The 44,604-nt window shown below is 64.2% G+C and carries 49 protein-coding genes; 41 read left to right on the top strand and 8 right to left on the bottom strand.

The annotated features are described in order from the left end of the window. From V7D81_RS09800 to truD, 7 genes are all read left to right on the top strand, one after another. Window positions 1–1,276: CTP synthase (locus tag V7D81_RS09800; RefSeq protein ID WP_324316143.1), on the top strand; the 1,276-nt coding region annotated here is incomplete at its 5' end. Window positions 1,277–1,321: 45 nt separating this feature from the next. Continuing rightward, window positions 1,322–1,465, top strand: coding sequence for a hypothetical protein (locus tag V7D81_RS09795; RefSeq protein WP_324316141.1), 144 nt, complete (start codon window positions 1,322–1,324; stop codon window positions 1,463–1,465). Further along, on the top strand, window positions 1,462–2,760 hold the full coding sequence (gene eno, locus V7D81_RS09790) for a phosphopyruvate hydratase (RefSeq protein ID WP_324316139.1): 1,299 nt from the start codon (window positions 1,462–1,464) through the stop codon (window positions 2,758–2,760). Before V7D81_RS09795 ends, eno begins: the two co-directional genes overlap by 4 nt. Before the next feature lie 12 nt (window positions 2,761–2,772). Beyond that, complete coding sequence (ftsB, locus tag V7D81_RS09785) at window positions 2,773–3,078, top strand: cell division protein FtsB (RefSeq protein WP_324316137.1); 306 nt, start codon at window positions 2,773–2,775, stop codon at window positions 3,076–3,078. A gap of 139 nt (window positions 3,079–3,217) precedes the next feature. Then, complete coding sequence (gene ispD / locus V7D81_RS09780) at window positions 3,218–3,928, top strand: 2-C-methyl-D-erythritol 4-phosphate cytidylyltransferase (RefSeq protein ID WP_324316136.1); 711 nt, start codon at window positions 3,218–3,220, stop codon at window positions 3,926–3,928. Next, window positions 3,925–4,410, top strand: coding sequence for a 2-C-methyl-D-erythritol 2,4-cyclodiphosphate synthase (gene ispF / locus V7D81_RS09775; RefSeq protein ID WP_324316133.1), 486 nt, complete (start codon window positions 3,925–3,927; stop codon window positions 4,408–4,410). The genes ispD and ispF overlap by 4 nt, the downstream gene beginning before the upstream one ends. Then, window positions 4,410–5,459: a tRNA pseudouridine(13) synthase TruD gene (gene truD, locus V7D81_RS09770; protein WP_324316132.1), complete on the top strand. Its 1,050-nt coding sequence runs from the start codon at window positions 4,410–4,412 to the stop codon at window positions 5,457–5,459. The genes ispF and truD overlap by 1 nt, the downstream gene beginning before the upstream one ends. Before the next feature lie 89 nt (window positions 5,460–5,548). Here truD and V7D81_RS09765 read toward each other — a convergent pair whose 3' ends face one another. Further along, entirely contained in the window at window positions 5,549–6,085 is a 537-nt protein-coding gene (locus tag V7D81_RS09765) for a Smr/MutS family protein (protein ID WP_324316130.1), read from the bottom strand. Between the two features lie 78 nt (window positions 6,086–6,163). Here V7D81_RS09765 and surE point away from each other — a divergent pair, with 78 nt between their 5' ends. The 3 genes from surE to V7D81_RS09750 all read left to right on the top strand — a co-directional run bounded on the left by surE (window position 6,164) and on the right by V7D81_RS09750 (window position 8,465). After that, entirely contained in the window at window positions 6,164–6,925 is a 762-nt protein-coding gene (gene surE / locus V7D81_RS09760; RefSeq protein ID WP_324316128.1) for a 5'/3'-nucleotidase SurE, read from the top strand. After that, the gene (locus V7D81_RS09755) at window positions 6,922–7,620 is read left to right on the top strand and encodes a protein-L-isoaspartate(D-aspartate) O-methyltransferase (protein ID WP_324316127.1); all 699 of its coding nucleotides are present in this window, start codon (window positions 6,922–6,924) and stop codon (window positions 7,618–7,620) included. Before surE ends, V7D81_RS09755 begins: the two co-directional genes overlap by 4 nt. Before the next feature lie 161 nt (window positions 7,621–7,781). Then, window positions 7,782–8,465 (top strand): peptidoglycan DD-metalloendopeptidase family protein, encoded by a 684-nt coding sequence (locus V7D81_RS09750; RefSeq protein ID WP_324316126.1) that lies wholly within the window; start codon window positions 7,782–7,784, stop codon window positions 8,463–8,465. A 447-nt stretch (window positions 8,466–8,912) separates the two neighbouring features. Here the strand turns inward: V7D81_RS09750 and V7D81_RS09745 are convergent, their stop codons facing one another. Continuing rightward, a complete protein-coding gene (locus tag V7D81_RS09745) occupies window positions 8,913–9,287 on the bottom strand; it encodes an Mth938-like domain-containing protein (RefSeq protein ID WP_324316124.1) in 375 nt (124 codons plus the stop codon). Window positions 9,288–9,326: 39 nt separating this feature from the next. Here V7D81_RS09745 and V7D81_RS09740 point away from each other — a divergent pair, with 39 nt between their 5' ends. The 4 genes from V7D81_RS09740 (at window position 9,327) to lysS (ending at window position 14,854) form a co-directional block, all read left to right on the top strand. Continuing rightward, a complete protein-coding gene (locus tag V7D81_RS09740) occupies window positions 9,327–10,307 on the top strand; it encodes a hypothetical protein (RefSeq protein WP_324316123.1) in 981 nt (326 codons plus the stop codon). After that, on the top strand, window positions 10,289–12,025 hold the full coding sequence (recJ, locus tag V7D81_RS09735) for a single-stranded-DNA-specific exonuclease RecJ (protein WP_324316121.1): 1,737 nt from the start codon (window positions 10,289–10,291) through the stop codon (window positions 12,023–12,025). The genes V7D81_RS09740 and recJ overlap by 19 nt, the downstream gene beginning before the upstream one ends. Window positions 12,026–12,166: 141 nt before the next feature. Next, a protein-coding gene (gene prfB, locus V7D81_RS09730; protein ID WP_333610181.1) for a peptide chain release factor 2 occupies window positions 12,167–13,262 on the top strand; the annotation gives its coding sequence in 2 pieces (ribosomal slippage) (window positions 12,167–12,229 and window positions 12,231–13,262; 1,095 coding nt in all). Between the two features lie 95 nt (window positions 13,263–13,357). After that, entirely contained in the window at window positions 13,358–14,854 is a 1,497-nt protein-coding gene (gene lysS / locus V7D81_RS09725) for a lysine--tRNA ligase (protein WP_324316118.1), read from the top strand. 108 nt (window positions 14,855–14,962) lie between these two features. Here the strand turns inward: lysS and ygfZ are convergent, their stop codons facing one another. Continuing rightward, a complete protein-coding gene (ygfZ, locus tag V7D81_RS09720; RefSeq protein WP_324316117.1) occupies window positions 14,963–15,826 on the bottom strand; it encodes a CAF17-like 4Fe-4S cluster assembly/insertion protein YgfZ in 864 nt (287 codons plus the stop codon). 84 nt (window positions 15,827–15,910) lie between these two features. On the opposite strand from ygfZ, the gene V7D81_RS09715 reads away from it, so the two are divergent. The 24 genes from V7D81_RS09715 (at window position 15,911) to V7D81_RS09605 (ending at window position 34,864) form a co-directional block, all read left to right on the top strand. Then, a complete protein-coding gene (locus tag V7D81_RS09715; RefSeq protein ID WP_324316115.1) occupies window positions 15,911–16,135 on the top strand; it encodes a DUF1674 domain-containing protein in 225 nt (74 codons plus the stop codon). A gap of 29 nt (window positions 16,136–16,164) precedes the next feature. Continuing rightward, the gene (sdhC, locus tag V7D81_RS09710) at window positions 16,165–16,572 is read left to right on the top strand and encodes a succinate dehydrogenase, cytochrome b556 subunit (RefSeq protein ID WP_324316113.1); all 408 of its coding nucleotides are present in this window, start codon (window positions 16,165–16,167) and stop codon (window positions 16,570–16,572) included. Next, window positions 16,569–16,955 carry a succinate dehydrogenase, hydrophobic membrane anchor protein gene (gene sdhD, locus V7D81_RS09705; protein WP_324316111.1) on the top strand — a complete coding sequence of 129 codons (387 nt, stop codon included), beginning with the start codon at window positions 16,569–16,571 and terminating at the stop codon, window positions 16,953–16,955. The genes sdhC and sdhD overlap by 4 nt, the downstream gene beginning before the upstream one ends. Beyond that, on the top strand, window positions 16,952–18,736 hold the full coding sequence (sdhA, locus tag V7D81_RS09700) for a succinate dehydrogenase flavoprotein subunit (RefSeq protein ID WP_324316109.1): 1,785 nt from the start codon (window positions 16,952–16,954) through the stop codon (window positions 18,734–18,736). Before sdhD ends, sdhA begins: the two co-directional genes overlap by 4 nt. A 144-nt stretch (window positions 18,737–18,880) precedes the next feature. Then, window positions 18,881–19,663 (top strand): succinate dehydrogenase iron-sulfur subunit, encoded by a 783-nt coding sequence (locus V7D81_RS09695; protein WP_324316108.1) that lies wholly within the window; start codon window positions 18,881–18,883, stop codon window positions 19,661–19,663. Between the two features lie 10 nt (window positions 19,664–19,673). Continuing rightward, the gene (locus tag V7D81_RS09690; protein WP_324316107.1) at window positions 19,674–19,919 is read left to right on the top strand and encodes an FAD assembly factor SdhE; all 246 of its coding nucleotides are present in this window, start codon (window positions 19,674–19,676) and stop codon (window positions 19,917–19,919) included. After that, window positions 19,885–20,370: a protein YgfX gene (locus V7D81_RS23235; protein ID WP_442958341.1), complete on the top strand. Its 486-nt coding sequence runs from the start codon at window positions 19,885–19,887 to the stop codon at window positions 20,368–20,370. Before V7D81_RS09690 ends, V7D81_RS23235 begins: the two co-directional genes overlap by 35 nt. Window positions 20,371–20,530: 160 nt before the next feature. After that, entirely contained in the window at window positions 20,531–21,106 is a 576-nt protein-coding gene (gene rpoE, locus V7D81_RS09685) for an RNA polymerase sigma factor RpoE (RefSeq protein WP_324316105.1), read from the top strand. A gap of 64 nt (window positions 21,107–21,170) precedes the next feature. After that, the gene (locus V7D81_RS09680) at window positions 21,171–21,785 is read left to right on the top strand and encodes a sigma-E factor negative regulatory protein (RefSeq protein WP_324316104.1); all 615 of its coding nucleotides are present in this window, start codon (window positions 21,171–21,173) and stop codon (window positions 21,783–21,785) included. Next, window positions 21,785–22,813 (top strand): MucB/RseB C-terminal domain-containing protein, encoded by a 1,029-nt coding sequence (locus tag V7D81_RS09675; protein ID WP_324316103.1) that lies wholly within the window; start codon window positions 21,785–21,787, stop codon window positions 22,811–22,813. Before V7D81_RS09680 ends, V7D81_RS09675 begins: the two co-directional genes overlap by 1 nt. Window positions 22,814–22,829: 16 nt before the next feature. After that, on the top strand, window positions 22,830–23,066 hold the full coding sequence (locus V7D81_RS09670; protein WP_324316102.1) for a glutaredoxin family protein: 237 nt from the start codon (window positions 22,830–22,832) through the stop codon (window positions 23,064–23,066). An 84-nt stretch (window positions 23,067–23,150) separates the two neighbouring features. Next, window positions 23,151–24,947, top strand: coding sequence for a translation elongation factor 4 (lepA, locus tag V7D81_RS09665; RefSeq protein WP_324316100.1), 1,797 nt, complete (start codon window positions 23,151–23,153; stop codon window positions 24,945–24,947). Between the two features lie 7 nt (window positions 24,948–24,954). Beyond that, complete coding sequence (lepB, locus tag V7D81_RS09660; RefSeq protein WP_324316098.1) at window positions 24,955–25,758, top strand: signal peptidase I; 804 nt, start codon at window positions 24,955–24,957, stop codon at window positions 25,756–25,758. A gap of 43 nt (window positions 25,759–25,801) precedes the next feature. Beyond that, window positions 25,802–26,170, top strand: a complete 369-nt coding sequence (locus tag V7D81_RS09655; RefSeq protein WP_324316097.1) for a DUF4845 domain-containing protein — start codon at window positions 25,802–25,804, stop codon at window positions 26,168–26,170. Window positions 26,171–26,239: 69 nt separating this feature from the next. Next, window positions 26,240–26,980: a ribonuclease III gene (gene rnc, locus V7D81_RS09650; RefSeq protein WP_324316095.1), complete on the top strand. Its 741-nt coding sequence runs from the start codon at window positions 26,240–26,242 to the stop codon at window positions 26,978–26,980. Then, window positions 26,977–27,903 (top strand): GTPase Era, encoded by a 927-nt coding sequence (gene era / locus V7D81_RS09645; RefSeq protein WP_324316092.1) that lies wholly within the window; start codon window positions 26,977–26,979, stop codon window positions 27,901–27,903. Before rnc ends, era begins: the two co-directional genes overlap by 4 nt. A gap of 27 nt (window positions 27,904–27,930) precedes the next feature. Then, the gene (gene recO, locus V7D81_RS09640) at window positions 27,931–28,659 is read left to right on the top strand and encodes a DNA repair protein RecO (RefSeq protein WP_324316090.1); all 729 of its coding nucleotides are present in this window, start codon (window positions 27,931–27,933) and stop codon (window positions 28,657–28,659) included. 200 nt (window positions 28,660–28,859) lie between these two features. Beyond that, window positions 28,860–29,588 (top strand): pyridoxine 5'-phosphate synthase, encoded by a 729-nt coding sequence (gene pdxJ, locus V7D81_RS09635; protein WP_324316088.1) that lies wholly within the window; start codon window positions 28,860–28,862, stop codon window positions 29,586–29,588. Next, a complete protein-coding gene (acpS, locus tag V7D81_RS09630; RefSeq protein WP_324316086.1) occupies window positions 29,585–29,974 on the top strand; it encodes a holo-ACP synthase in 390 nt (129 codons plus the stop codon). The genes pdxJ and acpS overlap by 4 nt, the downstream gene beginning before the upstream one ends. Before the next feature lie 90 nt (window positions 29,975–30,064). After that, the gene (locus V7D81_RS09625; RefSeq protein ID WP_324316084.1) at window positions 30,065–30,844 is read left to right on the top strand and encodes a 3'-5' exonuclease; all 780 of its coding nucleotides are present in this window, start codon (window positions 30,065–30,067) and stop codon (window positions 30,842–30,844) included. After that, a complete protein-coding gene (gene rlmD, locus V7D81_RS09620; RefSeq protein WP_324316082.1) occupies window positions 30,841–32,175 on the top strand; it encodes a 23S rRNA (uracil(1939)-C(5))-methyltransferase RlmD in 1,335 nt (444 codons plus the stop codon). Before V7D81_RS09625 ends, rlmD begins: the two co-directional genes overlap by 4 nt. 103 nt (window positions 32,176–32,278) lie before the next feature. After that, a complete protein-coding gene (locus V7D81_RS09615; protein WP_324316081.1) occupies window positions 32,279–32,749 on the top strand; it encodes a CYTH domain-containing protein in 471 nt (156 codons plus the stop codon). 97 nt (window positions 32,750–32,846) lie between these two features. Next, window positions 32,847–33,890: a beta-N-acetylhexosaminidase gene (gene nagZ, locus V7D81_RS09610; RefSeq protein ID WP_349257642.1), complete on the top strand. Its 1,044-nt coding sequence runs from the start codon at window positions 32,847–32,849 to the stop codon at window positions 33,888–33,890. Between the two features lie 35 nt (window positions 33,891–33,925). Next, window positions 33,926–34,864, top strand: a complete 939-nt coding sequence (locus tag V7D81_RS09605) for a GGDEF domain-containing protein (RefSeq protein ID WP_324316077.1) — start codon at window positions 33,926–33,928, stop codon at window positions 34,862–34,864. Between the two features lie 85 nt (window positions 34,865–34,949). On the opposite strand, the gene V7D81_RS09600 is transcribed toward V7D81_RS09605, so the two are convergent. The 3 genes from V7D81_RS09600 to V7D81_RS09590 form a co-directional block, all read right to left on the bottom strand. Beyond that, window positions 34,950–35,561 carry a CsiV family protein gene (locus V7D81_RS09600; RefSeq protein WP_324316075.1) on the bottom strand — a complete coding sequence of 204 codons (612 nt, stop codon included), beginning with the start codon at window positions 35,559–35,561 and terminating at the stop codon, window positions 34,950–34,952. Window positions 35,562–35,953: 392 nt separating this feature from the next. Next, window positions 35,954–39,439: a transcription-repair coupling factor gene (mfd, locus tag V7D81_RS09595; protein ID WP_324316073.1), complete on the bottom strand. Its 3,486-nt coding sequence runs from the start codon at window positions 39,437–39,439 to the stop codon at window positions 35,954–35,956. Window positions 39,440–39,653: 214 nt separating this feature from the next. Continuing rightward, a complete protein-coding gene (locus V7D81_RS09590) occupies window positions 39,654–39,926 on the bottom strand; it encodes a hypothetical protein (RefSeq protein WP_324316071.1) in 273 nt (90 codons plus the stop codon). Window positions 39,927–40,130: 204 nt separating this feature from the next. Here V7D81_RS09590 and V7D81_RS09585 point away from each other — a divergent pair, with 204 nt between their 5' ends. The 3 genes from V7D81_RS09585 to lolD are packed head-to-tail and all read left to right on the top strand — an operon-like array spanning window position 40,131 to window position 43,324. Beyond that, window positions 40,131–41,396, top strand: a complete 1,266-nt coding sequence (locus V7D81_RS09585; RefSeq protein ID WP_324316070.1) for a lipoprotein-releasing ABC transporter permease subunit — start codon at window positions 40,131–40,133, stop codon at window positions 41,394–41,396. Next, the gene (locus V7D81_RS09580; RefSeq protein ID WP_324316069.1) at window positions 41,389–42,633 is read left to right on the top strand and encodes a lipoprotein-releasing ABC transporter permease subunit; all 1,245 of its coding nucleotides are present in this window, start codon (window positions 41,389–41,391) and stop codon (window positions 42,631–42,633) included. The genes V7D81_RS09585 and V7D81_RS09580 overlap by 8 nt, the downstream gene beginning before the upstream one ends. 13 nt (window positions 42,634–42,646) lie before the next feature. Then, on the top strand, window positions 42,647–43,324 hold the full coding sequence (lolD, locus tag V7D81_RS09575) for a lipoprotein-releasing ABC transporter ATP-binding protein LolD (protein ID WP_324316067.1): 678 nt from the start codon (window positions 42,647–42,649) through the stop codon (window positions 43,322–43,324). 57 nt (window positions 43,325–43,381) lie between these two features. Here the strand turns inward: lolD and V7D81_RS09570 are convergent, their stop codons facing one another. Both V7D81_RS09570 and V7D81_RS09565 read right to left on the bottom strand, forming a co-directional pair. Beyond that, window positions 43,382–44,119, bottom strand: a complete 738-nt coding sequence (locus tag V7D81_RS09570) for a hypothetical protein (RefSeq protein ID WP_324316065.1) — start codon at window positions 44,117–44,119, stop codon at window positions 43,382–43,384. Between the two features lie 49 nt (window positions 44,120–44,168). Further along, a partial coding sequence (locus V7D81_RS09565; protein WP_324316063.1) for a hypothetical protein occupies window positions 44,169–44,604 on the bottom strand: 436 nt, incomplete at its 5' end.

Raw genomic sequence — 44,604 nt, 5'->3', positions numbered from 1 at the left:
TTGCATCCGTCTCGGCGCCGGCGATGCCGATGTCTGCATGGTCGAGATCGGCGGTACGGTCGGCGACATCGAATCGCTGCCGTTCCTCGAGGCGATCCGCCAGCTCGGCGTCGAACTCGGTCGCAACAACGTGCTGTACATGCACCTGACGCTGGTGCCGTACATTCCAAGTTCCGGCGAGATCAAGACCAAGCCGACGCAGCATTCGGTCAAGGAACTGCGTTCGATCGGTATCCAGCCGGACGTGCTGCTGTGCCGTTCGCAGAATGCGATTCCCGATGAGCAGCGCCGCAAGATCGCGCTGTTCACGAATGTCGAAGAGCGCGCCGTCATCTCGGCCGTCGATGCCGACGACATCTACAAGATTCCGATGCTGCTGCACGAGGAGAAGCTGGACGAGATCGTCGTCGACAAGCTGCGCCTCGAAGTGAAGCCGGCGGACCTGAGTGAGTGGCGCCGCGTCGTCACGGCCAAGACGAATCCGGATACCACCGTGACCATTGCGATGGTCGGCAAGTACGTGAACCTGCGCGATGCCTACATCTCCCTGAGCGAGGCGCTGACGCACGCCGGCCTCGGCACGCGCACGCGCGTGAACATCCAGTTCATCGAGGCGACCGACGTCGAGAAGCACGGCACGGGCTGTCTCGAAGGCGTCGATGCGATCCTGGTGCCGGGCGGCTTCGGCGAGCGCGGTATCGAGGGCAAGATCCAGGCGATCCGCTTTGCGCGCGAACGCCAGATTCCGTACCTCGGCATCTGCCTCGGCATGCAGCTCGCGATCATCGAGTACGCACGTGACGTCGCAGGGCTCGAAGGCGCGCATTCCACTGAGTTCAACCGCAGTGCGCCGCATCCGGTCATTGCGCTCATCAGCGAGTGGGCGGACCAGAAGGGCACCACGGAACAGCGCAGCGAGAAATCCGACATGGGCGGCACGATGCGTCTGGGCGCGCAGGAAGTGCGCCTGTCGCACGGCTCGCGTGCTCACCAGATCTACGGCTCGGACGTGATCGCCGAACGCCATCGCCATCGCTACGAGTTCAACAACCGCTACCTCCAGAAACTCATGAACGCGGGCCTGCGTTTCTCGGGCTTCTCACGCGACGGTCTCGTCGAAATGATCGAACTGCCGGCGCATCCGTTCTTCGTGGCCAGCCAGTTCCATCCGGAATTCCGCTCGACGCCGCGCGACGGCCATCCGCTGTTCACCGGCTTCATCAAGGCGGCGCGCGCGTATCGCCAGGGGCAGATGCCGGCGGCGGCGAATGGGTGATCAGCTACTGGCTACTGGTGGCTGGCCAGAACTGAGCTTCGATGCATGTCTGGCCAGCCGCCAGTAGCCAGCCGCCAGAATCCCATGCGTCTCCTCAACTTCACCGTCGGTCCCGACCAGCCCTTCATCTTCAAGTCGTCCTTCGACAAGACAGTCAAATCAACCCCGTTCGAGGAAAGCCTGTTATGAGCAAGATCGTCGACATCCGCGGCCGCGAAATCATCGACTCGCGCGGCAACCCGACCGTGGAGGCCGATGTTCTCCTCGAATCCGGCGCCGTGGGACGCGCCGCGGTGCCGTCTGGCGCGTCGACGGGAACGCGCGAAGCCGTCGAACTGCGCGATGGCGACAAGAGCCGCTATCTCGGCAAGGGCGTGCTGAAGGCGGTCGCCAATGTGAATGGCGAGCTGAAGCAGCTGCTCGTCGGCAAGGACGCGGCGGATCAGCGCGGGCTCGATGAAGCGATGATCAGGCTCGACGGCACTGATTCGAAGTCGCGCCTCGGCGCCAATGCGCTGCTGGCCATTTCGCTTGCGAATGCGCATGCGGTCGCGAAGGACACGAAGCAGTCGCTGTTCCGGCTGCTCGGCGGCCCAGGCCCGAAGACGCTGCCGGTGCCGATGATGAACATCATCAACGGCGGCGCGCATGCGGACAACAGCGTCGACATCCAGGAATTCATGATCCTGCCGGTCGGCGCGCCGTCGCTGTCTGAGGCCGTGCGTTACGGCGCCGAAATCTTCCACACGCTCAAGAAGGTGCTGCACGAGCGCAAGCTCAATACCGCCGTCGGCGACGAAGGCGGTTTCGCGCCCGACCTGCCGTCGAACGAAGCGGCGCTGGAAACCATTCTCGAAGCCATCGAGCGCGCCGGCTACAAGGCCGGCAAGCAGGTGTTCCTCGGTCTCGACGTCGCCAGCTCCGAGTTCTACAAGGGCGGCATCTATGACCTGGAATCGGAAGGCCGCAAGTTCACCTCCGCGCAGTTCGTCGACTACCTCGAAGGCCTCGCGAACCGCTATCCGGTCATCACCATCGAAGACGGCATGGCCGAAGGCGACTGGGACGGCTGGGCGCTGCTGACGCAGCGGCTGGGCAAGAAGGTACAGCTCGTCGGCGACGACCTGTTCGTGACCAACACCAGGATCCTGCAGGAAGGCATCAGCAAGAAGATCGCCAACTCGATCCTCATCAAGCCGAACCAGATCGGCACGCTCACCGAGACGCTCGCGGCCATCGACATGGCCGCAGACGCGGGCTACTCGGCAGTCGTGTCGCATCGCTCCGGCGAGACCGAAGACTCGACGATCGCCGACATCGCCGCGGCGACGCGCGCCACGCAGATCAAGACCGGCTCGCTGTCCCGCTCCGATCGCATCGCCAAGTACAACCAGCTCCTGCGCATCGAAGCCGAACTCGGCAAGGACGCGCGCTACGCGGGTGTCGAGGCGTTCCCGGTTCCGCTGCCAGGAATTTCCTGCTAAGAAGCTGGCTGCATGAAGTTCCTGGCCGTCGGATTGCTCGCCCTGCTGGTGGTACTGCAGTACCGCCTGTGGCTGGGCGACGGCGGCATGCGGGAAGTGACGCGGTTGCGGGCGGAGATCGAGCAGCAGCAGGTCGAGAATGCGACCTTGCGCGAACGCAACCGCACGCTGGCCGCGGAGGTGCAGGATCTGAAGAAGGGCACGGTCGCGATCGAAGAGCGTGCCCGCACCGATCTGGGGATGGTCGGCCAGCGCGAGACCTTCTATCAGGTCGTGACGCCGCGCGAGGCGGTTCCGGCGGCGCAGAAGCAGGAATGAAGAGGGTGGAGCCGCAAAAGACCGTGACCGTAAGGGAATCCCGCGGGGCATAAAAGAAATTGCGGGTCAATGATCTTCATGTCTTCCAGAACGGGTTTCTTTTTTGCGGTCCTTTGCGGCCTCTGATTTCTCTCTTCCGATGCCTTCATCTCTCAAGTTCTGGGCCGTCGTTCCCGCGGCAGGTCGCTCGCGGCGCATGGGCGATTCGACTGTGCCAAAGCAGTACCTGCGACTTGCGGGCAGGGCGGTGATCGAATGGTCGCTTGCGCCACTGCTGGCGAGGCCGGAATGCGCGGGAGTCGTGGTGGCGATTGGCGCCGACGATCAGGAATGGGCGAAGCTCGACGTGTCCCGCGACCCGCGCGTTCGTTCCGTCGTCGGCGGCGCCGAGCGTGCGGATTCCGTTCACGCGGGACTGGGTGCATTGCAGCTCGACGAGGCGGCCTGGGTGCTGGTGCATGACGCCGCGAGACCCTGTCTGAGCGCGGAGGAAGTCGATCTGTTGCTGCGCACGCTGGAAAGCGATCCCGTCGGCGGTCTGCTCGCTGCGCCGGTCGTGGATACGCTGAAGCGCGCCGATGCCACTGGCCGCGTGGCGCAGACGGTCGATCGCGAGGGTCTGTGGCGCGCATTGACGCCGCAGATGTTTCGCTTCGGTCTTCTCGACAGGGCGCTGCGCGAGGCGCGCGCCCGGGGTCTCGTCGTGACCGACGAAGCGCAGGCGATCGAAGGGCTGGGCCTGCAGCCGCGCGTCGTGCCCGGCAGCCCTGACAATCTCAAGATCACGCTCGCCGAGGATCTGCGCCGCGCCGAGCGCTTTCTCGCGGAACGGGGAACCACGCTTTCATGACCACTGCACTACGCATCGGCCAGGGCTTCGACGTGCATGCCTTCGAGGCGGGCGACCATGTCACGCTCGGCGGTGTGCGGATTCCGCATGTGCAGGGCATCAAGGCCCATTCCGATGGCGACGTCGTGCTGCACGCGCTGGTCGATGCCTTGCTGGGCGCCGCGGGGTTGGGCGATATCGGCATCCACTTTCCCGATTCCGATCCGCAATGGCGCGGCGCCGACAGTCGCCAGTTCCTGCGGCATGCGCGCGCGCTGCTGCAGCAGCGGGGATTTGCGATCGTCAATGTCGATGTCACCGTGCTCGCTGAAGCGCCGCGGCTCGGCAAGCATCGCGAAGCCATGCGCGCCAACATCGGTGCAGACCTGGGCCTCGCAGCCGATCGCGTCAACATCAAGGCGACCACGACGGAGACGCTCGGCTTCGTCGGACGCCGTGAAGGCATTGCATGCCAGGCAATCGCCCTGATCGAGCAAACCTGATGGATCTGCTGCAACTGCCCTGTGCTCACGGCGTGCCGCCGGTCCGCGGTCGTCTGCGCGTCGAGCCGGAAGACTTCGTCGTTCGCGAGTGGCTGGGCTTCGCCGCCGACGGCGAGGGCGATCACTGGCTGCTGACGGTGCGCAAGCGCGGCGCGAATACCCACTGGGTGGCGAAGCAGCTCGGCAGGCTGGCGCAGATTCATCCGCGCGATGTGGGCTTTGCGGGTCTCAAGGATCGTCATGCCGTCACGGAGCAGGCGTTCACGCTGCCGGTGCGTTCGGCGATGCAGGACTGGTCCGGCGTCACCGGCGAAGGCTTCGAAGTGATCCGCGCCGAGCGGCACCGCCGCAAGCTGAAGCGCGGCGCTTTGCGCGGCAACGAGTTCGACCTTCTCGTTCGCGATCTGGTCGGCGACACCGCCGCCGTTGGCGATCTGCTAGCCCGCATCGGCGCCGAGGGCGTGCCGAACTACTTCGGTCCGCAGCGCTTCGGCATCGATGGCGCCAATCTCGCTCGCGCGCGCCGCTGGCTGGGCGGCGAAATCGAACTCAACGATCGCTTCGAACGCGGCTTCGCACTCTCCGCCGCACGCTCCGCCCTCTTCAACGATGTACTGACTGCGCGCGTCGCAGCCGGGACCTGGAATCGACTGCAATCCGGCGACGTCGCGAATCTCGACGGCACCAACAGCGTGTTCAAGGTCGATGCGCTCGATGACACGTTGACCGAGCGCTGCCGCATTCAGGACATTCATCCCACTGGTCCCTTGTGGGGCAGGGGAGAGCTGGCTTCGCAGGCAGAAGTCGCGGCGTTGGAGCGCGAGGTCGCGCAGCACGACGCGGTGCTGAGCAACGGCCTCGCCACGATTGATATGGATCAGGAACGGCGCTCCCTGCGCCTGCGTGTCAGCGAGCTGAGCTGGGCGCTGGAGGCGGAGGGACTGCGATTGAAATTCCGTCTGCCTCGGGGTGCCTTCGCCACTGCAGTGCTGCATGAACTGCTGCAGGACGCCTTCGCTCAGGCACTGCTGGAGTCGGACGAAGAGTGAACAGTTCTTCCTGTGGGGCCGGCTTCAGCCGGCCTGAGCACTGTCAGGCTGAAGCCTGACCTACAGAAGATGAAGAGGCAGCGACGCCCTTAGCGTCTGCTCTTCAGCAGCACATACACCGCGCCGCTGCCGCCGTCGACCGCGCGTGCCGACGCGAAGGCCAGCACCGGATCAATGTGCTGCAGCCAGCGATTGACGATGTTCTTGAGCACGGGGCCGCGCGGGCCGGAGCGGCGACCCTTGCCGTGCACGATCCGGATGCATTTGAGTTCGCGCTGGACGGCGTCGGTAACGAACTCGCGCAAGACTTCCTTCGCCTGCGCGCCGCTGAGTCCATGCAGATCAATTTCGGCATCGACCGCGTAGTGGCCGCGCCGCAGTCTGATGAGAACGTCCTCGGGCACGTGCGGACGCCGGAACAGCAATTCATCGCCCGTGCTCAGCAGCAGGTCGTCCGCCGGCGGCAGCAGGCTTTCCCTCAACACTTCGCGTTCGTCCAGGCGCGTGAAGCGTGCCTGCGCAACGGGCTTCGGCGCCTGCGGCGCCTCGTTGCCGGGCGGCAAGGGCTTCACCTCGCGCATCGCTTCGCGAAAGAGATCCTTGTCGGGGTCGTCGGGCGTGTTCATGTCGAGGATTCGTCGCAACATTTCCAGTATAGTTCGCCGCGCGTGTAGCGGGCGCGGTTCGAAGATTCCAGCAGCAGCGTGAAGATCCTCATCAGCAACGACGACGGCTATCGTGCGGAAGGCATCCGCGTGCTGACCGAATCCCTGATGCCTCTCGCCGAAGTCACCGTCGTCGCGCCGGATCGCAATCGCAGCGGCGCAAGCAATTCCCTGACGCTCGATGTGCCGCTGCGCGTTTTTCCCTTCGACCAGGACCGCTATCTCGTGCAGAACGGCACGCCCACGGACTGCGTGCACCTCGCGATCTCCGGATTGTTCGAATACGAGCACGACATGGTCGTTTCGGGCATCAACGACGGGCCGAACCTGGGTGATGACGTGCTGTACTCGGGGACCGTGGCAGCGGCGATCGAAGGCCGGTTTCTCGGTCTGTCCGCGATTGCAGTGTCGCTGGCGATCAAGCCCGGATCGGGGCAGCACTATGCGACTGCGGGCCGCGTGGCGGCGGAACTGGTGATGCGCATCCAGCGATCGCCGCTGCATCACGCCACCATTCTCAACGTCAACGTTCCCGATCTGCCCTATGAACAGTTGAAGGGCTATCAGGCAACGCGTCTGGGCTTTCGTCATCGTTCCGAACCCATCGTGCGTTCGGCGGATCCGCGCGGTCGTCCGGTGTACTGGGTCGGGCCTGCCGGCATCGGCCAGGACGCGGGAGAAGGCACGGACTTCCACGCGGTCGCCAATGGCTATGTTTCCATCACGCCATTGCAGATCGATCTCACGCGGCATTCGATGGTCGAGGACATCGGCAACTGGCTGCAGGGGCGCGAGGCATGAAGCCGCCTTACGGCAAGCCGGCGTCTGCACTCGTGCCCGGCGCGCGGCACAACGGCATCGGCATGACATCGGCGCGCACGCGCGAACGCCTGGTGCAGCGCCTGCGCGATCAGGGCATCGTCAATCCGGAAGTACTCGAACAGATCCGCAATGTGCCGCGACACCTGTTCGTCGACGAAGCGCTGGCGACACGCGCGTACGAAGACACAGCATTGCCGATCGGCCTCGGGCAGACGATTTCCCAGCCTTACGTGGTGGCGCGCATGACCGAGGCGTTGATCGAGGGCACGGCGCCGCGCAAGGTGCTCGAGATCGGTACGGGCTGCGGTTACCAGACTGCGGTGCTATCGCCTTTTGTCAAATTTCTGTACAGCATCGAACGCATCAGCGCCTTGCTGGAGCGTGCACGCATCCGCGTGAAGGAACTCAACCTGCGCAATGTCCATTTGCGTCACGGCGATGGTTTTCAGGGATGGGCTGCGCATGCGCCGTACGATGGCATCCTGATGGCGGCAGCGCCGCTCGCCATTCCGGAAGTCTTGCTGACTCAGCTCGGGCCCGGAGGACGATTGATTGCTCCCGTGGGTCCGGAGGGGCGGCAGCAACTGCTGCGCATCACACGGCGCGGCGATGACTTCCACAAGGAGACCCTGGGCCTGGTGAGCTTCGTGCCGCTGCTCAAAGGATTGGGCTGAGGAGCATCGGTTCTTCAGGCTTTCCCGCGGGGATTTCCTTCGGTCATAGCCTGACGAATCCGGCGGGGGCCGGCTGAAGCCGGCCCCACAGAACGAGAGGTGATGCAGTGACGACAGTGTCGGGGTTCTGAACGTTGGCCTGGCCTGCGTCACGGTTGCCGGTGCGGCTGATTTGCGCGCTCACTCTGTCGTTGCTGGTTGCGTGCTCATCGAATCCCCCGGCGTCGTCGACTTACACGGTCAAGCGCGGCGACACGCTTTACTCGATCGCCTGGCGTCACAAGGTCGACTACCAGGACCTCGCACGCTGGAATGGCATCGGACGCGACTATCTCATTCATCCCGGCCAGGTGCTGCGGCTCGCGCCGCCCGGGCGCGGTGCGACGAGCGTCGCAAAAAAATCTTCGACTGCTCCACGAACATCTCGATCTCCCGCGGCAACGCCGCCCAGGAGCAGCGTGCCGGCAGGTCCGCCGGTCCGATGGTCGTGGCCGGTCGACGGCGGCAACGTGGTGTTGACGACGCGACCCAACGGCGGTCAAGGCCTGACCATCGATGGTCGCGCGGGCCAGGACATCCGCGCTGCAGGTGCAGGACGCGTGGTCTACAGCGGCACGGGGCTGCTCGGTTACGGCCAGCTGGTCATCATTAAGCACAACGAAACGTATCTGAGCGCCTATGGCCACACACAGGCCGTCGTAGTGAAAGAGGGCGATGCAGTCGCGGCAGGACAGCGGATCGCCACGATGGGCAAGGGGCCGCAGGGAACGCCCATGCTGTATTTCGAGATCCGCATCGATGGTTCGCCGCGCAATCCGCTGTCGTTGTTACCGCAACGACGCTAGATATATCAACGTCGGTCTCGTTCAGGGTGTTCAGGAAAATGAGCAAGGGCCGATGCGATGGCGTCTCATCGATCCTCCGGCATTCGCGCTACGTGGCTGGCGCGATCATTGCAATTGCAACTAATTCGAGTGAATAAATTGCGGACGGTAGTTGCAACTCTTATCTACGTATGTCTAACATCCGCCCCCAACGTCGCTGGCGAGAGACAGCGAACGAGCCGCAGGGTGACCGGGTGAAGACGCGGGGGCGGAGGGGGATTCGAGGAAACAGCGCGAAGAAGAACAAAACGAAAAGAACAAGAATACTTCGTCAAGTGAATGTTCCTCGTGAACACGCAACGACGAGTTGGTCGAACGAACTTCAGTCCCTCGCGTCTTCTCCCGGTCGTCCTGACCGGGAGAAGACTGAACCAGATCCCCGCCTTCGCGGCGATGACTCGATATTCCCTAGTCTTGCAGAAACAGCGCCGCGACGACCTTGCGGTCCTCGCTCACCAGCACGTTGTAAGTGCGGCAGGCCGCGCCCGTATCCATGACTTCGCAGCCGATGCCGCGCGAGAGGATGCGTGCGAGCAGCGTCGACGGCGGAAATTTCTGACGCGTCCCCGAACCCAGCACCACGATCTCGGGCTCCAGCGCGAATAGCGGTTCGAGATCTTCGGCCGTGAGTTCGTTCAGGGATTGCGGGCGCCAGTCCGTGATCAGCGTGTCGGCGCGCAGCAGGCAGCTGCGATGCACGATCGTTTCGTTCACGCGAATTTCGCCGGGGGAATAGGCGCGCACCAGTTGAATGCCGCCGACACTGTCGTCTGTGAGTTTCATTCCGCTACGATAGCGCACCTTCGTTTTCCCGCGGCGCCGATGTCGACTTCTCCCTGGCTGACTCTGATTGCTCCCGACATCGGGACGGCTCTGTCGCGCGGGACACCATCAGCGACGCTGGCGCGATTGGCGGGGCGCGGTTCGGTCGCGCAGCGATGGGAACGCAGCGACATCCAGTCGCCGCTGCGTCCGTGGCAGCGCGGCCTCCTGAATACACTCGGAATCGAAGCCGGATCGCTCGCGAGCGCGGCGCTCAGCATGAGCGGTCACGAGGGCTACTGGCTGCACGCCGAACCGGTGCACTTCGTGGCGGGCCTCGATCGTCTGAGTTTTCTCAGTCTGGCTGGCGAATCGAAAGTGACCGATGCGGAGCGGTCCGCATTGTTCGAGCAACTCGCGCCGAGCTTCGCGTCGGGTGACCATGTCCTGCAGGCGATGGGATCTGAATGGTTTCTGCGAAGCAGCCGTGCGCTGCAGGTCACGACGTCGACACCCGATGCAGCCGCAGCCAGCGAATTGCAGACGGTCATGCCGCGCGGACAGGATGCCGCCGAGTTGCGCCGTGTCATGACGGAGCTGCAGATGTTGCTGCATGAACACCCCGTCAACGATGCTCGTGCGCGACGCGGGTTGCCTGCGGTCAATGCGGTGTGGTTGTGGGGAGGTGGCTCGCCAGGCGCCATCGAGGCGGGCGATTTTCCTGCTGCATTCGGCGATCACGCTTTTCTTCGCGGCTTGTACCGGCACGTGGGCAGAGTCATCACTGCATTGCCTGAAAATCCTGAAGCACTGTTGCATTCGATCGCTGGAAAGCCGCGAGCCATCGTTGTGGTGCCTGGAGCGGATCTCGAGGCCATGGATTCAGGATGGTTGGTCCCGCTCTCCGCAGCGCTTGCGGACGGCCGCTTGTCGCGACTGGATCTGATCCTCGATGAATGGCACATCGACGTCCGTCGCGGCGATCTGCGCCGCTTCTGGCGCCGCGCACTGCCGCCGTCGCAATGGGGGCAGCGCATTTGAGCGGTTACTCGATTCGCCGGCGTACGCTGCAGGACGATTCCGCGCTGCCATCGACACTGCATCCGCTGCTGCGGCGACTCTATGGATCGCGAGGCATCGCCTCGGCAGATGCGCTCGATCTCGGCCTCGACAAACTGATTCCGGTCAGTCAGCTCGGCGGCATCGACCGCGCGGTCGACGTGCTGTGCCGGCATTTCACCGCCGGCAGTCGCGTGATGGTTGTCGGCGACTTCGACGCCGATGGCGCGACCAGTACTGCGCTCGTCGTACGTCAGTTGACCCGGCTCGGATTCGCGCACGTCGATTTTCTCGTGCCGAATCGCTTCGAGTACGGCTATGGCCTGACGCCCGAGATCGTGCGACTGGCTGCGACGCGCCAGCCAGCACTCATCGTCACCGTCGACAATGGCATTGCCAGTCACGCCGGCGTGATCGAAGCACGCCATTTCGGAATCGAAGTGCTGGTTACGGATCACCATCTGCCCGCGGCGACCCTGCCGGAGGCCGCAGCCATCGTGAATCCCAACGCGCCCGGCGAGACGTTCCCGAGCAAGGCGCTGGCCGGTGTTGGCGTCGCGTTCTATCTGATGGCGGCGCTGACGCGGCAGATGCAGCAGCGCGGGCTGCACGCGCAGCCGCCGTCGGCGGCGGATCTGCTGGATCTGGTGGCACTCGGCACCGTGGCGGATCTCGTGCCGCTCGATCGCAACAACCGCGTGCTGGTGCAGCAGGGACTGCGGCGCATTCGTGCAGGGCGCTGCGTGCCCGGCATCCGCGCGTTGCTGGAAATGTCGGGCCGCTCGCTGGCTTCGGCATTCGCCGCTGATCTCGGCTATCAGATCGGGCCGCGCCTCAACGCGGCAGGGCGTCTCGACGACATGACGGTCGGCATTCAATGCCTGCTGACCGACGATCCCGACACGGCGCGCGTGCTCGCGGGCCGGCTCACGCAACTGAATCAGGATCGTCGCGAACTCGAACTGCAGATGCAGCAGGAAGCGATGCTCGCCGTCGCCGACATGCGCGACGAAGCGAGCCTGCCGCTCGGTCTGTGCCTGTTCGACGAAACCTGGCATCAGGGCGTCGTCGGCCTGGTGGCCTCGCGCGTGAAGGAGCGCGTGCATCGACCGGTCATTGCGCTGGCGCGCGGCGACGAGCGTCTGCTGAAAGGCTCGGCGCGTTCCGTTCCCGGCGTGCACATCCGCGACGTGCTCGACGCCGTCGCCAGCCGTCGTCCCGGACTGATCGAAAAATTCGGCGGCCACGCCATGGCGGCAGGCGTAACGCTGGCGGCGGCCAACCTGGCGGATTTCAGCGCCGCGTTCGATCAAGAAGTCTCGCGCTGGATGAGCCGCGACGACGCGACGGGTGTCGTTCATTCCGATGGAGAACTGACTCCAGCCGAGTTGACGCTCGACATCGCTCACCTGCTGCGCGAGTCCGGCCCGTGGGGACAGGCATTCCCGGAACCGCTGTTCGACGGACAGTTCTCGGTGCGTACCAGTCGGGTGCTCAGCGAGCGTCATCTCAAGATGGAGCTGGAGCGGGAGGGCGGATTGCCGTACGAGGCCGTCGCCTTTCGGCATTTCGATCACGATGATGCGCCGCAGGTCGCGCCGGGCAATCGGGTCGAACTGGCGTACCGGCTGGACGTGAACCGCTACAACGGCACGGAGAAGCTGCAGCTCGTCGTGGAGCATCTGCGGGTCTTGCGTTAGGACGTCTTCCTGTAGGTCAGGCTTGTAGGTCAGGCTTTAGCCTGACTCCTCAGAGGCCGGCTGAAGCCGGCCCCACAGGCAGGCGGACGGACGTGCCGTGCTACCATCGCGGCCCCGCAAAACTCCCCCTTTCTCGAGCCCATGGAAGTCAACCTGATCCGCCGTACCCTCGATGATCTCTCCGAGCGCAGCGAAGCTCTCCGGAGGTTTCTTTGACTACGACAACAAGCACGAACGCCTGACGGAAGTCAGCCGCGAACTGGAAGATCCGGGAATCTGGAACACGCCCGACAAAGCCCAGGAACTGGGTCGCGAACGGGCCCGCCTCGAAGCCATCGTCGGGACGCTCGACAGCATCCGCAACGGACTCGGCGATGCCGTCGAACTGCTCGACATGGCCGTCGCCGAGAACGACGAGTCCACGGTCGCCGATGTGCAGGGTGACATCGCCGCCATCGAACAGGACGTGAAGAAGCTGGAATTCCAGCGCATGTTCCCGGGCAAGATGGATTCGCACAGTGCCTTCCTCGACATCCAGGCCGGTGCCGGCGGCACCGAGGCGCAGGACTGGGCGCAGATGCTCATGCGCATGTACCTGCGGTGGGGCGAAGCCCACGGGTTCAAGACCGAAGTGGTCGACGTCAGCGACGGCGAAGTCGCCGGTATCAAGGGCACGACGATCAACTTCACGGGCGACTACGCCTACGGCTGGCTGCGCACCGAAACCGGTGTGCATCGCCTCGTGCGCAAGTCGCCGTTCGATTCGAATGCACGGCGTCACACTTCGTTCGCGTCCGTGTTCGTGTCGCCCGAAGTCGATGAGGACATCGAGATCTCGATCAACCCGGCCGACCTCAAGACCGACGTGTACCGTTCGAGCGGCGCCGGCGGCCAGCACGTCAACAAGACCGAATCCGCCGTGCGTATCACGCACATGCCGACCGGTATCGTGGTCGCGTGTCAGGCCGAGCGCAGTCAGCACAAGAATCGCGACAAGGCGATGAAGATGCTGAAGGCCAAGCTGTACGAACTCGAAGTGAACAAGCGCAACGCGGCCGCCAAGGTGCTGGAGGATGCAAAGTCCGACGTGAGCTGGGGCAACCAGATCCGTTCCTACGTGCTCGACCAGTCGCGCATCAAGGATCTGCGCACCAACGTCGAGATCGGCAATACCGTCGCGGTACTCGATGGCGACCTGGATCCTTTCCTGGAAGCCAGCCTCAAACAGGGCCTCTAAGAGGGGAAGCCGCAAAGACCGCATAAAAGAAGATCATGTTTCTTTTATGCGGTCTTTTGCGGCTCCCGATTCTCTTCTCCGATACGATCAACGCCATGACCGACCAGACGCCACCGCCGGATGAGAACAAGCTGATCGCCGAACGGCGCGCCAAGCTCGACAAGCTGCGCGCTTCGGGTGCCATCGCCTTTCCGAACGATTTCCGTCGCGATGCGCTGGCGGATCAGTTGCTGACCGCTTACAGCGATCGGCCGCCGGAATGGTTCGAGCAGAACGAAGTGCCGGTAAAGGTCGGCGGCCGCATGATGGCCAAGCGCGTCATGGGCAAGGCGAGCTTCGCCAAGATCGCGGATCGTTCCGGACAGATCCAGTTGTTCCTGCAGCGCGATTCGCTCGGCGAGGCGTACGAGGCGTTCAAGGGTTGGGATATCGGCGACGTGCTCGGTGCCGAGGGCGTGCTGTTCAAGACCAAGACGGGCGAGCTGTCGGTGCGCGTCGACAAGATCCGCCTGCTGACCAAGTCGCTGCGACCGCTGCCCGACAAGTGGCACGGCCTGTCGGATCAGGAAACGCGCTATCGGCAGCGCTATGTCGACCTGATCATCAGTCCGGAAAGCCGCGCGGTGTTCCAGACGCGCACGCGCATCATCAAGTACCTGCGCGACTTCCTCGATTCGCTCGGCTTCCTGGAAGTCGAGACGCCGATGATGCAGCAGATCGCCGGCGGCGCGGCGGCGAAGCCGTTCGTCACGCATCACAACGCGCTCGACATGGATCTGTACCTGCGCATCGCGCCGGAGCTGTATCTCAAGCGGCTCGTGGTCGGCGGCTTCGAGCGCGTGTACGAGATCAACCGCAACTTCCGCAACGAGGGGGTGTCGACGCGACACAATCCCGAGTTCACGATGCTGGAGCTGTACCAGGCTTACGCGGACTGCGACGACATCATGAATCTGGTCGAGCAGATGTGTCAGGGCATCTGCGACGCGGTCAATGGTTCACGCCAGGTCACGTATCAGGACGAGACTTTCGATTTCAGTCAGCCGTTCCGGCGCGCGACCATCGAAGATCTGATCGTGCAGTTCAATGCCGGGATCGATCGTTCGAAGCTGCGCGATGTCGCGTACCTGCGCGCGTACAGTGATCAACTCGGGGTCGCGTACGAACCCGGCGACGGCGCCGGCAAGCTGCAGATGGGGATTTTCGACAAGACGGTCGAACACCAGCTGCGTGCGCCGACGTTTGCGTGCGCGTATCCGGCCGAGGTGTCGCCGCTGGCGCGTGCCAACGATGCCGATCCGTTCATCACCGACCGCTTCGAGTTTTTCGTCGGCGGGCGCGAACTCGCGAATGGATTCTCCGAGCTGAACGATCCGGAAGATCAGGCCGCCCGTTTCAAGGAACAGCTGGTGCGCAAGTCGGCCGGCGACGAGGAAGCGATGCAGTACGACGCCGACTACATTCGCGCGCTGGAATACGGCCTGCCGCCGACCGGCGGCCTGGGCATCGGTATCGACCGGCTGGTGATGCTGTTCACCAATTCGCCGTCGATCCGCGATGTGTTGCTGTTTCCGTATATGCGGCCGGAGTAGCGCGTCGCTCTGCCTGTGGGGCCGGCTTCAGCCGGCCTTGGAACTGTCAGGCTGAAGCCTGACCTACAGCCAGAGGCCGGCTGAAGCCGGCCCCACAGCAAGACCCGTTCAGGTCACTTCGTAAGGCATCGGCATCCGCTGCAACGCCGTGCCGTCCGCATCGACCAGTCGCAATTCCTTCTGCAGTTCCGTCAGGCTGATCACGGCCAGCAGCTCGCATCCCTGCGGCGTTGCCACCGCATCGACCACATCGCCCGCATGAGCCTCGCCGCTGACGATGCGGGTGGCGGGCGAGGGCGGCGGACACGCGGCCTGGAACGCGATCATCCGGCGCTTCACCGTGCCCCGGAAATGTGTGCGCGCGATGATTTCCTGGCCCGTGTAGCAGCCCTTCTCGAAGCTGATGCCTTCGAGCAGGTCGACGTTCAGCATCTGCGCCACGAACGCCTCGTGGGTTTGCAAATACACCTGCGGCAGGCCAGCGCGGATCTCGGCTCGAAGCCAGTCGGCAGCGAACTGGGCGTCGTCGGGCAGTTTCGTGACGGTAGGTGCGACGATCAGCGAGGACGTCGTTGCCACCGGCCAGCCGATGAAGCTGACGCCGTCGCGTTCATCGTGTGTCCGCGGTGGGCGCGCGTCGTTGGCTGCGCCGCCGATGACGAAGTGTCCCGCACCGCTCTCTATCTTCGCCTTGGCGCGCATCACGTACTTGCGCAGGCGCATCACGATGGCATCGACGAGTTCGGCGGGGACGATCAGCAGGATTCCATCGCTGCGTTCGACCATCCACACGATCGCCTGCACGCGGCCCTGCGGCGAATTGCAGCTCGCCAGCTCCAGGCGCTGGCGGGTGAGGCGCTGCATGTCGAAACTCAGCTGGCCCTGCAGGAAATCCCGGGCATCGGCGCCGCTCACGAGGATGCTGCCGAAGCGCGGCAGGGCAGCGGTGGGAAAGGGCAGAATCTCGCTCATTCGCTAAATCCGAAACGACCCATCGTGACTTGATATACCGCCCGAGGTTCCTCGGTCTGAGGCCTTCTGGCAGACTACGACGCCATGCCCAGCAGCCGCCAGGAAACCACTTCCGACGTCGCGCAGACGTCCGACGTCGCACCGACGCATGCGTCGGCATCGCCAGTTTCCCACATCGCGGCAGACTCCGTGGGCGCTCAATCATCTCCGCAGATATCGACCCCGGCCATCGAAATCGGCGGTCGCGAAGGCCCCGAACCGACACGCTTCGGCGACTGGGAAAAACGCGGTCGCTGCATCGACTTCTGATCGTTGGCGCATTCGTTTCAGGAACACACATGAGTAGCCCGACCCGATACGTCCGACCGTTGTCGCCGTTCCTTTCGTACCGGTGGCAATACACGATGGCGCTGTCGTTCCTGCATCGCATGACCGGCTGTGCGATGAGTGTGGGATTGCTGCTGCTCACGTACTGGCTCGTCGCGGCCGCGACCGGTGCCGATGCGTACGCCAGGGCCCAGCAGTGTTTCGCCCATCCGCTGGTCCGCGTGCTGCTGATCGCTTTCTCCTTCAGCTTCTTCTACCACCTGTTGAACGGCGTGCGTCACCTGGTGTGGGACGCCGGGCACGGCTTCGAGAAGAAGACCGCGCGCCTGAGCGGCTGGGTCGCATTTCTCGGCGCCGTGATACTGACGGCGTATTTCTGGTTCCTTGTGCTGGGTCGCAGCGCCGGAGGTGTGGCATGAGCCTGCGCAGCCCGATGGGCCGGGTGCTGGGGCTGGGCTCGGCGAAGGAAGGCGTCGGTCACTGGTGGATGCAGCGCGTGAGCGCCGTCGCCCTCGTCGTGCTCGGCTTGTGGTTCGTGAGCGCATTGCTGCGCCTGGGCGATCTCAGTCACGCAGCGGTGCTGGCCTGGATCGCCCTGCCGCTGAACGCGGTGCTGCTGTCGTTGCTGATCGGCACGGCCGTGTATCACTCGCAGCTGGGCGTGCAGGTGGTCGTCGAAGACTACGTGACCAGTCACGGTCTGAAGGTCGTGACGATGCTGCTGCTCACCTTCGTTCACATCGTTCTGGCGGCATTGGGCATCTTCTCCGTGCTGCGTATCGCATTCGGAGCCGTGGCATGAGCGCGTACCAGTTCATCGATCATTACTACGACGTCGTGGTCGTAGGTGCCGGCGGCGCCGGCCTGCGCGCCACGTTCGGCCTCGCGCATTCCGGCCTGTCGACCGCGTGCATCACCAAGGTATTCCCGACCCGCAGCCACACGGTGGCCGCGCAGGGCGGCATCAGCGCCGCGCTCGGCAACATGGGCGAAGACGACTGGCGCTGGCACATGTACGACACCGTCAAGGGATCGGACTGGCTGGGCGACCAGGACGCGATCGAGTTCATGTGCAAAGAGGCGCCCGGTGCCGTCATCGAACTCGAACACTACGGCGTGCCGTTCTCGCGTACCGAAGACGGTCGCATCTATCAGCGTCCGTTCGGCGGCATGACCACGCGTTTCGGTCAGGGCACCGCGCAGCGCACCTGCGCAGCCGCGGACCGCACCGGTCACGCCATGCTGCATACCCTGTATCAGCAGGCGCTGCGCCACGAAGCGCAATTCTTCATCGAATATTTTGCCGTCGACCTGATCATGGAAAACGGCGAATGTCGCGGCGTCGTTGCCATCGACATGGCGGACGGTACGGTGCATCGCTTCCTCGGTCACCAGACCGTGCTGGCGACCGGCGGCTATGGTCGCGCGTACTTCTCCTGCACTTCTGCACACACATGCACGGGCGATGGCGGCGGCATGGTGCTGCGCGCCGGTCTGCCGATGCAGGACATGGAATTCGTGCAGTTCCATCCGACCGGCATCTACGGCGCCGGCTGCCTGATTACCGAAGGCGTCCGCGGCGAAGGCGGCATCCTGCGCAACTCCGCCGGCGAGCGCTTCATGGAACGTTATGCGCCGAACGCGAAGGATCTGGCCTCGCGCGACGTGGTGAGCCGCGCCATGACGATCGAGATCCGCGAAGGCCGCGGCGTCGGCGCGCACAAGGATCACATCTTCCTGCACCTCGAACATCTGGGCGCCGACACGATTCACGAGAAGCTGCCGGGCATCGCCGAGACGGCGAAGATCTTCGCGGGCGTCGACGTCACGAAGCAGCCGATCCCCGTGCTGCCGACCGTTCACTACAACATGGGCGGTGTGCCGGCGAACTATCACGGCGAAGTCGTGACCATGAAGAACGGCAATCCCGACACCGTCGTGCCGGGCCTCATGGCCGTTGGCGAAGCGGCCTGCGTCTCGGTGCACGGCGCGAACCGTCTCGGTTCGAACTCGCTGCTGGACCTGGTCGTGTTCGGCCGCGAAGCAGCGCGTCACTGCGCCGACATCGTCAAGCCGGGCACGAAGCATCGTACGCTTGCGAAGGATGCCGGCGACTTCGCAGTCAGCCGTATCGACAAATTCCGCAACGCCAAGGGCTCCCTGCGCACGGCCGATATCCGCCTCAACATGCAGAAGGTCATGCAGGGGCACGCAGCCGTGTTCCGCACCGGCGAATCGCTGCAGGAAGGCGTGCAGAAGCTGTCGGAAGTCTTCAACTCGTTTGCGGACGTCAACGTGACGGATCGCGGCATGGTCTGGAACACAGACCTGATCGAAACGCTGGAACTCGACAACCTGCTCGGTCAGGCCGTTGCGACCATGCATTCGGCCAGCAATCGTCAGGAAAGCCGCGGCGCCCATGCGCGCGAAGACTTCCCGAATCGCGACGACCAGAACTGGATGAAGCACACGCTGTCCTGGGTCAGCGATCACGGCGATGTGCAACTCGACTATCGGCCCGTGCATACGAATACGTTGACGAGCGACGTCGAGCCGGTTCCGCCGAAGGCAAGGGTGTATTGAGAGGGTGAGAGGGCTACAGGCGACAGGCGACAGGCGACAGCCAGAATGGAAGTTCAGAAGTCCGTAGCCTGTAGCCTGTAGCCTGTAGCCTGTCGCCCGACCCGTAGCCTCTATCGACTAAGCAACTATTCCCCGGACAAGTCCATGGCCCAATTCCGCCTACCCGCGAACTCCAAGATCAAGCCCGGCAAGTCCTTCAAAGCGCCGGCCGGCGCGAAGGACGTGCGGTCGTTCCGCATCTACCGCTTCGATCCGGAGACCGGCGAGAATCCGCGCGTCGATACCTACGAAGTCGACATGGCGGCGTGCGGGCCGATGGTTCTGGACGCACTCATCAAGATCAAGAACGAGATCGATCCGACGCTGACGTTCCGGCGCTCGTGCCGCGAAGGCATCTGCGGTTCCTGCGCCATGAACATCGACGGCGTGAACACGCTGGCCTGCACCCGCGCCTGCGAGGACGTGAAGGGCGACGTCAAGATCTGTCCGCTGCCGCACATGCCGGTGGTGAAGGATCTGGTGCCCGATCTCACCAACTTCTACGCACAGTACGCCTCGGTGAAGCCGTGGCTGCAGACGCGCACGCCGGCGCCGCCGGATCGCGAGCGCCTGCAGTCGAAGGAAGACCAGGAGAAGATCGATCGTCCCTCGGCGTGCATTCTGTGTGCCTGCTGCTCGACCTCCTGCCCGAGCTATTGGTGGAACGGCGACCGCTACCTGGGTCCGGCGGCACTGCTCGCCGCCTATCGCTGGATCATCGATACGCGCGATGAAGCGACGGGCGAACGTCTCGATGCGCTCGAAGATCCGTTCAAGCTGTATCGCTGCCACACGATCATGAACTGCACCGAAGCGTGCCCGAAGGATCTGAACCCGGCGCGCGCGATTGCCGAGATCAAGAAGCTGATCGCCGAACGGCGGCATTGACCGGTTGGCCATGGAAGCGGCACGGCTGTCCCGCCTGCGCTGGCGCTGCCGGCGCGGCATGCGCGAACTGGACGTCGTCTTCCAGCGATACCTGGAGCAGCACTACGTCGCGGCCTCGCCCGAGGAACAGCGGGCATTCGAATCGTTGCTGGAGGAGCAGGATCCCGTGCTCCTCGCGTATCTGACGGGCAGGGAACATCCGCAGGATCCGCAGCAGGCCTATGTCATCGCAAGGCTCTCCAACCCTGGTTCTTGAACTGCGGCAGATGCGCGGCCAGCGATGGGCGGCCCTCGGCCTCATGGGGCTGGCGGGGCTGGCGCCGTTGCTGATGCTTGGCAGCGTCCATCCTGTCGTGCTGGGGTTGCTGGTGGTTCTGGGATCGTCCGTTCTGGCGACGGGATTCCACCGGGCAGGCTGGCTGGGGGGAACCCGGTCCGTCATCCGGGCAGTCTGGCGCAGCGACGGGACCTGGCAGCTCACCCGTGGCTCGGGCCGCGAGAGCGAGGCGCGGTTGCTGCCAGCTTCCAGAATGAGTCCAGTTGCGATCTGGCTGCGATGGTCGGTGGAGCCGGGCGGGCCCCGGACCCGGACGATGCTGTTGCTGCCATGCGACCTTCCGGGTCCGGATTTTCGTCGTCTGCTGGTCCGCCTGAGGCTGGATCGGTCAGAATGCGCCGCCCCGACCGCGGCGCAGGCGAATTCATGACCTTGATCGGTAGTCCTTCCTCCCTTGATGCGATGCGCGTTGCATTTCGTAACGAAATGCAATGTTCGGCGAACTTTCCCCAGACCCGTCAGTCTATCGGTGCAGCCTCGGCCGGGTGCTTTGATGATATGGGTTTCGCGCCTGCCGGGGTCGCGGGTCAATGATCGAAGACGACAATGACCAGCAGCTTGTGGAGCGGGTTCAGAAGGGCGACAAGCGCGCCTTCGACCTGCTGGTCCGCAAGTATCAGCACCGCGTGCTGAAGCTGGTGGGACGGTTCGTCAACGATGCCGCGGAGGCAGAGGACGTTGCCCAGGAGGCCTTCCTCAAGGCCTATCGGGCGTTACCTGCCTTCCGGGGCGACAGCGCGTTCTATACCTGGCTGTATCGCATAGCGATCAATACGGCCAAGAACACGCTGGTATCGAATCGGCGCCGGCCGGTGGACTTCGACCTCGACCTGCAGGATCCGGAGCAACACGACCGGCAGGCGAGACTCAAGGAAGGCGATACGCCCGAAGGCGTGCTCCTCACGGACGAGATTCGCGGTGTCGTGGAGCAGGCGCTGGAGCAGTTGCCCGAGGATCTGCGCAAGGCCATCGTCCTGCGCGAACTCGAGGGATTGTCTTACGAGGAGATTGCGGAGGCCATGGACTGCCCTGTCGGGACGGTCCGATCGCGCATCTTCCGGGCGCGCGAGGCCATCGACAAAAAGCTGAAACCGTTGTTGGATTGACGGGTCAGCACTTGAGCGTGGTGTCGAAACTGATGTTCGAGATCGAAAGTGCGGTGATGCGGATATGACCGATCCGGTGAAAGAGCAACTGTCGGCCTGCCTGGATGGCGAGCTTCCCGAGGCTGAACTCAGCCTGTTGCTGAGGCAGGCACAGCGCGACTCGCAGCTGCTGGAAACGATGGGGCGTTATTCGCTCATCAGCGAGGCGATCCGCGGAGCGCAGCCGGTGGCCGCTTCCAGGGGATTTGCCGACCGGATTGCCGCCGCCATCGAAGCCGAACCCGTCGCCGCCGTGCCAGCGGCACGATCGCAGGCCATGCTGCGGTGGATGCGTCCGGCAGCCGGTTTCGCGATTGCCGCGGGCGTTGCGGCGGTTGCCGTCATTTCCCTGCAGCCCGCCGGCCTCGATCCTCAACCGGTCGCGGTGGTGGCCGACAATGCCGCGATTGCCGAATCGCAGCCTGCTCCGAGCTACACCGTTCCCACCAACGTCGGTGCAACGAACACTGCCTACATTCCTGCGGCGCGCCTCACCAATTACGTGGTCGCACACAGCGAATATTCCTCGCCGCTGGGACGCCGCACGGTGCTGAGCGGCGTCCTCTCGGACGATCAGGAACAGGATGAGGACGTCGCCATCAACGTGACGTCGCAGGACTCCGCGGAGCCGCAGCGCTGATGTCGACCCTCCGGTCCTGGTTCGTCGCCCTGTGTTGTGCCGTCGTCCTGCCGGCGCAAGCCGCGGATCCCGAGGCGCGCGAATGGCTCGAGCGCATGTCGCGTGCGCTGTCCACCCAGAACTACGACGGTCGCTTCTTCCATCTGCGCGATTCGCGCTCCGAAGCGATGCGCATCATTCATCGCGTCGACAAGGGCAGGATCACCGAACGTCTGGTCTCCCTGGACGGCAGCGGGCGCGAGATCGTCCGCAATGCTTCCGAAGTGATCTGCTACCTGCCCGACAAGCGCATGGTCTTCGTCGAGAAGCGTACCGACGACAATTCGCTGGTGTCGGCGCTGCCGGTCTACAACGAGACCCTCGAACAGCTGTACCAGATCGAACGTTCCGGCGGCATCGTCAAGGCGCATGGCCGCAAGACCCAGATCATCGAGGTCAAGCCGCGCGACCAGTACCGCTACGGCTACAAGCTCTGGCTGGACCAGGAAACGGCCATGCCGTTGAAGTCCCAGCTCTGCGACCGCGACGGCAAGGTCATCGAGCAGATCCTGTTTTCCGAACTGAACCTGCGCGACCGCATTCCCGCCGATGAACTCAAAGCCTCCATCACCGGTGAGGGGTTCAAGTGGGTGCGCCAGGAGGACACCCTGCCGCCGCGCGTGGCCAATGCCGTCGTGGGCTGGAGCGTGGCGCGGCTGCCTGCCGGGTTCCGCCTGACGACATGGCGCGTCCAGCTCATCGCCGGTTCGCCCACGCCGGTGAGGCATCTGGTGTATTCGGATGGCCTGGCTTCCGTGTCTGTCTTCATCGAGCCGCGCGATTCCCAGGCTCAGCCGATGCACGGCCTGGCAAAAGTCGGTGCGGCGTTCGCCTATTCGCTGGATCTCGACGGTCACCAGGTGACGGCGGTGGGCGAGGTGCCGGCGGCAACGGTCGAGGCGATCGCCGCCGGGGTGATGCGGCAGATCGATGCTCCCCGGAAAGTCCCGCCGCGGGCTGCCGAAGCCAGTCAGCCCGTCACTCGCTGAATCACAAGAAGCCGCCATGACCGCCTGGACGGTCTATACCCGCAGCGGCTGCTCGCTCTGCGAACAGCTGATGATCGAGCTGGCCGAACTGCTCGGCCCCGCGGCCGCCGATGTCGCCGTCATCGATATCGCCGATCACCCCGACCTCGAAGGAAAATACGGTCGCCGGATTCCCGTCCTGCTGGCGGATGGCGACTTCGTCTGCGCCTACCGGCTGGATCACGACAGAGTCAGGGCCTACCTGACCCTCTGAGTTCGCGGCGGCTCACTGTCGCTGTGCGGCATTCCGCTATAATCCGCCGCCCTTTGCCGCCGCCGTCGCAAAAAAGCCCCTTAGATGAAGCTGATCCGCAACTTTTCCATCATCGCGCACGTCGATCACGGCAAATCCACGCTCGCCGACCGCTTCATCCAGCTCTGCGGCGGACTCGAGGCCCGCGAGATGGAAGCCCAGGTGCTCGATTCGATGGATCTCGAACGCGAGCGCGGCATCACCATCAAGGCGCAGAGCGTGTCGCTGCGGTTCCGTTCTCGTGACGGCGAAACCTACCAGCTCAACCTGATCGACACGCCCGGACACGTCGACTTCTCCTACGAGGTCTCGCGTTCGCTGGCCGCCTGTGAAGGCGCATTGCTGGTCGTCGATGCGGCGCAGGGCGTCGAAGCGCAGAGCGTCGCGAACTGCTACACGGCGCTGGAGCAGGGGCTCGAAGTCGTGCCGGTGCTGAACAAGATCGATCTGCCGTCGGCCGAGCCGGATCGCGTCATCAAGGAAATCGAGGAGATCATCGGCATCGAGGCGAGCGATGCGCTGCGCGTGAGCGCCAAGACGGGCGAGGGCGTGCAGGATCTGCTGGAGGAACTGGTCAGGCGCGTGCCGGCGCCGAAGGGCGATCCCGATGGCCCGCTGCAGGCGCTGATCATCGATTCGTGGTTCGACAACTATGTCGGCGTCGTCTCGCTGGTGCGCGTCATGAACGGCTCGCTGCGCACGGGCGCGAAGATCCGCGTGTGGTCGACGGGCCGCGCGCACACCGTCGACAAGCTCGGCCGCTTCACGCCGAAGTCGCTGGCCGCGGAAGCGCTCTACACCGGCGAAGTCGGCTTCGTCATTGCCGGCATCAAGGAGATCAACGGCGCGCCGGTCGGCGACACGATCACGCTCGACAACCGGCCCTGCGAGGCGCCGCTGGCGGGCTTCAAGCAGGTGCAGCCGCGCGTGTTCGCGGGCCTCTTTCCCGTCAACACCGAAGACTACGAGTCGTTCCGCGACGCGCTGGCCAAGCTCAAGCTCAACGACTCCGCTCTGCACTACGAACCCGAGGTATCGCCGGCGCTCGGCTTCGGCTTCCGCTGCGGCTTCCTCGGGCTGCTGCACATGGACATCGTGCAGGAACGACTGGAACGCGAATACAACCTGGACCTGATCACCAGCGCGCCGACCGTGGTCTACGAAATCCTGCGGACCGACGGCAATGTGGAGTACGTGGACAATCCGGCGAAGCTGCCGCCGAGCAACGAGATCGAAGACCTGCGCGAACCGATCATCACCGCGAATCTGCTGCTGCCGCCGGACTACGTCGGCGCGGTCATGAAGCTGTGCACCGAGAAGCGCGGCAAGCAGACCAAGATGCTCTACGTTGGCAGCCAGGTGTCGATGCAGTACGAAATGCCGCTGGCCGAAGTCGTGCTCGATTTCTTCGACCGGCTGAAATCGGTGAGCCGCGGCTATGCTTCATTCGACTACGAGTTCAACCGCTTCGAGACGGCGCCGCTGGTGCGTCTGGATGTGCTCATCAACGGCGACCGGGTCGATGCGCTCTCCATCATCGTTCATCGCGACAATGCCTATCACCGCGGCCGCGAACTCGTCGACAAGATGCAGGAGCTGATTCCGCGGCAGATGTTCGAAGTGGCGGTGCAGGCGGCCATCGGCAGCCAGATCGTCGCGCGCGCGACGGTCAAGGCGCTGCGCAAGAACGTGCTGGCCAAGTGCTACGGCGGCGACGCTTCGCGCAAGCGCAAGCTGCTGGAGAAGCAGAAGGAAGGCAAGAAGCGCATGAAGCAGCTCGGTTCGGTGGAGATCCCCCAGGAAGCGTTCCTGGCGGTGCTGAAGATCGGCAAGGACAAGTGAGCAGACCATGATCTTTGACTTCTCGTTCATTCTGACGGTCGCGACGTTCGTCACCGGCGTGATCTGGGGGCTGGAGGCGTGGCTGTGGAAACCGTCCCGCCTGCAACGGGCCGCCGCGGAGGGAACCGCGCCGGAGAACGTGCGCGAGCCCATCGTCGTCGAGTACGCGCGTTCGTTCTTTCCCGTCATCCTGATCGTCCTGGTGATCCGCTCCTTCCTGTTCGAACCGTTCCGGATCCCGTCCGATTCCATGATGCCGACCCTGCTGGACGGTGATTTCATATTTGTGAACAAGTTCTCCTACGGCCTGCGCCTGCCTGTGCTCAATTCGAAGATCGTGAACATCGGTGAACCGCAGCGCGGCGACGTCATCGTTTTCCGGCTGCCGAGCGACCCGTCGGTGAACTACATCAAGCGGCTCGTCGGACTGCCGGGCGATCATGTTTCGGTGCGGAACCAGCGGGTGTTCATCAACGATCAACCCATGACGGTGACGCTCGATGGGACGTATGCGGGACCGCGCAACACCGGACCGCAGGCGGATGCATTGCAGGGAGTCGAGGATCTCGGCGGAGTGAAACACCGCGTGCTGTTCATTCCCGAGCGCGATTCCCGCGACTACGATCAGGTCGTGCCGGCGGACCATTACTTCTTCATGGGCGACAATCGCGACAACAGCCGCGACAGCCGCTTCCCGGAAGTCGGGTTCGTGCCGGAGAAGAACCTGGTCGGCAAGGCGGTGCGGATCTGGCTGAACTGGGATCTGCCGGATGCGCCGATCTGGAACCGCATCGGCGATGCGATCAAGTAGGCAAGTGCGACAACAACAGGTTCGGACAGGCAGGAGAGTTCCAATGTTCGCTCGTCAGCGCGGCGCAACGTTTCTCGGCATGGTGATCATCCTGGCGATCCTGGGATTTGCGCTCTATGCCGGCATCCGCCTCACGCCGCTGTATTTCGAATACATGGCCGTCGTGCGCGCCCTGGATCAGACCGCCAAGGAGTATTCCGGAGGTCCCACCTCGCCCCAGCAGTTGCGCACGTCGCTGGATCGCCGCTGGACCATCGAGGACATCAAGAGCCTCGATCCCAAGGACATCGAGATCAAGAAGAGTGCCGGCGGCTTCACGATGCGTGCGTACTACCGCGCCGAAGCGCCGTTCGTCGCCAACGTCTCGCTGGTGGTCGACTTCGACAAGTCGGTGGATGTCAAAGGGCCCTGATCGCCTACTGGCGCCGGCAGACCGAGTGGCGCAGAGTGCGGGCCTCGATCCGCCCGTACGGAATCCGCATTGAAGACCGCCGCCGCCTGGCTCCAGCAAGCCCTCGATTACGAATGCCGCGATCCGGCGCTGCTCGAAGCGGCGCTCACGCACCGCAGCGCCGGCGGCCCGCATAACGAGCGGCTGGAATTCCTCGGCGACGCCATCCTGAACTGCGTGGTTGCGCGCCTGGTGTTCCAGGAATTCGCGGCGGCGGACGAGGGCGACCTGTCGCGATTCCGGGCCAGCCTGGTCAGCGGCGAGGCGCTGGCGGTGATTGCCGCCGAACTCGATCTCGGTCACTACGTCCGCCTCGGTTCGGGCGAACTCAAATCGGGTGGTTTCCGTCGCAAGTCCATCCTTGCCGATGCGCTCGAAGCCCTGTTCGGCGCGGTCTATCTCGATGGCGGTTTCGAAGCCGCTGCGCGGGTGATCGAACGCCTTTTCATACCGCGGCTCGACAAGCTGCCGAGCGCCGCCGAACTGAAGGATCCGAAAACCCGCCTGCAGGAAGCCGTCCAGGCCCGCAGCCTGCCGCTGCCGGTCTACGCGGTCGAATCCATCAGCGGCGAGGCGCACAATCAGGTCTTCGAAGTGAGCTGTTCCGTCGAGTCGCTGGCGCTGCGGGCCATCGGCATCGGCCCGAGTCGGCGGCGCGCCGAACAGATTGCAGCTCACGAAGTCCTGAACGCACTGCCGTCGCGACGTTCCAAGCCCGTTCCCGAAAGCACTGCCGGCGATCCGACCCCTTCCAGCCCAGACCAGACATGAGCGATCCTGACATTCCCGCCGCCGAAGCGTCGAATCCCGAATTCCGCTGCGGCTTCGTAGCCATCGTCGGACGGCCCAACGTCGGCAAGTCGACGCTGCTCAATGCGCTGCTGGAGCGCAAGGTCAGCATTGTGAGCCACAAGCCGCAGACGACGCGCCACCGCATCCTGGGCATCCGCAGCAGCGAACAGTCGCAGATCATTTTCGTCGATACGCCCGGTCTGCATTCCGGCGGCAAGCGCGCCATGAACCGCCACATGAATCGCGCCGCGGTCACCTCGCTCAACGATGCGGATGCCAACCTGTTCGTGGTCGAGGCGCTGCGCTGGATCGATGAAGATCAGCGCGTGCTCGAACAGCTCGTCGAGCGCGGACGCCCCATCATCCTGGCCGTCAACAAGGTGGACAAGGTCACCCCGCGCGAACGGCTGCTGCCGTTCATCGAGGAGATTGCCCGCAAGGCGCATTTCGCGGAGATCGTGCCGATGTCGGGCCTCAAGCAGAAGAACGTCGACACGCTGCCGGCGCTGATCGCGAAATACCTGCCGCTGTCGCCGCCGCATTTTCCGCTCGATCAGGTGACCGATCGCAGCCCCGAATTCCAGGCCTCTGAGATCGTGCGCGAGAAGCTGACGCAGCGACTGCACCAGGAACTGCCCTACGGCCTCACGGTGGAGATCGAACGCTTCGCGCAGGAAGAGGGCAGGCTGCTCGTCAACGCCGTGATCTGGGTGGAGCGGGCCGGGCAGAAAGCCATCGTCATCGGCCACGGCGGCGAACAGCTCAAGGAAGTCGGTCGCGCGGCGCGTATCGAGATGTCGGAACTCTTCGGTCGCCCGGTGCACCTGGAACTGTGGGTGAAGGTGAAGGAGAACTGGTCCGACAGCGAAGCCGCGCTGCGGCAGCTCGGGTACGAGTCATGAGGTGACGCGTCGTCCGTCACCGCACCGATGTCAACCCGTCTCATCCAGCTGCAACCCGCTTACGTCCTGCATCATCGGCCCTATCGCGACACGAGCCGGATCCTCGAACTGTTCACGCGCGATCACGGTCGCGTCACGGTGTTTGCCCGCGGCGCGCGGGGGAGCAGCAAGAAGGGCGCGTCTTCCATGTCGATGCTGCAGCCGTTCAACCGGCTGCTGGTGTCGTGGAGCGCGGGCGCGGAGGCCGGCACGCTGACGGCGGTCGAGTTCGATGGCACCTACCGTCTGCTGCAGGCAGACCGGCTGGTCAGCGGCTACTACCTCAACGAACTGCTGCTCAAGCTGTTTGCGCGTCACGATGCCCATGCGGACGTGTTCGCTCTATACGCCCATACCCTCGAGGTGCTGAAGGCATCCGGGAGTCCGCTGGCGCCGCTGCGCGTCTTCGAGAAGCGCCTGCTCGAAGCGCTCGGCTACGGACTCCCGTTGACACACGACGTCGCGGGCGTGCCCATCGATGCCGATCGCGCATACCGCTATCGATTCGAGCAGGGTGCCATTGCGGCGAGTGACGTAGCCGAAGGCCCGTCGATCTATTCGGGCGCAGTGTTGCTGGCGCTGGCTGCGGAGGCCCTCGACGATGCGCAGCTCTGCCAAGCCATTCGTCCGCTGCTGCGCGGTGCGCTGGATCGGGTGCTGGAAGGCCGCGAGCTCAAGAGCCGGCAGGTGATGATGGAGCTGCGGAAGCTCACCTAGGGTCCGTCATGGTCTTCTCTTGTCTTCATCTTCTGTGGGGCCGGCTTTCCCACGGGGATTTCCTTCGGTCACAGCCGGCCTTTTTTTCGAGTCAGGCTGAAGCCTGACCTACAGCCTGACCTGCAGGAAGAATGATCTGGCCTTACCGGGACCGGGGACTTTATGCTCTGGCCCCCGCAAATCCGCGTCGTTTTGAACCCATGACCCTCCACCTCGGCGTCAATGTCGATCACGTCGCCACGCTCCGTCAGGCGCGACGCACGACTTATCCGGACCCCCTGTACGCTGCGTTGATCGCAGAACAGTCGGGCGCCGACAGCATCACGATCCATCTGCGCGAAGACCGTCGTCACATCCAGGACCGCGATGTCCATCTGTGCCAGCAGGCCCTGCAGACGCGCGTGAACTTCGAAATGGCCGCGACCGAAGAAATGGTCCGCATTGCCTGCGAGGTGAAGCCGGCAGATTGCTGCCTCGTGCCCGAGCGCCGTACTGAAGTCACCACCGAAGGCGGCCTCGATGTCGTCGGACAGGAGGCGGCACTCAAGCCGATCTGCGCACAGCTCGCGGCGGCCGGTATTCGCGTGTCGCTGTTCATCGATCCGGAAGTGTCGCAGCTCGATGCGGCGGTACGCGTCGGCGCGCCCGTCGTCGAACTGCATACGGGCGCCTATGCAGAGGCGAAGGGCGAACATCAGGCCCGCGAACTCGCGCGCGTCCAGCATGCGGCGAAACATGCGGCGCGCATCGGCCTGCGCGTGCATGCGGGGCATGGCCTCAACTATCACAACGTCGGTCCGATCGCCGCCATTCCTGAAATCGTCGAACTCAACATCGGCCACGCGATCGTGGCGCGCGCCGTGATCGACGGCATGCGGTTCGCTGTCGCCGAGATGAAGCGCCTGATGCTGCAGGCCCGCGGCGAATGATCTACGGCATCGGCACGGACGTGGTCCAGGTGGAACGCGTCCAGAAGATCTTCGATCGCCACGGCGAGCGCTTCGTCGAGCATCTGCTGATGCCGCAGGAACTGGCGACGTTTCGCGACTATCGGCGTCCCGTGCGCTTTCTGGCGATGCGCTTTGCGGCCAAGGAAGCCATCGTCAAGGCGATGGGGACCGGTTTCTCCGACGGCATGTGGATCCGCGATTGCGGGGTTGCACCGAATGCGCTCGGCAAGCCCGAGATCATCTGGTCCGCACGCGGCCAGGAGCGCTGCGAACAGCTCGGCATCGGCGAAGGGCATGTCACGCTGACGGATGAAGCCGGGCTGGTCGTGGCCGTCGCGGTGCTGATGAAAAAGACGTCGTCGTGACGGCTTGAGCGTCCGACCGATCCCAGGCGGTAAGATGCCGCCGCCGTCCACGTTTCCTCCTCTCATCACTCATCACCTCATCGATCATCCATGGCCGTCTTCGCCTTCGATATTGAAACCATTCCCGACGTCGAACTCGGGCGCCGCGTCTACGACCTGGACGGCCTGACCGACAAGGAAGTCGGCTATGTGATGCAGGCGAAGCGTCGCGAGGCCACCGGCAATGAATTCCTGTCTTACGAGCAGCAGCGCGTCGTTGCCATTTCAGTGGCGCTGCGGACCGGCGACACCTTCAAGGTCTGGTCGCTGGGTGATCCCAATGCCTCGGAGGCCGAAATCATCCAGCGCTTCTTCGACGGCATCGACAAGTACACGCCCAATCTCGTTTCCTGGAACGGCGGCGGCTTCGATCTGCCGGTGCTGCACTACCGCGCGATGCGTCATGGCATCCAGGCGCCGCGCTATTGGGAGTCGGGCGATTCCGACCAGGCCTTTCGCTGGAACAACTACCTGAACCGCTATCACAACCGTCATCTCGACCTGATGGACGTGCTGTCGAGTTTCCAGGCGCGGGCGCGCGTCAGTCTGCAGGCGGCGGCGATGCTGCTCGGCCTGCCGGGCAAGCTGGGCATGAGCGGCGACAAGGTGTGGGATGCGTACCTCGCCGGCCAGATCGACGTCATCCGCAACTATTGCGAGACCGACGTGCTCAACACCTTCCTGGTCTATCTGCGCTTCGAACTGATGCGCGGCATGCTGTCGCGCGAGGAATATCACGCCGAGTGCGAGCGCATTCGCGAGGCGCTCAAGGCGCAATCGAAGCCGCATCTCGATGAGTTCCTGGCAGCCTGGCAGGAGGTGCAGGTTTGAGCGGCCGTTCCCGAGCCCGCGTCCAGTCCGCGCCGGAGATCTCAACGATCGAAGGCCTGTCGCATGAAGGCCGCGGCGTCGCGCATCACGCCGGCAAGGTCGTCTTCATCGAGGACGCATTGCCCGGCGAGCGCGTCGAATGGCTGCGGACGAAGCGCGGCCCGAATTTCGATGAGGCGCGCCTGCTGCAGATCCTGGAGCCATCGCCCGATCGCGTTGCGCCGGGCTGCGTGCATTTCGGCGTGTGCGGCGGCTGCGCGCTGCAGCATCTGTCGCCGCAGCGACAGATCGAATTCAAGCAGCGCCAGCTCACCGATGCGTTCGAGCGCATCGGCAAGGTGAGCCCGCAGCAGCTCCTCGAACCGCTGCAGGCCGATGCCTGGAACTATCGACGTCGCGCGCGGCTCGCGGGACGCTGGGTGCCCAAGAAGGGACGCGTCGTCGTCGGCTTCAAGGAACGCTCCACGAGCTACATCGCCGATCTGCAGCGCTGCGAAATCCTGCGCGCGCCGGTCGACGCCATGATTCCGGCGCTGTCTGCGCTGCTTACGTCGTTGAGCATTCCGAATCGCATTCCGCAGATCGAGATCGCCGTTGCCGACAATGCGGTGGCGCTCGTCATCCGCGTGCTTGAACCGTTGACGGAAGCGGACATGGCGCATCTGCACGCATTCGAGCGCGAACACAACGTGCACATCTATCTGCAGCCTGGCGGCTACGACACCGTCGCGCCGCTGCGCAGCGACGTGCCGGCGCTCGCGTATTCGCTGCCGCAGTTCGATGTCACGCTGCAGTTCCTGCCGACTGATTTCGTGCAGGTCAACGCGGCGCTGAACGAGCGCATGATCGAGCGCGTCGTCGAGCTGCTGCAGCTGTCGGCTGAGGACGAGGTGCTCGACCTGTTCTGCGGTCTCGGCAATTTTTCCCTGCCGCTCGCGCGACGCGCCAGGCACGTCGTCGGTGTCGAAGGCGAGGCCGGGCTGGTCGCGCGGGCGCGCGCCAATGCAGAGCGCAACGGGCTGCAGAACGCAGAGTTCTTCACCGCCAATCTCGCGGCCGAAGATCTGCACATGGCTTCCTGGGCGAAGCGTCGCTACGACAAGGTGCTGCTCGACCCGCCGCGCGCCGGGGCGCAGGAAGTTCTGCCCGTCGTCGCAGCTACGCGAGCCGATCGCATCGTGTACGTGTCGTGCCATCCTGGAACGCTGGCGCGCGATGCCGGCATCCTGGTGAACCAGCACGGCTATCGATTGACCGCCGCGGGCGTGATGGACATGTTCCCGCACACGGCCCATGTCGAGTCGGTGGCGGTGTTCGAGCGTGGCAGGTAGCAGCATCCCTTCTTCCTGTGGGGCCGGCTTCAGCCGGCCTCTTCTCTTCAACCTGCAGCAGGCCGGCTGAAGCCGGCCCCACAGGAAGAAATCCGGTCCCATCATGCCCCTCGAAATCGAACGCAAATTCCTGGTGAAGTCCGACGCCTGGCGCTCGCAGGTCGACAGTCGGGAACTGATGCGGCAGGGCTATCTCAACTCGGGTGCCGCCTGTTCCATCCGCGCCCGAATCGCGGGCGAGCAGGCATGGCTGAACCTCAAGGCGAAGCGTTCCGGCATGACGCGACTGGAGTTCGAATATCCGGTTCCGCGCGCCGATGCCGATCAGATCCTCGATGAACTGTGCACCGGGCCCTTGGTCGAGAAGTACCGCCACCGCATCCCGATGGGCGAGCTGGTCTGGGAAATCGACGAATTCCTCGGCGCCAACGCCGGCCTGATCGTCGCCGAGATCGAACTGCCGTCCGAGGACGCCGTCTTCGCCCGCCCCGACTGGCTGGGCGAGGAAGTCACGGAAGACGAGCGGTACTACAATTTCAACCTGGCGCAGAAGCCGTATCGGGAGTGGAGATGAGACAGGGCGACAGGCGACAGGCGACAGGCGACGGCCGGAACGCCAGAGTCGATCTTTTCTGGCTGTTGCCTGTCGCCCGTCGCCTGTGGTCTCTCCCATGACCCTCGGCCCCCTCATGATCGACGTCGCCGGGACCGAACTCACGGTCGAGGACCGCGACCTGCTGGCCCACCCGCTGGTCGGCGGCTGCATCCTGTTCACGCGCAATTTCGGCAGCATCGAGCAGCTCGAAGCCCTGGTGGCCTCGATCCGGGCGGTGCGGACGCCGCCCTTGCTGGTGGCCGTGGATCACGAAGGTGGCCGGGTCCAGCGTTTCCGCAAGGACTTCACCGTCCTGCCGCCCATGCGGACGATCGGCCGGCAGTACGACATCGACCCGGCGGAGGGCCGCCATCTCGCGCGGCAGTGCGGCTGGCTGCTGGCGGCCGAGCTGCTGGCCGTCGGGATCGACATGAGTTTCGCCCCGGTCGTGGACCTGGACTACGGCGTCAGCTCGGTGATCGGCGACCGGGCCTTCCACCGCGATCCGCGCATCGTTGCGGAGCTGGCGATCGCCTTTGCCAACGGCATGCGGGAGGCCGGTATGTCCGCGACGGCAAAGCATTTTCCGGGGCACGGGGCGGTCGTCCCGGACTCCCACGTGGCCATGCCGGTCGACCGCCGGCCGCTGGTCGACATGGACGACGACATCTATCCCTACCAGCGCCTGATCGACAACGGGCTGGCCTCGATCATGGCCGCGCATGTGGTCTTTGCTGAAGTCGACCCGCTTCCCGCAGGGTTTTCCCGCAGGTGGCTGCAGGATGAGCTGCGTGGCCGGCTGCGTTTCAGCGGCGCCATCTTCTCCGATGACCTCTCAATGGCCGGCGCCGGGGTCGTCGGCGACATGCCCGAGCGTGTCCGGGCCGCGCTGGCGGCGGGCTGCGACATCGTCCCCATCTGCAACAATCGCCAAGGTGTGCTCCAGGTCATCGATTCTTTGCGGGGAAGCGGGGATCCTCTGAGTCATATTCGATTGGCACGCCTGCACGGGAGGCTGGGTACGGACCGCATCGCCTTGCGCGGATCGGCGGACTGGCAAAGCTGCGAGCAGGCGATCAAGGGCAGCATGGAGCGACCGGAATTGCGCCTGGACGCATGAGCGTCCCGCGACCGGATCGCCGGTGATGAGTGGCGATGAGCACGGTAGATCCGAATCTGTTCAGAACGATGGTCGAGTCCTCTCCGGAGGCCGTGGCGCTGTGCGAAGCAGCCTCGGGCCACTGGAACGTGACCTATGTGAATCCGGCCATGGAGCAGCTCACGGGTTACTCGGCCGAATCGATCCTTGGCCGCAACCTGCGCTTCCTGCACGGCGACGATCACGACCAGGAAGGCCTCGCCCGCATCCGCGATGCGCTGCGCGACGGCACCGCCTGTCGCGCCACCGTGCGCAACTATCGCAACGACGGCACCCAGTTCATGAACGAGATCATGCTGGCGCCATTGCGCAACCCGGAAGGCCAGATCACGCACTTCGCGAGCTTCCATCGCGAGAGCGGCGCCCGTCCGGAACTGCGCACCGAACCGCGGGATCCGACCATGAGCACGCAGACGATGCTTGCCTACCTGCGCGACGACAAGCTCACCGGCCTGTTGCGGCGTCCGTACTTCGAAGAGCTGATCAAGCGCGACTGGGGTCTCGCGCAGCGCGAATCGCGCCGGTTGAGCTTCCTGGTATTCGACCTCGATCACTATTCCAACTATCGCGACGTGTTCGGCCGGCAGGGCTCCGACCAGTCGTTCCGCCGCATCGCCCGCGTGGTCGGCGGCTGCTTCCGCCGCGCCAGCGACCTGTGCGGTCGCTTCGATGAAGACCAGATCGCAGCGCTGACGACGGGACTCGATCTCGTGCAGGCCTCGAAGCTGGCCGAAGCCGTGCTGGCACGCGTGCGCGATCTCGCCATTCACCATCCGCGTTCGTCGGTCTCGCGCTATGTGACGATCAGCGCCGGCGTCGTGTCGCTGGTGCCGTCGCACGACGCGCCGCCGGCACGCATCTATGCCGCCGCCTTGCAGGCGCTCAAGGATGCGAAGGAACTCGGAAGGAACCGGGTGGTGAGCAGGGAAGAGTGATCGGTCTTCTTCTCTGACTGTGGGGCCGGCCTTAGCCGGCCTGAGAGTGTCAGGCTGAAGCCTGACCCACAGGAAGAAGGAGCCCTCAGCCCTCGCTCTGCGTAATCAGCGCAATCACGCCGAACTTCGGGTGATCGATGTAATGCCTTTCGTTGCTGCGCATCCGGCGCGTCTGTCGCAGGACATAGCGCTCTTCCGATCCCGGCGGCTGCAATACCAGGTCGAGCGTGAGATGCAGGTAGCGGCCGCGTGACAGTGCGACGCGCCCGGTGAGGCCGCTGCCGGCGCCCACCTTCGAATCGATCGCCATGTAGTGTGCTTCCGTACGCGGGAAGCCCGGCTGGGTCCAGCCGAAGTGGGCAAGGGTCTGGTAGCCGCGGCTGCGCTTGAGCTGGTCGGCGATCGCGCCGAGTTTCATCTTGCCGGCCGGCATATCGGGAAAGGTTTCGGTCGCGGTAGCGACCGGCGCACTCTCCGCGGCCGCGCCGCCCGATTCTTCTTCATCGCCCAGCGCCGTGCTTTGCGAGGTCGATCCAAGCCCCCGCGACCAGTCCTCGTTCGTCGCGTTCGACGACAGATTGCGGAAGATCACCAGCTCGACGTCATACGACTGCAGTCCCGTCTGTGCGCTGGCGGCACCGATGATGAGTGCAAGCGCCGCGGTCGCTGCGGCTTTCACGATGGCGGTTCTGTTCATGCGCGGGAGTGTAGCAAGGCGATCTTTCCTGAGGGCGTCCACTTCCTCCCCTCCTCCGCGAAGCGGGGAGGAGGAGCGCGTAAGCGCGACGGAATCCCCCGGAGAGGGGAGAGGGTTAGGGTGGGGGCTCCGGGGTTTCTCTTCCTGTGGGGCCGGCTTCAGCCGGCCTCCTTTGCAGAGGAAGAGCGCTTAACTCACCGTGAGCGCCGGCTCCGAGCGGCTTTGCTGGAACGCCGTCCCCCGTCGGGGACTTCGAGGCGTCGTAAATACATCCATGTAGGCTCCGGCGCGCGCATCCCTGCGCGCGACGGTCCAGCAAAGCCGCTCGGAGCCGACACTCACTGCGACAGTGGTGTCGTTGAGCGATGGGAGAGAGAAGACAAAGAGGCGCGCTACTTTTTCTTCTTGCTCTCAACCGGTGGCGGCTTCTTTCCCAGTGCCTCCACCAGCTGCTCCGCCGCCTCGAATCGCCGCTCATCCGTTTCCAGCTTCAATGTGAAGCGCAGCTTCACGCCGCCTTCCAGTCGATGCGTGCGCGCATTCTGCTGCACGTACCGAATCAGCGTGCCCGGATCCACGGCGGTGTCTTTTTCAAATGTCACCGAGCCGCCGCCCGGACCGATATCGATCTTGCGCAGGCCAAGGATTTTCGCGGCCTGCTTGATCTGCGCCAGACGGAACAGGTTCTTGGCGGGCGGTGGCAGCAGGCCGAAGCGGTCGATCATTTCCACTTGCAGTTCGCGCAGTTCGTCGCTGGTGGGTGCGGCTGCGATGCGCTTGTAGAGCACGAGCCGCAGGTGCACGTCCGGCAGATAGTCGTCGGGCAGCAATGCGGGCAGATGCAAATCGACTTCCGGTCCTTGGTGCATGGCGCCTTCCAGATCGGGAATCTTGCCGGCCTTCAGTGCATTCACCGCCCGCTCGAGCATTTCCATGTACAGCGCGTAGCCGATCTCCTGGATCTGGCCGGTCTGTTCCTCGCCCAGCAGTTCGCCGGCGCCGCGGATTTCCAGATCGTGCGTGGCCAGCGTGAAGCCGGCGCCCAGATCTTCGAGCGATTCGATCGCTTCGAGCCGCTTCACCGCATCCGCCGTCATGAGATTGCGCGGCGGCGTCAGCAGGTAGGCATAGGCCTGGTGGTGCGAGCGGCCGACACGGCCGCGTAGCTGATGAAGCTGCGCGAGACCGAGCTTGTCGGCGCGGTCGATGATGATGGTGTTCGCCGACGGCACGTCGATGCCGCTTTCGACGATGGTCGTGCACACCAGCAGGTTGGAGCGCTGGTGATAGAAGTCGAGCATCACCTGTTCCAGGTCGCGCTCGCGCATCTGGCCGTGGCCGACGGCGATGCGCGCTTCGGGTACGAGTTCGGCCAGCGTCTTGGCGGTCTTCTCGATCGTATCGACGCTATTGTGCAGGAAGTACACCTGTCCGCCGCGACGCAGTTCGCGCAAGCAGGCTTCGCGGATGGTCGCCGTGTCCCACTGCGAGACGAACGTCTTGATGGAGAGACGTGAGACCGGCGGCGTCGTGATCAGCGACAGTTCGCGCAGGCCCCCCATCGCCATGTTGAGCGTGCGCGGAATCGGCGTGGCCGTGAGCGTCAGCACGTCGACTTCGGCGCGCAGTTGCTTGAGCCGTTCCTTGTCCTTGACGCCGAAGCGGTGTTCCTCGTCGATGATGAGCAGACCGAGGCGCGCGAACTTGATGCCGGTCTGCAGCAGGCGATGCGTGCCGACGACGATGTCGACCTGGCCGCCCTCCAGTCCCTGCAATACCTGATCGACTTCCCTGGTACTGCGGAAGCGCGACAGCGATTCGATGCGTACCGGCCAGTCGGCGAAGCGGTCGGCGAAGGTCTGGTAGTGCTGTTGCGCGAGCAGCGTCGTTGGCACGAGTACGACGACCTGCTTGCCGGCCTGCACCGCGACGAACGCAGCGCGCAGCGCGACTTCCGTCTTGCCGAAACCAACGTCGCCGCAGACGACGCGATCCATGGGCTTGCCGCTGCCGAGATCGGCGATGACGGCGTCGATCGCCTGTGCCTGGTCCGGCGTTTCCTCGAACTTGAACGCGGCCTCGAAGGCGCGCAGATCATCCTCATTCGCCGCGAGCTGTTCGCCCTGGCGCGCGGCGCGGCGCGAATACAGATCGAGCAATTCCGCCGCGGTATCGCGGATGCGTTGCGCCGCTTTCTTGCGGGCTTTCTGCCATGCATCGGTGCCGAGCTTGTGCAGCGGCGCATGTTCGGGCGCCGAGCCGGTGTAGCGACTGATGAGATCCAGCGCCTGCACGGGCACGTACAGCTTGTCGTTGTCGGCGTATTCGAGGACCAGGAACTCGCTGGTCAGGCCGCCGACATCGAGCGTCTGCAGACCGAGGAAGCGACCGACGCCGTAGTGCTCGTGCACGACGGGCGAGCCGGCGTGCAGGTCGGTGAGATCGCGGATGATCTTTTCCGGATCGCGTTCCGGTCGGCGCCGGCGGCGTTCCTGGCGTGCGCGTTCGCCGAACAGCTGTTCTTCAGCGATCAAGGCCAGATGCGGCTGGTCGAGCACTAGACCGGTGCTGATCGGCGAGACCGTGATCGCGAGCGGCGCATCACCGTCGCGGAAACTGCCCCAGGTGTCGGCCAGTGCAGGCTCGATCTGGCGCTTGCGCAGGATGTCGAGCAGCATTTCGCGGCGACCGGCCGATTCGGCCGCGATGAGCACGCGCCCTTGGAACTCCATCAGGAACGCAGCGAGCCCGCGCGCCGGATCATCGCTGCGCACATCGACGCGCAGATTCGGCGGCGGTTTGGTACCGAAATTCTGGTGCGGCAAGGTTTGTGTGAGTGGATCGAGTTCGACGCGCGACAGATCGATGCGACGGAATGCGGACTGACGTTGCAGCAGTTCATCCGGCGGCATGAACACTTCCGCGGGCGCGAGGATCGGCCGCGAGGCATCGTGACCGCGCTGCTCGTAACGCAGCTGGATTTCCGCGAACGCCTGTCCGGCGGCCGAATCGATGTCGAGATCGGAAGCAACCAGCGTGTTGGCGGGCAGGTAGTCGAACAGCGTCGCGCTCGCGTCGAAGAACAGCGGCAGGTAGTACTCGATGCCCGCGGGCGGCGAACCTTCGGCGATGTCCTGATAGATCGGCATGCGCGTGAGGTCGCCGGGAAAGCGGTTGCGGAAGCGACGCTTGAACGCCTGGATGCCTTCGGCCGTCAGCGGAAATTCGCGCGCCGGCAGCAGGCGCAGCGCCGGCACCTTGTCGCCGGAGCGCTGCGTCTCCGGATCGAACACGCGAATACTTTCGACTTCGTCGTCGAACAGATCGATGCGATAGGGCGTCGCGCTGCCCATGGGAAACAGGTCGATGATCGACCCGCGCACGGCGAACTCGCCCGGCGCGATCACCTGCGAGGCGGCGACGTAACCGGCGCCCGCGAGGCGCGTGCGGAAGGCTTCGATATCGACGGTCTGCTTTGCCGCGAGATCGAACGCATGCGCATCGATGTAGGTGTGCGGCGCCAGCCGCTGCAACAGCGTTTCCAGATCGACGATGACGATGCCCTTCGTGAGCCGCGGCAGCGCGGCCAGCATGCGCAGCCGTTGCGAGACGATGTCGGGATGGGGCGAGAACAGGTCGTAGGGCAGCGTTTCCCAGTCGGGAAAGCTTTCGATGTACAGGCCGGGTTCGCAGAAGAATCGCAGTTCGTCTTCGTAGCGACTCGCCTGACGCGCATCGGCGGCGATGACCAGCAGCGGCGCGGAGGCGCGGCGCGCGGCTTCGGCCAGCCACAGCGAGGTGGCAGAGCCATACAACTGACCCCAGCGGACCTGCATGCGGACCTTGCTGGGAAGAAGGGGTTCGTCGTGCGGGGACATTCGGTACGCCACTGCAATAGAAAACACTCGGGCAGACGCGTCGGCGTCCCCGAAGGGGCGGGCAGGGTAGCACGGGCGGGACTGGGGACTCTTCCTGTGGGGCCGGCTTCAGCCGGCCTTTGTTGGAGTCAGGCTAAAGCCTGACCTACAGGACGACCCAAAGAAAAAGGCCGGCGAGGGCCGGCCTTTTCAGATTCACCAGGAGCCGAACCGATCAGCTCTTGACCACCGTGTGCAGCACGATGTTGTTCTCGAAATAGACGATATACGCCGGGTATTCCCACCGCGTGATCGGCGGCTGACCGACGGCGGCTTCCCGATTGCTCGGGGCGCCAAAGGCGGCTTCGACTTTCTCCATCGTCATGCCGCGGCTCGGCGTGCCGGCACTCGCCGACGTGGACGCGGGCATCTGCAGTTCGTCGGCATTCACCGCGGCGAACGGGGCGAGCGCGACCAGTGCGGCAACAATCCAGGGCGCAGAGCGCATGGGAAACCCTCCAGGTAACAACGGCTTCACTCTATAGCAGGGCTTACATAAGGACCAAGCGCGCGGCGGCGGTTTGGTGTTCCAGTTCACACTTTCCGCTGGCGCCCGGCGCGGAACCCCTATAATCCGCCGCGCATTCTCCGCCGCAGGCGCGCAGCCTGCGCCGACTCACCACAATTCACGGATCGTTCCCAGCGCCGACGCATGTTCCATCCGCTGCCTCTCTTCATCGGTCTGCGCTACGTCCGCAGCCGCAGCCGCGGCTTCTTCGTGTCGTTCATCAGCTGGATCTCGATGCTGGGCATCTGTGTCGGCGTCGCGGCGCTGATCACGATCATTTCCGTGATGAACGGGCTCGAGTCCGAACTGCGCACGCGGCTGCTCAGTCCCGCATCGCACGCGACGCTCGCGGCCTCGCCCGAACGGATGGCGGACTGGCGCACCATGGCCGACAAGGTCCGGCGCGAGCCGGGCGTGACGGGCGTGGCTCCCTATCTCGATCTGCAAGGCATGCTCGGGCGCGGCCAGGAATTGCGTCCGGCGCTGATTCGCGGTGTCGATCCGGCGGTCGATGCGCAGGTGTCGGACATCGCCTCGCACATGACGGCCGGGTCGCTCGATCTGCTCATTGCGGGTGAGCAGCGCATCGTTCTCGGTTCCGGACTCGCGTGGGCGCTGGAAGCGCGCGTGGGCGATGAGATCACGGCGCTCGTGCCGACGCGGTCTGCTGAAGGCGAGGGCATGGTGGTCGGCATCGATCTCACGCCGCGCATCCAGACCTTCAAGGTCGCGGGCATTTTCGAAGTTGGACTGCAGGAACACGACACCTCGCTGGCGCTCGTCAGTCTCGACGATGCGGCTGCGTTCGCGGGAACGGGTGGTTCGCCGGCCGGCCTGCGCCTGAAGTTCGCAGATGTGTTCGCAGCGCCCGCGGCAGCGCGTCGCATCGCACAGGATCTGGGCGGCGGTTTCGAGATCAGCGACTGGACCATCGAGAACGCCAGCTACTTCCGCGCCGTCGGCATCGAGAAAAAGATGATGTCGCTGATCCTGATGCTGGTCGTTGCCGTCGCGGCCTTCAACACAGTGTCGGCGCTGGTGATGGTCGTGAACGAGAAACGCACCGACATCGCGATCCTGCGCACGCTGGGCATCACGCCGCGCGCCGTCGTCACGGTCTTCATCACGCTCGGTGTCGTGATCGGCTGGTTCGGCGCATTGCTGGGCTGCGCGCTGGGGCTGCTGCTGGCGTTCAATGTCGAGAACATCGTGCCCGTGCTCGAACGCGTACTCGGCATCCACATCTTCGATCCGACCGTGTACTACATCACCGAAGTGCCGTCGGAAGTGCACTGGCCGCAGGTCATTGCCATCACCGGCACGGCGCTGGTGCTGACGGTGCTGGCGACCATCTATCCTGCGTTGCGCGGCGCGGATACCGAGCCGGCGGAGGCGCTGCGTTATGAGTAGGTATGAACTGCTCATCGGCCGGCGTTATCTGCGCGCGGGACGCGGCAATCGCTTCATCTCGTTCATTTCCGTGATCTCGATGCTCGGCGTCGCGATCGGTGTGGCGGTGCTGATCGTCGTGCTCTCGGTGATGAACGGCTTCGAGCAGGAATTGCGCGGTCGCATTCTCAGCCTCACATCGCATGCATCGATCAGCGGCTTCGGCGCGGGACTGCCGGACTGGCATGCCGTCGCCGACAAGGCGCGCGAGAACCCGGAAATCCTCGACGTCGCGCCGTATGTCGAGGATCAGGTGCTGCTGGTGGCGAAGGACAGGAGCAGCGGCGCCGCTGTGACCGGCGTGCTGCCCGAGCAGGAACACAAGGTCGCGGCGATCGCGGACAAGGTCGTCGAGGGTTCGTTCGACGATCTCGCCGCCGGCAAGTACGGCATCGTGCTCGGCGCGGAACTGGCGAAGGCGCTGGGGGTGAAGCTGGGTGATCGCATCGTCATCGCCACGCCGCAGCCGGTGATCACGCCGATCGGCATCATGGCGCGCACGCGCGGCTTCAAGGTCGTGGGACTGTTTTCGTCCGGCATGTACGAGTTCGATCGCAACCTGGCCTACGTGCACCTGGCGGATGCAGCGAAGCTGTATCGCATGGGCGATACGGTGACCGGGCTGCGACTGAAGCTGGTGGACATGTTCGTCGCGCCGCGGGTCGTGCGCGATCTGGCGCTGTCGCTCGGCGGCGGTTATTACGTCGACGACTGGACGCGCAAGCACGCGAACTTCTTTCGCGCGATCCAGCTCACCAAGTCGGTGATGTTCGTGATCCTGCTGCTGGTCGTGGCGGTCGCGGCATTCAACATCATCTCGACGCTGGTGATGGTGGTGAAGGACAAGCAGTCCGACATCGCCATCCTGCGCACGATCGGCGCCTCGCCGCGCAGCATCATGGGCATCTTCATGACGCAGGGAACGGCGATCGGCCTGATCGGCACGCTGGCAGGCGTGGCGCTCGGCGTGCTGATTTCAGTCAATCTCGAAACGCTGGTGCACGGGCTCGAGTCGCTGACCGGCATCCAGTTCATGGATGCGAAGGTCTACTACATGAGCGATCTGCCGGCGGCCGTGCAGTGGGCCGACGTCGTGAAGATCAGCCTGGTGTCGTTCGGATTGTGCTGCCTGTCGACGATCTATCCATCGTGGCGCGCGGCGCGGACGCAGCCGGCGCAGGCGTTGAGACATGAGTGAGAAGGTTCCAGCAATGTCGGTTTCACCCGTTCTTTCCTGTGCCGCGCTCGCCAAGCATTTCCAGCAGGGCGACACCCGCGTCGACGTGCTGAAGGGTGTCGAGCTGACGGTGGCGGCGGGCGAGCGTCTCGCGATCGTCGGCGCGTCGGGGTCGGGCAAGACGACGCTGCTGCAGTTGCTGGGCGGTCTCGATCTGCCCAGTTCGGGTGAAGTGCGGATCATGGGGCAGGCGGTCAATGAACTCAGCGATGCAGCGCGCGGCGAGCTGCGCAACCGGTCGCTGGGGTTCGTGTATCAGTTTCATCATCTGCTGCCGGAGTTCACGGCGCTGGAGAATGTCGCGATGCCGCTCTTGATCCGGCGCACGCCGATCGATGAAGCGCGCTCGCGGGCGCGGGAGCTGTTGCGCCGGGTGGGGCTGGAATCGCGGGTCGAACATCGTCCGGCGCAGATGTCGGGCGGCGAACGTCAGCGTACCGCGGTGGCTCGCGCGCTCGTGACGCGGCCGAACGTGGTGCTCGCCGATGAGCCCACCGGCAACCTGGACGGCAACAACGCAAAGCAGGTTTTCGATCTGATGCTGGAACTGAATCGCGAACTCGGCACGGCGCTGATCATTGTCACGCATGCGCCGGAACTGGCGGCCAAGCTGCAGCGGACGCTGACGCTGCAGGAGGGCAGGCTGGTGTGAAGGTGCGCGAAGGCTGCTTTCGCAGCCCTCGCGCCCACCTGTCTGCGCCGCCGGAAATCAGTAGAGCTGCGACATGAGCGTGTGGATGTCAGCACGCAGCCCGCTTTTCTCCGGAACGTATTGGCCAATTCTCAGAATGAATTGCTTGTGGTCGGTGAACCAGGTGAACTCGGTATAGCCGTTGCCGCTTGGAGCTCTGTACGAGTCAGTGATCATCGGCTTTCCGTTCACGTCGCCATCGATCATCTCCCGAGGCACGGTGATCTGCGTTCCTGCTGCAGCATAGTCGAATTCTTCCAGCACGACCCTGCCGAACTTCGGCACAGTGAATGCACGCACGAGGCCCGTCCATCCGCCAGCAGCGAATGCGCCCGAGGGGGATGCGCCCAGGAACTCCGCATTTGCCAGCGCCGTGCCGCTCAGGGCCGCGGGCATGACGCGCAGATCATTGACGATCTCATGCAAAGCCCGCAGCCGGTTTCGCGATTCGGGTCGGTCGAAGTACGAATCCACTCGTTTCGCCTGAGCTTCGGTCACCTCATTCCAGCCGCGTTTCTTCGCGGCTTGTCTGGCAGCTGCCATTTCCGCTCTTTTGTCTGATGTGAACGGTGATGCGGCACTGTCGATTTCCGAACTGGGAAGTATTCGAACACTTCCCGGATCCGTGAGTACGGGCATTCCGGGAGGTGTGAAGATCTGGGTGGTGTTTCCCTGAGCGCTGGCGGTACCCACGGTGGAAGCCGCGAGTACGAACAGCAGGGATTCCATCCAGCCATGAAGAAACTGTTTCGACATTGTCTTTGACCTCTATCCTTGGATCCGATAATGCATGTGTAGGTCGCATTCACCATTCGGTGATGTTGCAGGTCGTTGCAAACGTGTACGTCAAATATGTCAGCCCGTTTCCCGGGTTCACATAGTAGTGAACGCCATGCACGTACCATGTGGGAAGAGGCCATGAGTGCCACAAATCGCCAGTCCATTGGCGCCAAGTGTGTTCCCATGTCTTTGCGTCGTGGTGCATGTTGTTCCAGTTGGATCCGTCTTGCACCGCATAGCCGCCGAGATTGTGAACGCTAGCTGTCTGGAACCAGTAGTCGTTTCCGTCGAATTTGTTGTACGAGATGCTTTCGTTGAAATTTAGACCGGTTATGCCTGGGAAAGGCGTGACGTTGCAATTGGCGCGGCTGACAAGGCTGATCGCGCCAAATGCGAGTTGAGATGATGCACCACTGATCGTTGGCGCGGGCGTTGAGAAAGAATTCAACTGCAAAAGCATA

This window comes from Povalibacter sp. (assembly GCF_036735925.1).
Taxonomy (GTDB): Bacteria; Pseudomonadota; Gammaproteobacteria; order Steroidobacterales; family Steroidobacteraceae; genus Steroidobacter.
The sequence above is the reverse complement of the archived record's forward strand: the minus strand, read 5'-3'. Positions and strand labels throughout refer to the sequence as shown.

What these genes read in the sequence shown, in the direction of transcription:
- sdhA (WP_324316109.1), top strand. Translation starts at nt 16,952, where the DNA reads ATGAGCGCGTACCAGTTCATCGATCATTACTACGACGTCGTGGTCGTA.
- V7D81_RS09600 (WP_324316075.1), bottom strand. Translation starts at nt 35,561, where the DNA reads ATGAACAGAACCGCCATCGTGAAAGCCGCAGCGACCGCGGCGCTTGCA.
- rpoE (WP_324316105.1), top strand. Translation starts at nt 20,531, where the DNA reads ATGATCGAAGACGACAATGACCAGCAGCTTGTGGAGCGGGTTCAGAAG.
- V7D81_RS09795 (WP_324316141.1), top strand. Translation starts at nt 1,322, where the DNA reads ATGTCTGGCCAGCCGCCAGTAGCCAGCCGCCAGAATCCCATGCGTCTC.
- V7D81_RS09570 (WP_324316065.1), bottom strand. Translation starts at nt 44,119, where the DNA reads ATGTCGAAACAGTTTCTTCATGGCTGGATGGAATCCCTGCTGTTCGTA.
- V7D81_RS09745 (WP_324316124.1), bottom strand. Translation starts at nt 9,287, where the DNA reads ATGAAACTCACAGACGACAGTGTCGGCGGCATTCAACTGGTGCGCGCC.
- V7D81_RS09615 (WP_324316081.1), top strand. Translation starts at nt 32,279, where the DNA reads ATGCCCCTCGAAATCGAACGCAAATTCCTGGTGAAGTCCGACGCCTGG.
- V7D81_RS09715 (WP_324316115.1), top strand. Translation starts at nt 15,911, where the DNA reads ATGCCCAGCAGCCGCCAGGAAACCACTTCCGACGTCGCGCAGACGTCC.
- lolD (WP_324316067.1), top strand. Translation starts at nt 42,647, where the DNA reads ATGTCGGTTTCACCCGTTCTTTCCTGTGCCGCGCTCGCCAAGCATTTC.
- recO (WP_324316090.1), top strand. Translation starts at nt 27,931, where the DNA reads ATGTCAACCCGTCTCATCCAGCTGCAACCCGCTTACGTCCTGCATCAT.
- V7D81_RS09675 (WP_324316103.1), top strand. Translation starts at nt 21,785, where the DNA reads ATGTCGACCCTCCGGTCCTGGTTCGTCGCCCTGTGTTGTGCCGTCGTC.
- ispD (WP_324316136.1), top strand. Translation starts at nt 3,218, where the DNA reads ATGCCTTCATCTCTCAAGTTCTGGGCCGTCGTTCCCGCGGCAGGTCGC.
- V7D81_RS23235 (WP_442958341.1), top strand. Translation starts at nt 19,885, where the DNA reads ATGTCATCGCAAGGCTCTCCAACCCTGGTTCTTGAACTGCGGCAGATG.
- lysS (WP_324316118.1), top strand. Translation starts at nt 13,358, where the DNA reads ATGACCGACCAGACGCCACCGCCGGATGAGAACAAGCTGATCGCCGAA.
- V7D81_RS09605 (WP_324316077.1), top strand. Translation starts at nt 33,926, where the DNA reads ATGAGCACGGTAGATCCGAATCTGTTCAGAACGATGGTCGAGTCCTCT.
- V7D81_RS09755 (WP_324316127.1), top strand. Translation starts at nt 6,922, where the DNA reads ATGAAGCCGCCTTACGGCAAGCCGGCGTCTGCACTCGTGCCCGGCGCG.
- lepB (WP_324316098.1), top strand. Translation starts at nt 24,955, where the DNA reads ATGATCTTTGACTTCTCGTTCATTCTGACGGTCGCGACGTTCGTCACC.
- mfd (WP_324316073.1), bottom strand. Translation starts at nt 39,439, where the DNA reads ATGTCCCCGCACGACGAACCCCTTCTTCCCAGCAAGGTCCGCATGCAG.
- truD (WP_324316132.1), top strand. Translation starts at nt 4,410, where the DNA reads ATGGATCTGCTGCAACTGCCCTGTGCTCACGGCGTGCCGCCGGTCCGC.
- sdhD (WP_324316111.1), top strand. Translation starts at nt 16,569, where the DNA reads ATGAGCCTGCGCAGCCCGATGGGCCGGGTGCTGGGGCTGGGCTCGGCG.
- V7D81_RS09695 (WP_324316108.1), top strand. Translation starts at nt 18,881, where the DNA reads ATGGCCCAATTCCGCCTACCCGCGAACTCCAAGATCAAGCCCGGCAAG.
- pdxJ (WP_324316088.1), top strand. Translation starts at nt 28,860, where the DNA reads ATGACCCTCCACCTCGGCGTCAATGTCGATCACGTCGCCACGCTCCGT.
- V7D81_RS09765 (WP_324316130.1), bottom strand. Translation starts at nt 6,085, where the DNA reads ATGAACACGCCCGACGACCCCGACAAGGATCTCTTTCGCGAAGCGATG.
- V7D81_RS09655 (WP_324316097.1), top strand. Translation starts at nt 25,802, where the DNA reads ATGTTCGCTCGTCAGCGCGGCGCAACGTTTCTCGGCATGGTGATCATC.
- V7D81_RS09670 (WP_324316102.1), top strand. Translation starts at nt 22,830, where the DNA reads ATGACCGCCTGGACGGTCTATACCCGCAGCGGCTGCTCGCTCTGCGAA.
- lepA (WP_324316100.1), top strand. Translation starts at nt 23,151, where the DNA reads ATGAAGCTGATCCGCAACTTTTCCATCATCGCGCACGTCGATCACGGC.
- eno (WP_324316139.1), top strand. Translation starts at nt 1,462, where the DNA reads ATGAGCAAGATCGTCGACATCCGCGGCCGCGAAATCATCGACTCGCGC.
- V7D81_RS09625 (WP_324316084.1), top strand. Translation starts at nt 30,065, where the DNA reads ATGGCCGTCTTCGCCTTCGATATTGAAACCATTCCCGACGTCGAACTC.
- V7D81_RS09590 (WP_324316071.1), bottom strand. Translation starts at nt 39,926, where the DNA reads ATGCGCTCTGCGCCCTGGATTGTTGCCGCACTGGTCGCGCTCGCCCCG.
- V7D81_RS09585 (WP_324316070.1), top strand. Translation starts at nt 40,131, where the DNA reads ATGTTCCATCCGCTGCCTCTCTTCATCGGTCTGCGCTACGTCCGCAGC.
- V7D81_RS09740 (WP_324316123.1), top strand. Translation starts at nt 9,327, where the DNA reads ATGTCGACTTCTCCCTGGCTGACTCTGATTGCTCCCGACATCGGGACG.
- V7D81_RS09690 (WP_324316107.1), top strand. Translation starts at nt 19,674, where the DNA reads ATGGAAGCGGCACGGCTGTCCCGCCTGCGCTGGCGCTGCCGGCGCGGC.
- ftsB (WP_324316137.1), top strand. Translation starts at nt 2,773, where the DNA reads ATGAAGTTCCTGGCCGTCGGATTGCTCGCCCTGCTGGTGGTACTGCAG.
- V7D81_RS09580 (WP_324316069.1), top strand. Translation starts at nt 41,389, where the DNA reads ATGAGTAGGTATGAACTGCTCATCGGCCGGCGTTATCTGCGCGCGGGA.
- ispF (WP_324316133.1), top strand. Translation starts at nt 3,925, where the DNA reads ATGACCACTGCACTACGCATCGGCCAGGGCTTCGACGTGCATGCCTTC.
- ygfZ (WP_324316117.1), bottom strand. Translation starts at nt 15,826, where the DNA reads ATGAGCGAGATTCTGCCCTTTCCCACCGCTGCCCTGCCGCGCTTCGGC.
- acpS (WP_324316086.1), top strand. Translation starts at nt 29,585, where the DNA reads ATGATCTACGGCATCGGCACGGACGTGGTCCAGGTGGAACGCGTCCAG.
- sdhC (WP_324316113.1), top strand. Translation starts at nt 16,165, where the DNA reads ATGAGTAGCCCGACCCGATACGTCCGACCGTTGTCGCCGTTCCTTTCG.
- V7D81_RS09680 (WP_324316104.1), top strand. Translation starts at nt 21,171, where the DNA reads ATGACCGATCCGGTGAAAGAGCAACTGTCGGCCTGCCTGGATGGCGAG.
- recJ (WP_324316121.1), top strand. Translation starts at nt 10,289, where the DNA reads ATGGGGGCAGCGCATTTGAGCGGTTACTCGATTCGCCGGCGTACGCTG.
- era (WP_324316092.1), top strand. Translation starts at nt 26,977, where the DNA reads ATGAGCGATCCTGACATTCCCGCCGCCGAAGCGTCGAATCCCGAATTC.
- nagZ (WP_349257642.1), top strand. Translation starts at nt 32,847, where the DNA reads ATGACCCTCGGCCCCCTCATGATCGACGTCGCCGGGACCGAACTCACG.